55 protein-coding genes, 4 tRNA genes and 1 pseudogene (2 of these 60 running past the window's edge) are annotated in these 55,217 nt (G+C 59.0%); 39 read left to right on the top strand and 21 right to left on the bottom strand.

All coding sequences use genetic code 11. The annotated features are described in order from the left end of the window. Positions 1–674 carry the 5' portion of a MerR family transcriptional regulator gene (locus tag ACQZ40_RS16220; protein ID WP_448748283.1) on the bottom strand. Its footprint begins 25 nt before the window's first position, so the window shows 674 of its 699 coding nt (coding positions 1–674); the start codon lies at positions 672–674; its stop codon lies beyond the left edge, outside the window. 236 nt (positions 675–910) lie between these two features. On the opposite strand from ACQZ40_RS16220, the gene ACQZ40_RS16215 reads away from it, so the two are divergent. Continuing rightward, positions 911–1,666: a pyridoxine 5'-phosphate synthase gene (locus tag ACQZ40_RS16215; protein ID WP_174044613.1), complete on the top strand. Its 756-nt coding sequence runs from the start codon at positions 911–913 to the stop codon at positions 1,664–1,666. Between the two features lie 72 nt (positions 1,667–1,738). Then, positions 1,739–3,004, top strand: a complete 1,266-nt coding sequence (locus tag ACQZ40_RS16210) for an NAD(P)/FAD-dependent oxidoreductase (RefSeq protein WP_078051883.1) — start codon at positions 1,739–1,741, stop codon at positions 3,002–3,004. A 69-nt stretch (positions 3,005–3,073) separates the two neighbouring features. Here ACQZ40_RS16210 and ACQZ40_RS16205 read toward each other — a convergent pair whose 3' ends face one another. Next, positions 3,074–4,120, bottom strand: a complete 1,047-nt coding sequence (locus ACQZ40_RS16205) for an NAD(P)-dependent alcohol dehydrogenase (protein ID WP_065655856.1) — start codon at positions 4,118–4,120, stop codon at positions 3,074–3,076. Positions 4,121–4,309: 189 nt separating this feature from the next. Here ACQZ40_RS16205 and ACQZ40_RS16200 point away from each other — a divergent pair, with 189 nt between their 5' ends. The 3 genes from ACQZ40_RS16200 to ilvC all read left to right on the top strand — a co-directional run bounded on the left by ACQZ40_RS16200 (position 4,310) and on the right by ilvC (position 7,343). Next, positions 4,310–5,218, top strand: a complete 909-nt coding sequence (locus tag ACQZ40_RS16200) for an AraC family transcriptional regulator (RefSeq protein ID WP_174044611.1) — start codon at positions 4,310–4,312, stop codon at positions 5,216–5,218. Positions 5,219–5,620: 402 nt separating this feature from the next. Then, a complete protein-coding gene (locus tag ACQZ40_RS16195; RefSeq protein WP_003507581.1) occupies positions 5,621–6,274 on the top strand; it encodes a TetR/AcrR family transcriptional regulator in 654 nt (217 codons plus the stop codon). A 49-nt stretch (positions 6,275–6,323) separates the two neighbouring features. Then, entirely contained in the window at positions 6,324–7,343 is a 1,020-nt protein-coding gene (gene ilvC, locus ACQZ40_RS16190) for a ketol-acid reductoisomerase (protein WP_046798127.1), read from the top strand. A 68-nt stretch (positions 7,344–7,411) separates the two neighbouring features. On the opposite strand, the gene ACQZ40_RS16185 is transcribed toward ilvC, so the two are convergent. Next, positions 7,412–8,443: an endonuclease/exonuclease/phosphatase family protein gene (locus ACQZ40_RS16185; RefSeq protein ID WP_448748282.1), complete on the bottom strand. Its 1,032-nt coding sequence runs from the start codon at positions 8,441–8,443 to the stop codon at positions 7,412–7,414. Between the two features lie 108 nt (positions 8,444–8,551). Next, positions 8,552–9,004: an RbsD/FucU family protein gene (locus tag ACQZ40_RS16180; protein ID WP_003522400.1), complete on the bottom strand. Its 453-nt coding sequence runs from the start codon at positions 9,002–9,004 to the stop codon at positions 8,552–8,554. A gap of 273 nt (positions 9,005–9,277) precedes the next feature. Here ACQZ40_RS16180 and ACQZ40_RS16175 point away from each other — a divergent pair, with 273 nt between their 5' ends. The 5 genes from ACQZ40_RS16175 (at position 9,278) to ACQZ40_RS16155 (ending at position 15,883) form a co-directional block, all read left to right on the top strand. Then, complete coding sequence (locus ACQZ40_RS16175) at positions 9,278–10,522, top strand: aminotransferase-like domain-containing protein (RefSeq protein ID WP_003522401.1); 1,245 nt, start codon at positions 9,278–9,280, stop codon at positions 10,520–10,522. A gap of 332 nt (positions 10,523–10,854) precedes the next feature. After that, positions 10,855–11,838, top strand: coding sequence for an ABC transporter substrate-binding protein (locus ACQZ40_RS16170; protein ID WP_448748281.1), 984 nt, complete (start codon positions 10,855–10,857; stop codon positions 11,836–11,838). A 9-nt stretch (positions 11,839–11,847) separates the two neighbouring features. Further along, a complete protein-coding gene (locus ACQZ40_RS16165) occupies positions 11,848–13,542 on the top strand; it encodes an ABC transporter permease (protein WP_271046246.1) in 1,695 nt (564 codons plus the stop codon). Further along, the gene (locus tag ACQZ40_RS16160) at positions 13,530–14,558 is read left to right on the top strand and encodes an ABC transporter ATP-binding protein (RefSeq protein ID WP_448748280.1); all 1,029 of its coding nucleotides are present in this window, start codon (positions 13,530–13,532) and stop codon (positions 14,556–14,558) included. The genes ACQZ40_RS16165 and ACQZ40_RS16160 overlap by 13 nt, the downstream gene beginning before the upstream one ends. Before the next feature lie 215 nt (positions 14,559–14,773). Beyond that, the gene (locus ACQZ40_RS16155; protein ID WP_065655862.1) at positions 14,774–15,883 is read left to right on the top strand and encodes an endonuclease/exonuclease/phosphatase family protein; all 1,110 of its coding nucleotides are present in this window, start codon (positions 14,774–14,776) and stop codon (positions 15,881–15,883) included. Between the two features lie 30 nt (positions 15,884–15,913). On the opposite strand, the gene ACQZ40_RS16150 is transcribed toward ACQZ40_RS16155, so the two are convergent. Continuing rightward, the gene (locus ACQZ40_RS16150) at positions 15,914–17,653 is read right to left on the bottom strand and encodes a GGDEF domain-containing protein (RefSeq protein ID WP_065655863.1); all 1,740 of its coding nucleotides are present in this window, start codon (positions 17,651–17,653) and stop codon (positions 15,914–15,916) included. A 213-nt stretch (positions 17,654–17,866) separates the two neighbouring features. On the opposite strand from ACQZ40_RS16150, the gene ACQZ40_RS16145 reads away from it, so the two are divergent. Further along, positions 17,867–17,942, top strand: a tRNA-Thr gene (locus tag ACQZ40_RS16145). A 271-nt stretch (positions 17,943–18,213) separates the two neighbouring features. Next, on the top strand, positions 18,214–18,783 hold the full coding sequence (locus tag ACQZ40_RS16140; RefSeq protein WP_065655864.1) for a hypothetical protein: 570 nt from the start codon (positions 18,214–18,216) through the stop codon (positions 18,781–18,783). Positions 18,784–18,874: 91 nt separating this feature from the next. On the opposite strand, the gene ACQZ40_RS16135 is transcribed toward ACQZ40_RS16140, so the two are convergent. Next, on the bottom strand, positions 18,875–19,228 hold the full coding sequence (locus tag ACQZ40_RS16135) for a nuclear transport factor 2 family protein (protein ID WP_448748279.1): 354 nt from the start codon (positions 19,226–19,228) through the stop codon (positions 18,875–18,877). Between the two features lie 396 nt (positions 19,229–19,624). Here ACQZ40_RS16135 and ACQZ40_RS16130 point away from each other — a divergent pair, with 396 nt between their 5' ends. Further along, positions 19,625–20,227 (top strand): J domain-containing protein, encoded by a 603-nt coding sequence (locus tag ACQZ40_RS16130; protein WP_003522436.1) that lies wholly within the window; start codon positions 19,625–19,627, stop codon positions 20,225–20,227. Positions 20,228–20,235: 8 nt separating this feature from the next. On the opposite strand, the gene ACQZ40_RS16125 is transcribed toward ACQZ40_RS16130, so the two are convergent. Further along, positions 20,236–20,844, bottom strand: coding sequence for a DUF922 domain-containing Zn-dependent protease (locus ACQZ40_RS16125; RefSeq protein ID WP_174036186.1), 609 nt, complete (start codon positions 20,842–20,844; stop codon positions 20,236–20,238). Between the two features lie 159 nt (positions 20,845–21,003). After that, positions 21,004–21,459 carry a PRC-barrel domain-containing protein gene (locus tag ACQZ40_RS16120; RefSeq protein WP_448748278.1) on the bottom strand — a complete coding sequence of 152 codons (456 nt, stop codon included), beginning with the start codon at positions 21,457–21,459 and terminating at the stop codon, positions 21,004–21,006. A 142-nt stretch (positions 21,460–21,601) separates the two neighbouring features. Here ACQZ40_RS16120 and ACQZ40_RS16115 point away from each other — a divergent pair, with 142 nt between their 5' ends. Continuing rightward, positions 21,602–22,027: a DUF1801 domain-containing protein gene (locus ACQZ40_RS16115; RefSeq protein ID WP_174039390.1), complete on the top strand. Its 426-nt coding sequence runs from the start codon at positions 21,602–21,604 to the stop codon at positions 22,025–22,027. A 35-nt stretch (positions 22,028–22,062) separates the two neighbouring features. On the opposite strand, the gene ACQZ40_RS16110 is transcribed toward ACQZ40_RS16115, so the two are convergent. Beyond that, the gene (locus tag ACQZ40_RS16110; protein WP_448748277.1) at positions 22,063–23,031 is read right to left on the bottom strand and encodes an alpha/beta hydrolase; all 969 of its coding nucleotides are present in this window, start codon (positions 23,029–23,031) and stop codon (positions 22,063–22,065) included. Between ACQZ40_RS16110 and ACQZ40_RS16105 the strand changes: the two genes are divergently transcribed. Next, entirely contained in the window at positions 23,007–23,294 is a 288-nt protein-coding gene (locus tag ACQZ40_RS16105; protein ID WP_448748276.1) for a hypothetical protein, read from the top strand. The genes ACQZ40_RS16110 and ACQZ40_RS16105 overlap by 25 nt on opposite strands. Before the next feature lie 86 nt (positions 23,295–23,380). On the opposite strand, the gene uvrB is transcribed toward ACQZ40_RS16105, so the two are convergent. Next, complete coding sequence (gene uvrB, locus ACQZ40_RS16100; protein ID WP_448748275.1) at positions 23,381–26,347, bottom strand: excinuclease ABC subunit UvrB; 2,967 nt, start codon at positions 26,345–26,347, stop codon at positions 23,381–23,383. A 267-nt stretch (positions 26,348–26,614) separates the two neighbouring features. Between uvrB and ACQZ40_RS16095 the strand changes: the two genes are divergently transcribed. Together ACQZ40_RS16095 and ACQZ40_RS16090 are read left to right on the top strand one after the other, a co-directional pair. After that, positions 26,615–26,968 carry a DMT family protein gene (locus tag ACQZ40_RS16095; RefSeq protein ID WP_003507620.1) on the top strand — a complete coding sequence of 118 codons (354 nt, stop codon included), beginning with the start codon at positions 26,615–26,617 and terminating at the stop codon, positions 26,966–26,968. A gap of 107 nt (positions 26,969–27,075) precedes the next feature. Further along, positions 27,076–27,498 (top strand): N-acetyltransferase family protein, encoded by a 423-nt coding sequence (locus tag ACQZ40_RS16090; protein ID WP_448748288.1) that lies wholly within the window; start codon positions 27,076–27,078, stop codon positions 27,496–27,498. Between the two features lie 18 nt (positions 27,499–27,516). Here the strand turns inward: ACQZ40_RS16090 and ACQZ40_RS16085 are convergent, their stop codons facing one another. Beyond that, positions 27,517–27,900 (bottom strand): winged helix-turn-helix transcriptional regulator, encoded by a 384-nt coding sequence (locus ACQZ40_RS16085; RefSeq protein WP_065655871.1) that lies wholly within the window; start codon positions 27,898–27,900, stop codon positions 27,517–27,519. A 154-nt stretch (positions 27,901–28,054) separates the two neighbouring features. Here ACQZ40_RS16085 and ACQZ40_RS16080 point away from each other — a divergent pair, with 154 nt between their 5' ends. After that, complete coding sequence (locus ACQZ40_RS16080) at positions 28,055–28,666, top strand: NAD(P)-dependent oxidoreductase (RefSeq protein WP_448748274.1); 612 nt, start codon at positions 28,055–28,057, stop codon at positions 28,664–28,666. Positions 28,667–28,678: 12 nt separating this feature from the next. Beyond that, positions 28,679–29,155 (top strand): nuclear transport factor 2 family protein, encoded by a 477-nt coding sequence (locus tag ACQZ40_RS16075; RefSeq protein ID WP_448748273.1) that lies wholly within the window; start codon positions 28,679–28,681, stop codon positions 29,153–29,155. 65 nt (positions 29,156–29,220) lie between these two features. Here the strand turns inward: ACQZ40_RS16075 and ACQZ40_RS16070 are convergent, their stop codons facing one another. From ACQZ40_RS16070 to ACQZ40_RS16055, 4 genes are all read right to left on the bottom strand, one after another. Then, complete coding sequence (locus tag ACQZ40_RS16070) at positions 29,221–30,585, bottom strand: PepSY-associated TM helix domain-containing protein (RefSeq protein ID WP_448748272.1); 1,365 nt, start codon at positions 30,583–30,585, stop codon at positions 29,221–29,223. 47 nt (positions 30,586–30,632) lie between these two features. Further along, complete coding sequence (locus ACQZ40_RS16065) at positions 30,633–31,037, bottom strand: DUF2946 family protein (protein ID WP_448748271.1); 405 nt, start codon at positions 31,035–31,037, stop codon at positions 30,633–30,635. A gap of 161 nt (positions 31,038–31,198) precedes the next feature. Next, a complete protein-coding gene (locus ACQZ40_RS16060) occupies positions 31,199–31,591 on the bottom strand; it encodes an acyl-CoA thioesterase (RefSeq protein ID WP_063949081.1) in 393 nt (130 codons plus the stop codon). Positions 31,592–31,662: 71 nt separating this feature from the next. Beyond that, positions 31,663–32,550, bottom strand: a complete 888-nt coding sequence (locus ACQZ40_RS16055; protein WP_078051903.1) for a TrmH family RNA methyltransferase — start codon at positions 32,548–32,550, stop codon at positions 31,663–31,665. Positions 32,551–32,759: 209 nt separating this feature from the next. Between ACQZ40_RS16055 and ACQZ40_RS16050 the strand changes: the two genes are divergently transcribed. The 5 genes from ACQZ40_RS16050 to ACQZ40_RS16030 all read left to right on the top strand — a co-directional run bounded on the left by ACQZ40_RS16050 (position 32,760) and on the right by ACQZ40_RS16030 (position 36,877). After that, a tRNA-Tyr gene (locus ACQZ40_RS16050) sits at positions 32,760–32,844 on the top strand. Positions 32,845–32,869: 25 nt separating this feature from the next. Continuing rightward, positions 32,870–32,943: transfer RNA gene (locus tag ACQZ40_RS16045), tRNA-Gly, on the top strand. Between the two features lie 269 nt (positions 32,944–33,212). Next, the gene (locus ACQZ40_RS16040) at positions 33,213–35,423 is read left to right on the top strand and encodes an ATP-binding protein (protein WP_448748270.1); all 2,211 of its coding nucleotides are present in this window, start codon (positions 33,213–33,215) and stop codon (positions 35,421–35,423) included. Further along, the gene (locus ACQZ40_RS16035; RefSeq protein ID WP_065655878.1) at positions 35,416–35,871 is read left to right on the top strand and encodes a response regulator; all 456 of its coding nucleotides are present in this window, start codon (positions 35,416–35,418) and stop codon (positions 35,869–35,871) included. The genes ACQZ40_RS16040 and ACQZ40_RS16035 overlap by 8 nt, the downstream gene beginning before the upstream one ends. Next, positions 35,861–36,877, top strand: a complete 1,017-nt coding sequence (locus ACQZ40_RS16030) for a sensor histidine kinase (RefSeq protein WP_448748269.1) — start codon at positions 35,861–35,863, stop codon at positions 36,875–36,877. Before ACQZ40_RS16035 ends, ACQZ40_RS16030 begins: the two co-directional genes overlap by 11 nt. A gap of 54 nt (positions 36,878–36,931) precedes the next feature. Here ACQZ40_RS16030 and ACQZ40_RS16025 read toward each other — a convergent pair whose 3' ends face one another. Continuing rightward, positions 36,932–37,354 carry a response regulator gene (locus ACQZ40_RS16025; protein ID WP_236772207.1) on the bottom strand — a complete coding sequence of 141 codons (423 nt, stop codon included), beginning with the start codon at positions 37,352–37,354 and terminating at the stop codon, positions 36,932–36,934. A gap of 160 nt (positions 37,355–37,514) precedes the next feature. Between ACQZ40_RS16025 and ACQZ40_RS16020 the strand changes: the two genes are divergently transcribed. From ACQZ40_RS16020 to ACQZ40_RS16010, 3 genes are read left to right on the top strand one after another with little or no spacing between them, the layout of a single operon-like run. Beyond that, positions 37,515–38,969, top strand: a complete 1,455-nt coding sequence (locus tag ACQZ40_RS16020; RefSeq protein WP_448748268.1) for a sensor histidine kinase — start codon at positions 37,515–37,517, stop codon at positions 38,967–38,969. After that, positions 38,966–39,403: a response regulator gene (locus tag ACQZ40_RS16015; protein WP_006316407.1), complete on the top strand. Its 438-nt coding sequence runs from the start codon at positions 38,966–38,968 to the stop codon at positions 39,401–39,403. The genes ACQZ40_RS16020 and ACQZ40_RS16015 overlap by 4 nt, the downstream gene beginning before the upstream one ends. 4 nt (positions 39,404–39,407) lie before the next feature. Then, on the top strand, positions 39,408–40,454 hold the full coding sequence (locus ACQZ40_RS16010; protein WP_065655881.1) for a sensor histidine kinase: 1,047 nt from the start codon (positions 39,408–39,410) through the stop codon (positions 40,452–40,454). Positions 40,455–40,513: 59 nt separating this feature from the next. Here ACQZ40_RS16010 and ACQZ40_RS16005 read toward each other — a convergent pair. The 3 genes and pseudogenes from ACQZ40_RS16005 to ACQZ40_RS15995 all read right to left on the bottom strand — a co-directional run. Next, positions 40,514–40,869: pseudogene (locus ACQZ40_RS16005) on the bottom strand (anti-sigma factor); the annotation flags it as partial. A 126-nt stretch (positions 40,870–40,995) separates the two neighbouring features. Then, on the bottom strand, positions 40,996–41,190 hold the full coding sequence (locus ACQZ40_RS16000; RefSeq protein ID WP_035263387.1) for a hypothetical protein: 195 nt from the start codon (positions 41,188–41,190) through the stop codon (positions 40,996–40,998). A 129-nt stretch (positions 41,191–41,319) separates the two neighbouring features. After that, the gene (locus tag ACQZ40_RS15995) at positions 41,320–41,646 is read right to left on the bottom strand and encodes a BA14K family protein (RefSeq protein ID WP_078051907.1); all 327 of its coding nucleotides are present in this window, start codon (positions 41,644–41,646) and stop codon (positions 41,320–41,322) included. A 318-nt stretch (positions 41,647–41,964) separates the two neighbouring features. On the opposite strand from ACQZ40_RS15995, the gene ACQZ40_RS15990 reads away from it, so the two are divergent. Together ACQZ40_RS15990 and ACQZ40_RS15985 are read left to right on the top strand one after the other, a co-directional pair. Continuing rightward, the gene (locus ACQZ40_RS15990) at positions 41,965–42,414 is read left to right on the top strand and encodes a hypothetical protein (RefSeq protein ID WP_065655883.1); all 450 of its coding nucleotides are present in this window, start codon (positions 41,965–41,967) and stop codon (positions 42,412–42,414) included. A gap of 625 nt (positions 42,415–43,039) precedes the next feature. Further along, entirely contained in the window at positions 43,040–43,408 is a 369-nt protein-coding gene (locus ACQZ40_RS15985; protein WP_142845319.1) for an MliC family protein, read from the top strand. A 472-nt stretch (positions 43,409–43,880) separates the two neighbouring features. Here the strand turns inward: ACQZ40_RS15985 and ACQZ40_RS15980 are convergent, their stop codons facing one another. Next, positions 43,881–44,513 carry a TerC family protein gene (locus tag ACQZ40_RS15980; protein ID WP_003522456.1) on the bottom strand — a complete coding sequence of 211 codons (633 nt, stop codon included), beginning with the start codon at positions 44,511–44,513 and terminating at the stop codon, positions 43,881–43,883. 402 nt (positions 44,514–44,915) lie between these two features. Between ACQZ40_RS15980 and tuf the strand changes: the two genes are divergently transcribed. Beyond that, the gene (tuf, locus tag ACQZ40_RS15975) at positions 44,916–46,091 is read left to right on the top strand and encodes an elongation factor Tu (RefSeq protein ID WP_003525183.1); all 1,176 of its coding nucleotides are present in this window, start codon (positions 44,916–44,918) and stop codon (positions 46,089–46,091) included. A gap of 69 nt (positions 46,092–46,160) precedes the next feature. Here the strand turns inward: tuf and ACQZ40_RS15970 are convergent, their stop codons facing one another. Beyond that, complete coding sequence (locus tag ACQZ40_RS15970; protein WP_174036175.1) at positions 46,161–46,748, bottom strand: histidine phosphatase family protein; 588 nt, start codon at positions 46,746–46,748, stop codon at positions 46,161–46,163. A 186-nt stretch (positions 46,749–46,934) separates the two neighbouring features. Between ACQZ40_RS15970 and ACQZ40_RS15965 the strand changes: the two genes are divergently transcribed. From ACQZ40_RS15965 to rpoC, 9 genes are all read left to right on the top strand, one after another. After that, a tRNA-Trp gene (locus ACQZ40_RS15965) sits at positions 46,935–47,010 on the top strand. A 186-nt stretch (positions 47,011–47,196) separates the two neighbouring features. Next, complete coding sequence (gene secE, locus ACQZ40_RS15960; protein ID WP_003523719.1) at positions 47,197–47,397, top strand: preprotein translocase subunit SecE; 201 nt, start codon at positions 47,197–47,199, stop codon at positions 47,395–47,397. 45 nt (positions 47,398–47,442) lie between these two features. Beyond that, entirely contained in the window at positions 47,443–47,973 is a 531-nt protein-coding gene (gene nusG, locus ACQZ40_RS15955) for a transcription termination/antitermination protein NusG (RefSeq protein WP_003523721.1), read from the top strand. A gap of 144 nt (positions 47,974–48,117) precedes the next feature. Then, entirely contained in the window at positions 48,118–48,549 is a 432-nt protein-coding gene (gene rplK, locus ACQZ40_RS15950) for a 50S ribosomal protein L11 (RefSeq protein ID WP_003523723.1), read from the top strand. 2 nt (positions 48,550–48,551) lie between these two features. After that, on the top strand, positions 48,552–49,247 hold the full coding sequence (gene rplA, locus ACQZ40_RS15945; RefSeq protein WP_003523724.1) for a 50S ribosomal protein L1: 696 nt from the start codon (positions 48,552–48,554) through the stop codon (positions 49,245–49,247). A 355-nt stretch (positions 49,248–49,602) separates the two neighbouring features. Next, a complete protein-coding gene (rplJ, locus tag ACQZ40_RS15940) occupies positions 49,603–50,121 on the top strand; it encodes a 50S ribosomal protein L10 (protein WP_003523725.1) in 519 nt (172 codons plus the stop codon). A 59-nt stretch (positions 50,122–50,180) separates the two neighbouring features. Next, on the top strand, positions 50,181–50,558 hold the full coding sequence (rplL, locus tag ACQZ40_RS15935) for a 50S ribosomal protein L7/L12 (RefSeq protein ID WP_004442635.1): 378 nt from the start codon (positions 50,181–50,183) through the stop codon (positions 50,556–50,558). 262 nt (positions 50,559–50,820) lie between these two features. Next, positions 50,821–54,957, top strand: a complete 4,137-nt coding sequence (gene rpoB, locus ACQZ40_RS15930) for a DNA-directed RNA polymerase subunit beta (protein ID WP_003523727.1) — start codon at positions 50,821–50,823, stop codon at positions 54,955–54,957. A 180-nt stretch (positions 54,958–55,137) separates the two neighbouring features. Next, positions 55,138–55,217, top strand: partial view of a DNA-directed RNA polymerase subunit beta' gene (gene rpoC / locus ACQZ40_RS15925; RefSeq protein ID WP_065655887.1) — the 5' end (the start) only. The gene runs 4,129 nt beyond the window's last position; the window shows 80 of its 4,209 coding nt (coding positions 1–80); its start codon is at positions 55,138–55,140; its stop codon lies off the right edge, out of view.

Below are 55,217 nucleotides of genomic sequence, written 5' to 3'. Positions count from 1 at the left end.
ACCGCCTTGGCGACCGCCTGAAAGCGGTTGCTGGCACTGAACTTGCCGATGATCTTCGCCTCGAGGACATTGAGATCGCTGCCTGAAAGACCAAGGGCGCGGGCGAGCCTCACCGGCGCGTAACCCTCCGCCATCAGTTCCAGACATTTTCGTTCTGTGTCGGTGAGGGCGATGTCCTTTGCGGGGGGCCGTTCCGCGCCATCCGTGCCGTCCGCATTCGTGTCGGCGACCAGCAGTTCCTCGATCTGCTGGGCCTGGCGCTGAAGGGTGGAAAGCTCGGCTGTCAATTCCCGCTTCCGCTGCCGCAGCGCGGCGTGGAATATATCGTCCGCCTCGCTCTGCGAGAGCGAACGGACGAATTTTTCCATGATCTCGGTAATGGCGGCGACGGAAATGCCCACTTCGCGGCAGACGTTGATGACGGCCATGCGCTGGACGTTGCGGTGGGTATAGACCCGCATCTGGCCGATGCGCTTCGAGGTCAGCAGCGCCTTTTCTTCGTAAAAATGCAGCGTCCGGTGGGTCACCCCGAAGATATTGGCCATGTCGGCGATGGGCACGGGTTCCGCGGGCAGGGAGGAGGGCAGGCTTATATCGGGTAGAAAGCTGCTGATCCTTAGATTGGGTTTGTCCTCGTCGCCGTGACTTTCGAACGGCATACGGCCATCCTGCATTGTCTCCCCCTTCGCGCTCTTTGACAGTGTGCCTGCCTTTTTAAAGGTGTCCGTTGCTTGTTCCCCCAAGACGGACATATTTTCCGATCAAGACCTCATACCAAACGCTACATCAGAACCGTAACGTGTATTGCCTGTTTTCGTTCCCGCAATAATAAAAAATTCGCCGGCCTTCTTGCGATTGGCCTCAACCTGCGTGAAACAGGATGTCAATTCCGAACCGGAGCCCCGATGCCATGCCCGCAAAACTTTCTGTCAATCTGAACGCAATTGCCATGTTACGCAACCGCCGCGATCTTCCATGGCCGGATGTCGCGCATTTCGGGCATATTGCACTGGCGGCGGGGGCAAGCGGGCTGACTGTACACCCGCGGCCGGATCAGCGCCATATCCGCTTTTCGGACCTGCCCGTCCTGCGCGCGCTGATCGACGACAGTTTTCCCGGCGCGGAATTCAACATCGAAGGTTATCCGACCGAGGATTTCCTCGTTCTTTGCGAAAAGACCCAACCGGAGCAGGTGACGCTGGTACCTGACGATCCGTCGCAGGCGACGTCCGACCATGGCTGGGATTTCCGCAAACACGGCGTTTTCCTGAAAGACGTGGTGGGACGCCTGACGGCTGGCGGCATGCGAGTCTCGCTTTTTGCCGATGGCGATGGGGAGCGCGAGCCGGTGGAACTGGCGGCGGAAACGGGGGCGGCGCGTATCGAACTTTACACCGGCCCCTATGGCGGCTGTTTTGACGATCCGCAAAAGGGCGACGCGCTTCTCGAAAAGCTCGGGCGGACGGCGGATCATGCCAGAGCGCTTGGACTTGCCGTCAATGCCGGCCATGACCTCACCGTCGCAAACCTGCCCAAGCTGATGAAACGTATCCCTTATCTGGCCGAGGTTTCCATCGGCCACGGGCTGACGGCGGATGCGCTGGAATATGGCATGGCTGAAACAGTCAGGCGTTTTTGTCACGCCTGCGGTCAGGCTATTTCATAACCAAAGTCAATTTTTTCGCCTATGCTTTGGCTGCGCATGCTCCGTGCGCGAGCTTTTGAAGGCAGAAGACATATGCAAGAACATCATGTTGTCGTCGTGGGTGGAGGCTTCGGTGGTTTGCAACTGGTACATGGGCTGGAGGGGGCCCCTGTCCGCATCACACTGATCGATCGTCGCAATCACCACCTGTTCCAGCCATTGCTTTATCAGGTTGCGACGACGGCTCTGGCGACATCCGAAATCGCCTGGCCGATCCGACATCTCTACCGCGACCGCAAGGAGGTCACGACCCTGCTTGCGGAGGTGAATGGCATAGACCGGGCGGCGCGGACGGTGCATTTAAGTTCGGGTCAGGTGATCGGTTTCGATACGCTGGTGCTGGCAACCGGCGCCCGCCACGCCTATTTCGGCCGCGACGAGTGGGAACGTTCCGCCCCCGGTCTCAAGACGCTTGAAGATGCAACGACAATCCGTCGCCGCCTGCTTCTGGCTTTCGAGCGCGCCGAACTCGCCACCAGTGAAGAAGAACGGCGGGCGCTGCTGACCTTCGTCATCATCGGCGCAGGCCCGACGGGCGTGGAAATGGCAGGCATGATCGCCGAGCTGGCCCATAAGGCGCTGCCGGCGGAATTCCGCAATGTGGATACCAGAAAAACCCGGGTGCTGCTCGTCGAGGCCGGCCCTCGCGTTCTGCCGGTCTTCACGGAGGATCTTTCGGCCTATGCGAAGGAAGCGCTCGAAAAACTTGGCGTCGAAGTTCTGCTCGGCACGCCGGTGACGGCGTGCAGCGATGAGGGCGTGACGGTGGGCGAGACCTATTACCCCTGCCGCACCGTGGTCTGGGCTGCCGGCGTGCAGGCGTCGCCCGCCGCGAAATGGCTCAACGCCGCCGCCGACCGGGCAGGACGGGCCATCGTCGGACCTCATCTCAATCTGGAAGACGATCCGAATATCTTCGTCATCGGCGATACGGCCGCCGTCAATCAGGAAAACGGCAAGCCGGTGCCGGGCATCGCACCCGCGGCAAAGCAGCAGGGCGCCTATGTCGCGAAGGTCATCAAGGCGCGGCTGGCCGGCCAGCCGTCACCATCGCCGTTCCGCTACAGCCATCAAGGCAATCTGGCGACCATCGGCAAACGCGCGGCGGTGATCGATTTCGGCAGGTTCAAGCTCAAGGGCGTGCTGGCGTGGTGGATATGGGGGCTTGCCCATATCTACTTCCTGATCGGAACGCGTTCGCGGCTGGCCGTGGCGTGGAGCTGGCTTTGGATTTACCTGAGCGGCCAGCACAGCGCGCGGCTGATTACCCAGAAAGAGACGCTGAAGGACGAGGCGTGAGGCAAGCGACAAAGAAACGGCGGAAAGCATGGCTTCCCGCCGTTCCCTGTTTCGCCGTTTCCGGACGCATCAAGCGTCGAGCGACGCCATGTCGATGACGAAGCGGTAACGTACGTCGCTCTTCAGCACGCGCTCATAAGCCTCGTTGACGTCCTTGATGTCGATCTTTTCGATTTCGGACACGATGTCGTGCTTGCCGCAGAAATCCAGCATCTCCTGGGTTTCCTTGATAGAGCCGATCATAGAGCCAGCCAGAGAACGGCGGCCGGGGATGACCGAGAAGGCGTGCACGGGGATCGCATGTTCAGGCACACCGAGAAGCACCATGGTGCCGTTGACCTTCAGCAGGCCGAGATAGGCATTCCAGTCGATTTCCGCCGAAACGGTGCAGAGGATCAGGTCGAAGGTGCCGGCGAGCTTTTCGAAGGTCGAGGCATCGCTGGTGGCATAATATTCCTTCGCGCCAAGCTTAAGGCCGTCTTCCTTCTTGGAGAGTGTCTGCGAAAGCACGGTGATATCCGCGCCCATGGCTGAACCGATCTTCACGCCCATATGGCCAAGACCGCCCATGCCGACGATAGCCACCTTCTTGCCCGGGCCGGCATTCCAGTGCTGAAGCGGCGAATAAAGCGTGATACCAGCGCAGAGCAGGGGAGCGGAGGCGTCGAGCGGCAGGTTTTCCGGAATGGAGAGGACGTAATCTTCCCGCACGACGATATGGTCGGAATATCCGCCCTGCGTGGCGGTCTTGCCGTCGCGTTCGACGGAGTTATAGGTCTGCACGAGACCCGGCATGTACTGTTCATTGTCGAGATCGCGGGTGGCGCAGCCGACGCAGGAATCGACGAAGCAGCCGACGCCGACATGGTCTCCGACCTTGAACTTCGTGACCTTGGAGCCGACGGCTTTCACGACGCCGGCGATTTCATGGCCGGGAACGATCGGGTAGACGGCGTTCTTCCATTCGTTGCGGACGGTATGAATGTCGGAATGGCAGATGCCGGCATATTTGATATCGATGACGACGTCGTCATCGTTCGGCTCGCGGCGTTCGAAGGTGAACGGGGTAAGCGGCTTCGACGCATCTGTCGCAGCGTAACCTCTAGCAATAGCCATCTGAATATCCTTTCGGGAGTTGGGGACGACGGAATATGCGATGGAAGCGCGGGACGGCGTTAGAGCGATCCTCCGAGCTTTTTGCACGATCCTGCAAAAATATGGTGGCGCACTCTTTGCGCGGGCCGCGCGGCCTTCTAGATAAAAGGCATCCGACGCATCTCTTCCTTCAGTTAAGGGATTTCCCCTATGTCCTTGCCGTTCAATGTCTATCAGGAGATCGCCTCTATTGCCGCGCGGCATGCTACCCAGGACGGCGAGGTGCAGACGGCAATCGGCTCCCTCGGCATCAGCCGGCGCACGACGCCGAGCGCCCCATGCCACGGCAGCTATCGCCCCTGTCTCGCGATGGTTATCCAGGGCGCGAAATGCGTGCAACTGGGGACGGACACCATCAATTATGGGGCGGGGGATTATCTCCTGACGTCACTTGATCTGCCGGTTGCATGGCGGGTGGTGGAGGCGAGCAGGGAGGTGCCGCATTTCTGCATTTCGCTTGCTATCGACAGCGAAAAGCTGCTCGATCTCATGCGGCGTGTACCTATCGATCCGCCTGCGGAGCCGGCGAATGCGCAGCGCGGCATCGTCGTCAATACCGCCACGCCGGAACTTCTTGATGCGGCTATCCGCCTGTTGCGCCTGCTCGACCGTCCGGCAGACATTGCCGCCATGGCGCCCCTGATCGAGCAGGAAATCCTCTATCGCATTCTGACAGGACCGGCGGGCGGGCAGCTTATGAACATCATCGCGGCCGGCAGCCATGGCAACCGCATCGCCCGCGCCATCGCCTGGCTGCGCGAGAATTTCGCACGCCAGCTGCGTATCGAGGATCTGGCCGATCATATCGGCATGAGCGTCTCGTCCTTCCACCATCATTTCAAGACGATCACGGCCATGACGCCGGTTCAGTACCAGAAACAACTGCGGCTGCATGAGGCGCGGCGGCTGATGCTGCTGGAGCGGCTGGATGCGGGCACCGCCGGCCATCGCGTCGGTTATCAGAGCCCGTCGCAGTTCAGCCGTGAATATAGCCGTTTCTACGGGTTATCGCCGTCGCGGGATATCGATGCATCGCGGGAGATCAGTGCGGCTGGGTAGATTGGTTCTTTGGGAAGGTTTTCCATTGCCTACGGAGCGCGGCGTTACCCCCCTCTGCCCTGCCGGGCATCTCCCCCTCAAGGGGGGAGATCGATCTGCGGCAAGGTCTCGCCCATCTCGAAGCTTAAGAATGAAGCGACAAAAGGGACACTTGCCGATCTCCCCCCTTGAGGGGGAGATGTCCGGCAGGACAGAGGGGGGTAAGGCTCCACGCACCTTCGGTCCGCTACCAACGCAAAACCTCCTAGAGGTTCACCTCAAGCTTGCCGTGATACTCCGCCGCACCGCGTCAATTCTCATCCTCCCCTGAAGAATCCGCTTGACCCCAACGCAGCCTCCGCTTAAATGGCGCTCGAACCGTACCGTACGGTACATTAATCGAGCCCCTGGAGTGGAAAAGACTTGGCTTCCGACCCGATCACAGCGCAGGAGTTTTCGCCGCGCCAGAACGCCGTTCTGGACCAGGCATTGCGTCTATTGGTCGAGGGCGGCGAGAAAGCGCTGACCACATCGGGGCTGGCGCGTGCCGCCAACTGTTCCAAGGAAAGCCTGTACAAGTGGTTCGGCGACCGGGACGGCCTGCTGGCGGCGATGATCACCTTTCAGCAGAGCAAGGTCCGCACCTTCGAAAAGGCAGGTGACCGCGTCTCCGCACCGCAGCTTGCCGATCACCTCGAGGTTTTCGCGCATGATCTGCTGGATGTGCTGGCGGGCGATGTGTCGCTGGCGCTCAACCGTCTGGCGATAGGGCAGGCGAGCCGCGACGGCTCGAAGCTCGGCGATCTGCTGCTGGAACGCGGCCGTCGCCAGATCGACCGCCGCGCCCGTGGGCTGATCGAGGCGGGTCGCCGTTCCGGCTATCTGCGTTTCGATGATGCCGAGGAGGCATATCGCAGTTTTTACGGCCTCATCGTTTCGGATCTGCATGTGCGCATGCTGCTGGGCGAGGCGCCGGACAAGGATTTTTCCGCCCGGGCGAAGAAGGCGGTCGTCGCCTTTCTGACCCTCTACGGCACGGAAAAGGTACATTCGGAACTCAGCGGCAAACCCGCCTGACATTCCGGTTCAGACAACTGAGAGACAAGCATTAGGGAAGGACCATAAAATGCGCGTTTATTATGATCGTGATGCCGATCTCAATCTCATCAAGTCCAAGAATGTCGTCATCGTCGGTTACGGCTCCCAGGGCCGCGCCCATGCGCTGAACCTCAAGGATTCCGGCGCCAAGAACGTCGTCATCGCCCTGAAGGCCGGTTCGCCGACCGTCAAGAAGGCCGAAGCCGACGGCTTCAAGGTCATGACCGTTGCCGAAGCCGCCAAGTGGGGCGACCTCCTGATGATGGCGACGCCGGACGAACTCCAGGCCGACATCTACAAGGCCGACATCGCCGGCAACATCCGTGATGGCGCAGCAATCGCTTTCGCACACGGCCTCAACGTTCACTTCGGCCTCATCGAGCCGAAGGCATCGCTCGACGTCGTCATGATCGCGCCGAAGGGCCCCGGCCACACGGTTCGCGGCGAATACCAGAAGGGCGGCGGCGTTCCCTGCCTCGTTGCCGTTCACCAGAACGCTTCGGGCAATGCGCTTGAACTCGCTCTTTCCTACGCCTGCGGCGTTGGCGGCGGCCGTTCGGGCATCATCGAAACCAACTTCAAGGAAGAGTGCGAAACCGACCTCTTCGGCGAACAGGTCGTTCTGTGCGGCGGTCTCGTTGAACTGATCCGCGCCGGTTTCGAAACGCTGGTCGAAGCCGGTTACGCACCGGAAATGGCCTATTTCGAGTGCCTGCACGAAGTGAAGCTGATCGTCGACCTGATCTATGAAGGCGGCATCGCCAACATGAACTACTCGATCTCCAACACGGCCGAGTGGGGCGAATACGTCACCGGCCCTCGCATCATCACCGCCGACACCAAGGCTGAAATGAAGCGCGTTCTGCACGACATCCAGACTGGCAAGTTCACCTCCGAGTGGATGCAGGAATGGAAGGCCGGCGGCGCACGCTTCAAGGGCATTCGTCGCAACAACGACGCCCACCAGATCGAAGAAGTCGGCGCCAAGCTGCGCGGCATGATGCCCTGGATCGGCAAGAACAAGCTGGTCGACAAGGCCGTCAACTAAGCTTTATTGTTTGGTGGAAGATATGAAGGCCGGGGCGAAAGCTCCGGCCTTTTTTGCGTGGTCCGTGCTCACACGATGGTATCGTCTTCCTCGATAACCACCGAAACAGGGAAGTGATCGGAGAACCCACCGAGATTGACGTTTTTGACCGCATCGCCCTTCGACAGGCCGAAGCGGATGGGCCCCTCATTCTTGCTGTGGCTGACCATGGCGGCAATGGCTTCGATTTTTGCCGTCTCTTCGCGCGCCTTGAAGCCGCTGCTACCGGTCAGAAGCGATCTGGAAACGAGGATCTGATCGAAGATATTGGCATCGCCGTTGAAATAGAGCGTGCCATAGATGGTTCTTGCCGTGCCGACGGAATCGACCGCCGGCTGGCGCAGGTAATTCCAGGTGAGATTGTAGAACATGGCCGATTGCGAGTTTTCGACATCGTCCCGCTCGCGGGTGGAATTGGCGTGGTAGCGCAGCGAGGCATCGGAAGGATCGTCATTGAAGTCGCCGAAGGCGATGACAGCGATGTCGTTTCCTTTTTCTTCCCTGATGCGCTGATGCCAATAGCCTAGCGTCTCACCGGCGGTCATGCGAAAACCGGCGCTTTCCACCGCGCCGCCAGAGCGCGACGGCCAGTGATTGGAGAGCGCGATAAGCTGGCGGCCGCCCTTGGTGATGAAGGTGCATTGGGTAATGTCGCGCGTGCCGGTGCGGCGCATCACGAAATGGCTGAAAATCTCGTTCTCGTTGATCAGCAGCTTTTTGCTGTCATAGATGAAGGCGGTATCGATGCCGCGCTGATCCTTGCTGGAATCGGCATGCACGACCCGGTAGGAGCGCGCGGGCATGAGGTCGTTCAGATGTTCCGCCAGCGTCTCCAGAACGAAACGGTTCTCGACTTCGCAGACACCGAGCAGATCCGGTCCCGCGCCGCCGATCTGGCTTATGATCAGACCGAGCTGTTTGACCTTGGTTTTGAACAGGTTCTCGGTCCAGCCTTTCAGGTCGTTCTTCAGCCGCTCGGCAATCCACGGCTCGCGCGCCGGATAACCCTCCGGCGCAAACAGGTTTTCGACATTCCAGAACGCCAGGACATATTGGGTCATGATCCGCACACCTCCGGTTGGTTTTTCAAGCCTAGTGGAAGTTTTTGCCATAACAACTTGAAATTGTCATGAAGGTGGGCGGCCGGCGCAATTTTCCCGTTTTTGGCCTTACTTCGCCGGCGGGATGACACCCTTCGTCAGAAGGAAGCAGCCATAAAACCGGGTTTCGCCCGTGGTGATGACGCAATAGGCTTTTTTTGCCTGTTCGTAGAAGGCGAAGCGCTCGATGCCATACATGGGAGCGGATTTTCCCTCCGCCGCGTCGATTTCCTTCTGCACTTCCACCTGTACCGGCTCCAGCTGATCCGGCGCGCCCATCACCTCCATGCGGCCGACGGAAGGCTGCAGCGGCGTGTCGAGCGGCAGGACGGACAGGATCGCCTTCATGGCGCGGGCTGCGGAGACGTTGTCGATATGCAGCACCTTGCCGACGGTCGTGTGGCGGGCAACCGAATCGGAGGGGAAGTTGGTGTCGGAGATCACCAGCGTATCGCCGTGACCCATGGCGCGCAGCGCGTGCAGGACATCGGCATTCAGCGCCGGGTCGATATTTTTCAGCATGTCGTCAAACTCCCATGATGCTTTCGCCGTGTTGCGGCGCGCGCGCAATCCAGCCGGAAAACCATGCCGCGTCAATCGCAAAGGTGTGATTGTGAAGCTTTGCGCAAGGGTGTATTTGGCTTTGTCCGCAAAATCAGGCCTTAAGGCAGGTCGGTTGCGGGCAAGGTGCAGGGAGGCAGAAATAATTCGAAAAACTGATAAGTCAGTATTGCTGACGTATCGACATTTCTGTAAAGATGCACGCATAAAAACGACACAAGAGGAAACGTACCCATGCTCAATTGGGAACAAATTTTCGCCACGCGCTCTTCGCGCATGAAAGCGTCTGAAATCCGTGAGTTGCTGAAGCTGCTCGAGCAGCCCGATATCATCTCCTTTGCCGGCGGTATTCCGGACCCGGCTCTTTTCCCCGCAGAGGAGTTCCAGCAGGCTTATGCGGAAATTTTTTCGGGTTCGCAGGTAAACTCGGCGCTGCAATATTCGGTGAGCGAAGGTTACAAGCCGCTGCGCGAATGGCTGGCGGGCGAAATGGCCGAAATCGGCATCGACTGCACCGCCGATAACGTCTTTATCGTTTCCGGTTCGCAGCAGGGTCTCGATTATCTCGGCAAGTTGTTCCTGTCGCCGAAGGATACGGCGCTGGTCACCTGGCCGACCTATCTCGGCGCGCTTTCCGCCTTCAACGCCTATGAGCCGAACTACGACCAGCTGAACCCCGGCGGCAACCGCACGCCCGAGGCTTACCGCGAAACCGCCGCCAAGCTCGGCGGCGCGGTGAAGTTCGCTTATCTCTCGGCCGATTTCTCCAACCCGACTGGTGAAACCGTCGATCTGGCCGGCCGCGAAAAGGTTCTGGCGCTGGCCGATGAGCTGGATATCGCCGTCATCGAAGACGCCGCTTACCAGTCGCTGCGTTACGATGGCGAGGCTGTTCCGCCGATCATGGCGCTCGACATCGCCCGCTCGGGCGGCATCGAGAACACCCGCACCATCTATTGCGGCAGCTTTTCGAAGACGCTCGCACCGGGCCTTCGCGTCGGTTACATCGTCGCTTCCGCGCCGGTCATCCGCAAGCTGGTGCTGATGAAGCAGGCCGCCGATCTGCATTCCTCCACCATCAACCAGATCGCCATCGAACGTGTCGCCTCGCGCGGTTTCGACAAACAGGTTGCCAAGATCAAGGCAGCCTATAGCGCCCGCCGCGATGCGATGCTGGCCGCGCTCGACAAATATATGCCGAAGGGCACGCGCTGGACGAAGCCGGAAGGTGGCATGTTCATCTGGGTGACGTTGCCGGAAGGCATGGACGGTGCGGCGTTGCTGGCGAAATCCATCGCCACGGAAAAGGTCGCTTTCGTTCCCGGCCGCGCTTTCTTCGCGGATGGCTCCGGCACGAATACGCTGCGCATCAGCTTCTCCTGCGCCAATGAGGCGATGATCGAGGAAGGCATGAAGCGGCTTGGCCGGTTGATCGCGACGGCGCAGGCGGAAACGGGTGAGGCGCTGCCGGCGATTTGAGGGCGGCGGTTCTCGGCAGCGACGGAGGTTGTGGCTTCACCCCCCTCTGTCCTGCCGGACATCTCCCCCTCAAGGGGGGAGATCGACTCGCGGCTAAGGTATCGCCTATCGCAACAGTTGAAAATGAAGTGCTGTCAGCGCCTCTTGCCGATCTCCCCCCGTGAGGGGGAGATGCCCGGCAGGGCAGAGGGGGGTGAGCCGCAAGCGCCAAGGGGCACTGTTCCCCTCAATCCCGCTGACCCCAACAGATCACACCCCAAAAATCCTGCCTGTCACATACATGTTATGCAATCATGTTTTAGCGGTCCCACCAAACAACAGGGACTGGACCCATGAAAACGCTGTTCTCCGCTTTCACCGCCATCGTGTCGCTCGGCTTTATCGCCACCGCTGCCAATGCTGCCGATCTGGTGCTTTACACCAGCCAGCCCAACGAGGACGCGCAGGCGACCGTTGATGGTTTCAAGGCCGCCAATCCCGGTCTCGAGGTGGAATGGGTGCGTGACGGAACGCCGAAGATCATGGCCAAGCTGATGGCCGAGATCAATGCCGGCAATCCGGTTGCCGACGTGCTGCTGATCGCCGACACCGTGACGCTGGAGCGCATGAAGCAGGCTGGCCAGCTTCTCGCCCACAAGTCGCCGGAAGCGAAAAATATCGATGCCTCGCTCTATGATGCGGACGGCTTCTATTACTCCACCAAGCTCATCACGACAGGCATCATGTACAACACTACCGCCGCGATGAAGCCGACGAGCTGGAAGGATCTGGCCAAGGCGGAAGCCAAGGGTCTGGTGACCATGCCAAGCCCGCTGACGTCCGGTGCAGCGTTGATCCATGCGCAGACGCTTGCCGCCGCAAACGGCCTCGGCTGGGATTATTACAAGCAGCTGAAGGCCAATGAAGCCATTGCCGGCGGCGGCAACGGTGCGGTTCTGAAGTCTGTCGCGTCGGGCGAAAAGGCCTATGGCGTGGTCGTCGATTACATGCCGATCCGCGAAAAGGCCAAGGGCGCGCCGGTCGAGTTCGTTTTCCCGGAAGAGGGTGTTTCGGCCGTCACCGAGCCGGTCGCGATCATCAAGGGCACCAAGCACGAGGAAGCCGCCAAGAAGTTCGTCGATTACGTGCTGTCCGAAAAGGGCCAGCAGGGCTTCGTCAAGCTCGGTTACATCCCGGTTCGTGCTGATGCCGGCATGCCGGAAGGTTTCCCGGCTCGCGACAAGATCAAGGTTCTGCCGCTCAACGCTGCCGATGCGCTGAAGAATTCCGAGCAGGACCTGAAGACTTTCTCCGATATTTTCGGCTCCAAGGGCTGATATAGCGGAATGACCCGTTCCAATGCCTATGGAAGCAGCCAGCCGCGCTGGCTGTTTCCTTTTGTGGTCAGCGTTGTTTTTGCGCTCAGCGCCCTGCCGCTCGGGCGGCTCGCCTATACCGGCGTCATCTCGTCACTTAACGGTGACATATGGCGACTTCTCGCCGATCCGGCCCTTTGGGATGCGGCGCTGAACACGCTCTCCACCTCGTTTTTCGGCATGCTGATTTCGCTCGGCATCGGCGGTGCCTTCGCGCTTTCGCTGACGCTTTGCGATATTCGCGGCAAGTCGATCCTAAGCTTCCTGTTCATGCTGCCGATGATGATACCGCCGCAGGTGACGGCGCTGTCGTGGATCGGCATGACCGGTCCCTCGAGCACGCTGTTGAAGGCTATCGGCCTTGCGCCGCCAATGGGATCGCCGCAGCCGCTTTATTCCATTGCGGGCATCGCGCTGCTGCTCGGTGTGCAGCACGCGCCGCTCGTCTATCTGTCGCTGCGGGCCGGTCTGCTCGCCTTGCCGCAGGACGGCATCGAGGCCGCCAAGCTGTCCGGCGCGTCGCCGCGACGGGTGCTGTTCGATATCATCCTGCCGCTGTCGACACCGGGATTGATCGCCGGGGCGGCAATTTCCTTCGTCTCCAGTGTCGGCAATTTCGGCATTCCGGCGATCCTCGGCATCCCCGCCTCGATCTTTACCCTGCCGACGCTGATCTACAGCCGTTTTGCCAGTTTCGGCACCAGCACATTCGGCGATATTGCCATCCTCTCCACCATGATCGCAATCATCTCCGTCGCCGGGCTTGCGCTTCAGGAACGGGCGATGAAGGGCAGGGACTATCGCATCATCGGTCTTTCCGGCAAGGCGGCGACATTCCGGCTTGGGCTGTGGCGGGTGCCGGCGGAGCTTGCCCTGTGGCTCGTGCTGTTCTTCATGCTGGTGGCGCCGCTGACGGCACTGGTGGCAAGCTCGCTTGCGCCTGCCTATGGCGTGCCGCTCAGCCTCAAGACAGCGACGCTGCATGCCTATGAGGAATTGCTTTACCGCCAGAGCGTGACGCGTACCGCCTTCCGCAACTCGTTGTTTCTGGCGACCGCCACCTCGCTTTGCTTGCTGGCGGTGACGGTGCTGACGGCCTATTTTCTGGTGCGCGGCAAGAGCCGTTTCATGTTCCTGCTTTCGGCGCTGGTGGATATTCCCTATGCGTTGCCGGGGGTGGTGATTTCCGTCTCCTTCGTGCTGCTTTTCGCGGCCCCCATCCCGCTTGTCGGCATCACGCTTTACGGCACGATCTGGATCATTCTGCTCGCCTATTTCTCCTCCTTCTTCGCCGTCAGCCTGAAACCCATGGTCAGCGCCTTCCTGCAATTCGATCCGTCGCTGGAAGAGGCAGCAAGGCTCTCCGGCGCCGGTTTCTGGCGGCGGCTGAAGGATATCATCCTGCCGCTGGTCGGGCCTGCGGCGGGGGCATCGGTCATCCTCGTTTTCCTGATCGCCTGCAACGAGCTGACAGTCTCGGCGCTGCTGTGGTCGGCCGGCACCCAGACGCTCGGCGTGCTCATCTACAACCTCGATGACAGCGGCAGCTTCGATCTTGCCTCGGCACTTTCGGTGCTTGTCGTCATCATGGTGATTTTCCTCATGGCTCTGCTGGAAATTCTGGGGCGCTATCTGCCGAAAGGAGTGGTCCCTTGGCGAAACTGATCCTCAACCGCCTGTCGAAAAGTTTCGGTGCCGGTTCGAAACCAGCCGTGGACGATGTGTCGCTGACGGTGCGTGACGGCGGTTTTCTCGCGCTGCTCGGGCCTTCCGGCTGCGGCAAGACGACGGTGCTTCGCATGATCGCCGGTTTCGAACAGCCGACCGACGGTTCCATCCTGCTCGGCGAGCGGGTGCTGGCCGATGCCGGCAGCATGGTGCCGCCGGAGCGGCGCAACATGGCGATGGTGTTCCAGTCCTATGCCTTGTGGCCGCATATGTCGGTTGCCGACAATGCCGGTTATCCCTTGAAGGTGCGCGGTATTTCCGGCGAGAAATATCGTGAGAAGGTGCGCCAGGCGCTTGCTGCCGTCCGTCTCGAGAGCTTCGCCGATCGCCGCCCCGCCGAATTGTCCGGTGGCCAGCGGCAGCGTGTGGCGCTTGCCCGCTGCCTCGTTACCGAGCCTGACGTGGTGCTGCTCGACGAGCCGCTCGCCAATCTCGACCGGCATCTGCGGCAGGAGATGGAGGAGACATTCCGCGAGTTCCACATCCGCTCCGGCGCGACGATGATCTATGTCACCCACGATCAGGCGGAAGCCATGGCGCTGGCAACCGATGTTGCCGTGATGTCGCAGGGCAAGCTGTTGCAGGTCGCGCCACCGGCGGCGCTTTATGCGCGGCCCGAAGGCAGGCTGGTCGGCTCGCTCGTGGGGCAGGGGGCGATCGTGACCTTGCCGGCGCCCGAAGGGACTTCGCGCGATCTCGACTGGTCGGTGCTTAGGGCAGTGATGGAGAGCGGCGGGCAATCGCCGCACGCGGATATTCTTGTGCGGCCACAGGATGTGGTGCGGGATGCAGAGGGCATCGCCTGCACCGTCACCTCGGTTCTCTACGAGGGCGAGCGTTATGCCCTGCGTCTCGACCTGCCGGACGGGCAGGCGCTGAGGGCCTATTCGCGGGAAGCGGTTGCAGTCGGGGACCGTCTGCCAATGGCCATTCGCGCGGCGTGGCGGCTTTAGGGTGAGAAGTGTACTTCCCTCATCTCTGTGCTTGTCACAGGGGTCCAGCCGACGCGCGTCTGCGCGGTGAAAAGAGTCCTTTCAGCCCAATGACTTGGGCTGACTGGATTCCTGTGACAAGCACAGGAATGAGGGCGGGTGAAGGACGTGGCCCTGGCTACTGGCGAGGCGGAGCGACACCGGCTAAGCTTTCCCTGTAGCAATAGGATTGATTCATGTCGCTTCGGCTTGCCACCTTCAATATCGAAAATCTCCTCACCCGTTTCGATTTCACCGGCTTTCGCAACCAGACGCGGCGCGACAGGGCGATCCAGCTTTTCGATATTCGCGACGAGGCGACCTATCAGGCGCTGGAAAGCGCGCGGATGGTCTCTTCAACCGACGACACGCGCCAGCTTTCGGCACTCGCCATCGCCGATGCGGATGCCGATATTCTCTGCCTGCAGGAAGTGGACAACATGGCCGCGCTGCAGGCCTTCGAATATGGCTATCTCTATCGCATGGTCGGCAATGGCTACCTGCAGAAATATCTGGTCGAGGGCAATGACAGCCGAGGCATCGATGTCGCCGTCGTCATGCGCGAGGAGACGCGGGACGGCGACAGGATCGAGGTGGTCGACATCAAGAGCCATGCGGCGCTGACCTATCGCAATCTCGATCTCTTCAATCCCGCGCTTGCCGCCACAAACCAGATCGACGACAAGATTTTCAAACGGGATTGCCTGGAAATCGATCTGAGAATCGGCGGCAAGCCGCTGACGCTTTACGTCACGCATTTCAAATCCATGACCAATGCCCGCGATGCGGTTGACGCCCGCATCGCCACCATGCCGATCCGCGAGGCGGAGGCCATGGCCGTGCGCCGTATCATTGAAAACCGCTGGGGTGTGGGCAATACCCACAACAAGAATTTCGCGATCTGCGGCGATCTGAACGATTATCAGGAGCGTGTCGCGATTTCCGGCGACAGGCGCAGCGGTTACAGCTTCGCGCCCGTCGAGGAGGAGCGCAGCGCGCTCGATATCCTCTCGGCCGATGGTTTCGTGGTCAATCCGATGATGCGCCGTGACGTCATGGATCGCTGGACGCTTTACCATTCACGCGGGCCGCAGGAGCAGCATCTGTGCCAGCTCGACTATATCTGGCTGTCCCCGCGTCTGGCGGAGACGAACGCCACGCATGTTCCCGAAATCATTCGCAATGGGCAACCTTTCCGGACGATATTCCCGCCGGGGCAGGAGGTCGAACGTTATCCCCGCACCGGCTGGGATCGCCCCAAGGCTTCCGATCATTGCCCCGTGGTCATGACACTGGATTTGATCTAGTCGAAGCGAAGTCCGCCGCCGGCGATGTTGTTAGCCGTTCGCGACCTTTGGGAAATAGGTTGCCCAGACCCGGTTGCGGCCCGCACGCTTGGCTTCGTAAAGCCGGTCGTCGGCGATGGCGATCAACTCGTCCCAGCTGTTGATCGCACGCGCTTCCTGCCAGACCACGCCGAAACTTGCCGTCAGCGACAGGCCGCTTTGCTCATCGATGGTCTGGGCTTCGATCAGGCGGCGAAGGCGGTCGGCCGTGGCCGTCGCCGTGGCGTGGCTGACATCCTGCAGCACGACGACGAATTCCTCACCGCCATATCGGGCGAGAATGTCGTTCTTGCGCAATGCGCTGCGCAACAGGCCAGCGGTCTTCTGAAGCGCGATGTCACCCATGGCATGGCCGTAACGGTCGTTGATCGATTTGAAATGGTCGATATCGACAATCATCACGCCGAGCGACTGACATTGCTCCTCGCCCGTCAATATGGAGCGAACCGCCTTTTCGAGTGCGCGGCGGTTGAAGACGCCCGTCAGTGCGTCGGTTTCGGAAAGGGTGCGCAGCTGCTCGGCCAGCGCACGCTGCTGGTTTTCCATTTCGCCCTTCTGGCGAAGCTGTTCGCGCAGGAAATCCAGTTCCTCGAACATCTTCTTCACTTCCGGCGCAACCCTGTCCTCATGACGGCCCTCGGAAAGATCACCGCCGGCGATGGCGGCGATCTGCGTCTGGACGGATTGCATGGGACGGAACAGCGCGGTTTTGTAAACGGATGTCAGCCGCAACAGCACCAGCACAGCGATGCCGGCGAGAAAGAGCGAGGTTCCGCCATAGATCAGGGCCTCCTGCTTTTTCTTTTCGATCCGCGCGCGCGTTTCGGACAGAATAAGGTCGCGCAGGGTGTCGGACGACCGCATGCCGGCAATATAGTTTCTGGAGAACTCAAGTGCGCTTGGCTGGGCGGATGGCACCGCCATCACGATCGTGTTCTGCGCGTAACGTAAAGCCTGACCGAAATATTGGGTTTCAAGATCGCGCAATGCGCCGTCCAGCCGCGGCGTCGAGAGATAGGCGGCGGTATAATTGGTCAGCGATGCTTTCAGCGACAGCAGGCTCTGCATCTCGGTATCGAACTTGGCGCGATAACCGAGCTTTTCCTGCCTGTTCGCCTTGAGACTCATGATGACATAGGAACCGAGGCGACCGATACGGTCGCGCATCACGCCCGCCGTGCCCGTCATGGCGATGTCGATCGCCACGTCGGGCGTCACCTTGATGATGGCGCGTGCGGCCCTGCCGCGCAGCAGATTGACGCTATCCGCCGCCTTGAACATCGATGCAATCGCATTGGACATCGCGCCGTGGTTACGCGCGTCAGGGGGGAGCGCGGCAACCTGATCGACCAGCTCTCGCGATTGCTCGAGCTTCTGGCGGGTATCAGCAAGCGACTTCGCCAGTTCAGGCTGTGTTCTGATATCGTTGGCGAAGGATTTCTCCAGCTCCGACAGCTTGTCGTCCGTTGCCTTGCGCGCGGCGGCAAGCCCTTCGGTCAGCCTTGCATCCGGCACGGATGCACCCATCAGATTATTGGCGGGGCCTCGCTCGGCCGACACCAGCCATGCGGACTGGAGAGCGGTTTCAAAGCGGCTGAGCTGCGCGGCATTGGTGCGATAGCGCAGATAATTATAGACGCTGGGCAGCGCGGCAAGGGTTGCCAGCAGGATGGAGCTTACGGCGATGATGATCGTGCCCGTCAGCTGGATTTTCTGTATGCTCGCGCGCATATGATGCGTTGTTCTCACTGGAATGGTTATGTTTCATCGCCATTCTAGTGGTGCTGCGTAAATACTTCGCTTATTTTCCGGGCCTTCTGCTACAATTGCGATCATGAAGACAGCCCGGCCGGCGACGGTGTGGAAAAGCGGTTTGTCGATGCCACGGCGTTAGTTTTTACTTTACACCAAGTCAGAATCTGATAGTTGGCAAGGCACTGGCTTGCCCTTGTAGCTCAGTTGGTAGAGCACCTGATTTGTAATCAGGGGGTCGCGGGTTCGAACCCTGCCGGGGGCACCAGTAAAATCAATCGCTTAATCCTGAAATCTGTTTGGTTGAATGAACCGTGTGACGGGTGACGCTTTGCGTTTGCCGCTGCCGGTGGTTGAGCCCTGATGAAACTGGAGTGACTGGCTTCGGCCTGCCAGCCCGGGAGACTCTCGCATCGGGAAGCCGGTTTAGCCCACTAGAAGGCGAGATCGGGAAGGGCGGGGCATCCGCCAGAGTTGTAAAGCCCCAAGGTTTAAGCATATTGTTCGGCAGATAAGTTGAGCAACAGCGGGCGCTTTCAATGGATGCATATGGTCATTTGCGGATATTGGTAAGCCTCATCCTCGGCCTGGCCATTACCAGGGTGTTGTCCGGACTTTCCAGAAGGCTGCAGGAGCCGCAGAAAACCGACCGTATGCATGCGCAGATCGTCTGGTCGATTGCCCTGCTTCTGGGAGCTGTCCATTTCTGGTGGTGGGAATTTGCCCTGCGGCTGATCCACAACTGGAATTTCTGGATTTACATTTTCGTTCTGGTCTACACGTCGCTGTTCTTTTTGATGTCGACGCTGCTTTATCCCGATCACATTCAGGAGCTGTCCGAACGGGAAAGTTTTTTCGTGCGCAGGCGACATGCGTTCTTTGCCCTGTTTGCCGCCTCGTTCGTCTTTGATCTGGTGGACACCTACATCAAGGGCAGGGAACATTTCGAACAGCTCGGGCCATGGTATCTGGCAAGGATAGTCGGCGGTCTGCTTATCGCGATTGTGGCGATGAGAACCGATAGCAGCCGCAAAATCATGTGGCTCGGTGTTATCTGGCTCTTCTTTAACGCGCTCTGGATAACAGCGATCTACAGCGACCTGTTCTAGTTCTTTCAGCGGCAAAATAACCGGATCGCGGGACGGCCCTGCGAGTGGAACGCGCAAGCGCACAATGCAGCGTGGCGGTTTCGATGATCGCCTACGGCTTTATGTGATAGAGCTTGTGCACGATGGACCAGTTGCCGTCGCGTTCCAGCAGTGACAGATATTCGTAAAAATCCATACCGACGAAACGGGTCGTCAGCTTCACCGAAGCGCTGTCGCCTTCCTTGTCGATGCCCATGATTTCAAAAGTGGGATCGTGATCGGGGAGGCCGCGTTCGCTCTTGCGCATCTGGTCGACAAAGTCCTCCAGGGATAGCCATTCGATTTCGCCTTCGAAGGTTCCGACGATGCTGGCGCGCGGGTCGAAAACGTCACGCATCAGGCTCTCATCCGCATAGGCCATGGCATGGACATAGTCCGTGACGGTCTGGGTAATCGTTTGCGGCATCGGATCATCCTCCCTTCTAATCCAAAGGCCAAGCTTACACCCGTTGACGTCTTTTCACCATAACCCCCTGAAAACGCGCCGGTTACGCTTCTTCCTGCGGTGTTTTTCCGCCGGCTGCGGCAGGCGCGGTGCGAAGCCGTGCGGCATGTTTTGCCGCCGCTTTCCACAATTTTGTCCCGCCTGTCATTATAGTCGCCTTGGGTCCGACAAATTTCGGCATCAAGGGCTTTTCCGCCCGTTTTGATGTGGCGCGCGGCGAGGCTTTGTGTGGGCTTTGCCGGTTTAACCGCCGGGGCGGGGTGCCGCGCCGGGCGGAATTGGCCTATGATCCGCCCGCGTGCCAGACGGGAGCGGTGTTGGGCATGCGGGTAACAGTTTGCGTTTGAAGGTGTTTTTGTGATTGATCCCTATGTTTTGCTTGGCGTGGAGCGCGATGCCGACGAGGCGGCGATCAAGTCGGCCTACCGCAAGGTGGCCAAGGCCGCGCATCCCGATAGCGGCGGCGATGCCGAGCAATTCGCGCGTCTGCAGACGGCCTATGAGCTGCTGAAGGATCCGGTGCGCCGTAAGGTATTCGACGATACCGGTTACGATCCGCAGCTTGCCGACGCCAAGGACCTCAAGGGCCTGCTGATGCTGGAAACGCTGGTGAATGAATTCATTCTGGACGAACGCGAACCTGGCAGTTTCGACCCCGTGGCCGCCATGCGCCGCAAGCTGACCGACGATATTCTGAAAAGCCGTTTCCATATTCTCGAGCTGGAACGGCACCGCACGCGGGTTCGCAAACATATGGACCGTCTCGGCCGCAAGCCGGAAACCGATGTGCTGAGTTCGATGCTGCGCGCCCGTAGCCAGTCCATCGCCGAAGCCATCCGTAATGCCGAAGCCCAGATCGAGGCGATCGAACAGGCTTATACGATGCTCGAAGGTTATTCCTACGAGCTGGAAAGCGTGACTTTGGCCGAGCCCTTGCTGAAAGGCGAGGCGGCGGAATAGGCGGCTGTTCAGGGGCCGTTGACGAGGGCGAGGATGAGCTGATGCACCCGCCCGCCGGGGGAAAGCTCGTCCCGGTCGAAATCGCGGCCGCGCTGGCGCTGCTCGTTGGAAAGCTCACCCAGACGCTGTTGCAGAACGGCGCGCACCTTCTGGCATTTGGCATCGTTTTCCGCCCTCAGCCCGATGCTGAAGGCTTCGATCTTTTTCACCATGTCGAGAATATGGTCACCATGGACGCGTTCGTGGGTTTCCACGCCGGAAATGAAGGTCCGCCAGCTGGCGGCGACGGCGGGCGGCAGATTGGCGGGCGCTTTCGGCCAGGTGTAGATGATAGTGAGATTGGGCCTTGCGGTGGCCAGCACGCAGGCGCCATCCGGCTGCGGACGGTAATCCCGCCGCCATGTCAGCTTGAAGGTGGTGTGGGCAATGGCCTGCACGCCGGCGGTCGGGCCGCGCTCGCCGATCGATTGATAAAGCGCACCGCCCGTATTGCCGCTGATGGCATAGGTTTTTATCTGCTCGGCCGGTTTCCAGTCGGCCGCGTGCGCTGACAGCGGCAGGGCGCTGAGCGCGATGGCGGTGCTGATGGCAAAGGAAAAGAGGCTATTGGCGGGCACGCAGCGATCCTTGGTGATTTGCGCGCCGAAGATAGGCGAGAGGCGCGCCGTCAGGCAAGGGCCCTCCGGCGGGGAGTGCCGGGTTTTCCGATAGGTCGCCACATATGAAAACCCCCGCGACAGAGCGCGGGGGGACAAGCTTGCGGACTGCAGGGGTAATCAGTCGTCCAGCTTGTCGTAATCGAGCTTCGGGGCGTTCTGAAGCGCTTCCTTGGTGGTGTCGACATAGGCCTTCCAGGTGCCGTTGTCGTTGTGGACCGCGACGGAAGCCGGGTCGAGCACCACATAGCTCTTGTCGATGCCGAGGAAGCCGCCGACGCTGGCCACCAGGCCGATCACCGACTTGCCGTCACCGATGACGACATCTTCGATTTCGCCGATGTTTTCGTTCTGGGCGTTATAGATGTCCATGCCATCGAGCTGGGAGGCGGTGAGATCGGTCTTCTGGACATTGACGAACTTCAGCGGGCCGCTGGCCTTGGTGCCCATGGTAATGCCGGGGCCGGACAAAGTGGCGTCCGCGCCGGCAGCAGGAGCCGTGGCGGGCGTCTGGGCAAAAGCCACGGAAGAGGAGAGCGCTGCTGCCGCAGCGAGAGCGATGACATTGATTTTCATGATGTTTCTTCCCTTTGTATGCTGAACGTTGCGTTCGGGGAGGAAACGGCGGGAGGCGGATTTGGTTCCTCATGGGAGGACAGGAAAATTTCGTCTATGCTGAAAAAAAGGATCAGGCGTGCGTCGAAATCGGGAGGATGTCATGGCGAAAAACACGGTGGCGAAAGATGCAGAGGAGACCGCACCATCGGACTTCATCGACCGGAAGATCGCGGAGCTCGGCGACTGGCGCGGTGAGACGCTCGCGCATATTCGCGCGGTGATCAGGAAGGCCGATCCGGAGGTGGTGGAAGAGGTGAAATGGCGCGGCGTGCCGGTCTGGTCGCATGCGGGCATCATCTGCACCGGCGAAACCTACAAGAGCGCGGTGAAGATGACATTTGCGAAGGGCGCTTCGCTGGAGGACCCGGCGGGGCTGTTCAATTCGAGCCTTGAGGGCAATATGCGGCGGGCGATTGATTTTCACGAGGGGGATGTCGTGGATGAGGAGGCGCTGGCGGCGCTGATCAGGGCGGCGGTGGCGTTGAACGCGGTGGGGAAGAGCGGGAAAAAGCGGGCCGGAAAGTAATGGACCTATCCGGCGACGAGAAAGAGGCCCACGCCTCAATCCTTGGCTTTGTCGGCAGCCTTGTCCCATTCCCCATCGATGAACTTCAGCGCGTCGATAATCGAGACCTTCCACACCGACCAGACGTGATCGCCGTCGGTCACTCGCAGCTCGGATTTGCGTTTGTCGGCTTGCAGCGTCTCGTGCAGGGCGATGGCGCCGCGCCAGAGAAAGAAGCCGTCATCGTCGCCGACGGTCAGATAGGTGGCAGGCAAATCCTGGCTTTCGGCGACATGTTGCGCCACGAGGGTGAATACGTTCTTTTCGTTGAAGAGCCTTGCATCGAAAGGTGTGCCGAAGGCTCCGGAGAAATGGTCCCCGGTTGAGGGAAGCACGATGCCGCTGGTGACGGTGGTGCGGTCGACCCGGTGGAAAAAGGCGCTGTCCTGAATGAGCTTGAGTTCGGCCGGCGTCTTGTCGAGATCGGAGGCGGGGACATTCTGCCAGATGGCGCCCGACAGACTGGCCACTGCGTCATAGAGGTCTTCATGGCCATAGGCGAGATGCAGGGCGCCGAAACCGCCCATGGAGAGGCCGGCGATGGCGCGGCCTTGCCGATCTTTCCGCACCGGCAGCGTTTTCTCGATCTGGTGGCGCAGATCGCCGGTCAGGGCCGTTTCGTAATCGCCGGGGCCGCCGACAGCGGCGGAATCCACATACCAGCTGTTCTTGACGCCGGGCATGACGACAACCAGCGGGCGGATGGCGCCGGCAGCGATGAGCGTATCGAGCGTCTTTTCGATATTGCCGAGATCGCGCCAGCTGTTCTGGTCGCCATCGTGGCCGTGCAGGAGGTAAAGCACCGGCCAGCCGTTTCCCGGCGGCACGCCGTCCGGGCGATAGATGTTGACGGGGAGCGGCGCGTTCAGGGCGGGACTATGGAAGGCCGCATCCTCGATCTGTCCGGCAAAGGCCGGAGTGTAGGTGACGAGGAGGCAGAATGCCGCCAGATTTTTTCGATACATGCGGTCGCTCCCTGCTGCCATTTCCAGACCATATCAACGTGCGCCGTTCCCTCATCAAGGGTCAACGCATCAGGGGAAGCACGGAGATCGAGATATTGCGCGCCTGTGTCGCGGGGGTCCTCCCGACCGGTCCGATCTATTTCTCTACCTACATCAAGTCGGCGGAAAATGATGACTACATTGCCATGGCCCTGGATGCCGACTTGGTGAAAGTTTTTGGTCCGGATCAGGTCGCAGCGCGGATCAGGCGGTGCGAAAGCTGATCGCCGCTGCCGGAGCGCGCGGGTGCTCCGGTCATGTGTTTCGCAATACATATGCCTGCTGGCATCGAATATCGCGGGCGCGTGCGTCACCGCCCCGGCCGGCCCGTCTTGCCCTTGGTTCGGCTCTTGCGCTTCTGCTCGCCGGCGTCCTCATAGGAACCCGCGCCGATCTTGCCACGAACCAGCGGTCGGGGATCGTCCGTGGCGCGCTCCGGTTGGCCCTCCAGCAACGGTGAGAACCGTTTGCCGGGTTCTGTCTGGGGCTTGTCGGGCACCGCGCCGCGCACGGGTTTTTCGGTCCTGCCCACTGTCATCTCGTCCAGTGTGTTCCTGCGGAATAGCGGTTTTCCCGCATCCGAGCCGGGGCCCATTTCATCCAGCGAGGGTTTGGCGAAGAGGGATTTGCCGCTTTCGTTCGCTGCGGCACCCGTCTCCGTCCCGCCGGATGTCTCGCCCTCCGGTGGGGAGATCGACAAGTGGCTGCGTCTGTTGTTTTTTCCGCCGCCTTCGATGGCGCGGGCCTCTTCCTTGGCCATCGGGTCGTCCATGGTCGCCAGTTCGGCGGCCTTGAGGCGTTTGATTTCGTCGCGCAGGCGGGCGGCTTTTTCGAAGTCGAGATCGGCGGCGGCGTCGCGCATGGATTTTTCCAGCGCGTTGAGATGGGCCTGCAGATTGTTGCCGACCAGATGGCCGCCATCGGCGAAGCCCTTGCCGGAAACGCCAGAAATATCGGCCCTTACGTGATCGCGCTCATAAACAGAATCAAGAATGTCGGAAATCTTCGCCTTAACCGATTCCGGCGTGATGCCGTGTTCGGCATTATAGGCCATCTGCTTTTCGCGGCGGCGGGAGGTTTCCTCCATCGCCCGCTTCATCGAGCCGGTGATATTGTCGGCATAAAGGATGACCTTGCCGTCAACGTTACGGGCGGCACGGCCGATGGTCTGGATCAGCGAGGTTTCCGAGCGCAGGAAGCCTTCCTTGTCTGCATCGAGGATGGCGACGAAACCGCATTCGGGAATGTCGAGGCCTTCACGCAGCAGGTTGATGCCGACAAGCACGTCGAAAGCGCCGAGGCGCAGGTCGCGGATGATCTCGATGCGCTCCAGCGTGTCGATATCCGAGTGCATGTAACGGACGCGGACGCCCTGTTCATGCAGATATTCGGTCAGGTCCTCGGCCATGCGTTTGGTCAACACGGTGCAGAGCGTGCGATAACCCTTGGCGGCGGTTTCGCGGATTTCGCCGAGAACATCGTCGACCTGGCTGCGGGCGGAGCGCACTTCCACCGGCGGATCGATGAGGCCGGTCGGGCGGATGACCTGTTCGGCGAAGACGCCGCCGGACTGTTCCATCTCCCATGAGCCGGGGGTTGCCGAAACCGCGACGGTGAGCGGGCGCATCGCATCCCATTCCTCGAAGCGCAGCGGCCGGTTGTCCATGCAGGAGGGCAGGCGGAAGCCATATTCGGCCAGCGTCGCCTTGCGCCTGAAGTCGCCGCGATACATGCCGCCGATCTGGCTGACGGAGACGTGGCTTTCGTCGATGAACAGCAGCGCGTTATCAGGGATATATTCGAACAAAGTCGGCGGCGGCTCGCCGGGATTGCGGCCGGTGAGATAACGCGAATAGTTCTCGATGCCGGCGCAGGAGCCGGTCGCTTCCAGCATCTCGATATCGTAGCGGGTACGCTGCTCCAGCCGCTGGGCTTCCAGCAGACGCCCGGCCTTTTCCAGTTCGGCGAGGCGGCCCTTCAGCTCTTCCTTGATCGACTTGATCGCGCCGTTCAGCGTCGGGCGTGGGGTCACATAGTGCGAATTGGCGTAAATTTTGACCGATTGCAGGTCACCGGTCTTCTGGCCCGTCAAGGGGTCGAATTCGGTGATGGAATCGATCTCGTCGCCGAACATCGATATGCGCCAGGCGGCATCCTCAAGGTGGGCGGGGAAGATTTCGATGGTATCGCCGCGCACGCGGAACGAGCCGCGCTGGAAATCCATGTCGCGGCGTTTGTATTGCTGGGCTACGAGGTCGGCCAGAAGCTGGCGCTGGTCCAGCCGGTCGCCCACCTGCATCTGGAAGGTCATGGCCGTATAGGTCTCGACCGAACCGATACCGTAGATGCAGGAAACCGAGGCGACGATGATGCAGTCGTCGCGTTCCAGCAGCGAGCGGGTGGCGGAGTGGCGCATCCGGTCGATCTGCTCGTTGATCGAGGATTCCTTCTCGATGAAGGTATCGGAGCGCGGCACATAGGCTTCCGGCTGATAATAATCGTAATAAGAGACGAAATATTCCACCGCATTGTCGGGGAAGAAATTCTTGAACTCGGAATAGAGCTGTGCCGCCAGCGTCTTGTTAGGCGCCAGGATGACGGCGGGTCGCTGTGTTTCCTCGATCACCTTGGCCATGGTGAAAGTTTTGCCGGAGCCGGTAACGCCGAGCAGCACCTGGCTGCGCTCGCCCGAATTGATGCCTTCGACGAGGTCGGCAATGGCCGTCGGCTGGTCGCCGGCGGGCTTGTAGTCCGAAGCCATGCGGATGGCGACGCCGCCTTCGGATTTCGGCGGGCGGGCGGGCCGGTGCGGCGTCCAGAGTTTGCCGTCCTTGAACAGCGGATTACCGCTCTCGATCAGCTTCGAAAGCGCGTCCACCGTGGCGGTGACAGCGCCCGGGGCGAGGTTGGCGGCATCCTCCAGCGATACATCCATGCCTGCCACCGGATTGAGACCGGCAGCGGCTCGGGTTTTCGGATCGCTCGATGCGCCGATGGACACGCCGCGTGCTGTCTTGGAGGCCGTGGTGTTCTTGGCCGTCTTCGGGGGGGCTTTCTGGGCCTCCTTGCGCGCTTCGATCTCGATCTTCTTGCGGTGCTTGCCCGCCTTCGAGGCGATTTCGCGCTGGGTTTCCACGGAGGAAGCCTCCGCTTCCGCCTCGAGCTGCTTCACCCAATCGGCGACACTGCCGCTGAGCGGCGCGCCTTCGAAGGACGATTGCGGAGCTTCCTCGAAGCCCGAGGGCGAGGAGGTGGAGTTTTTCGGTGATCTGGCCATAGGCGAAATATGGAGGGAGTCACGCATAAAGGGAAGGGGATGTGGTGAAAAAATGAGTACAAAAAGGAAACGAAGCGTGCGGAACAAAATTCGGCCGGATGCGTTGCGTAGCGGCTTAAGACAGCTTTGTTCAAATCCGTCGGAAATCGATTTCGGTTTTCGGGCGGATGCGCTAGAGCAAATCCATACGGGCGGAATGAGGGTTTCCTTCTGACTGCCTTCTCCTGCCGCATTTCATGACATCCCTCCTTTTTTCCAGGACCCATCATGCCGTTCTCAATCAGCCCTGCCCATATCTGGCCTGTCCTGATGCTTATCGCCTCCAATGTTTTCATGACCTTCGCCTGGTACGGCCACCTTAAGCACAAGGGCAGTGCGCTCTTCCTGGCGATTGTCGCCAGCTGGGGCATCGCCTTCTTCGAATATGTGCTTGCCGTTCCCGCGAACCGCATCGGTTCGGAGGTCTATTCCACCGCGCAGCTCAAGACCATTCAGGAAGTCATCACGCTCGCGGTCTTCGCGCTGTTTTCGATCTTCTGGCTTAAGGAAAGCATCACCATCAATCACGTGATCGGTTTTGCGTTGATCGCTTTCGGTGCTTCCTTCATTTTCCGCTCCTGAAAAGGAATAAATACCCCGGCGCCTTGCCGGCCCGGAACCAGTCGCAACGGATATGAGGTGGTGTATCGATGAAAATACGGCCTGCGAAAGTTGACGATGCAACCGGAATGGTGGCGGTTCAGAACGAGATATTCTCGGCCGGCCTCCGAAAAGCGCCGACGGATATCACGGTGGTGCTGGAGAATTACATCCAGCATGCCGACCGTATCGAATGCTCGGTCGCCGAGGACGACGACGGGCGTATCCTGGGCTTCCAGTCGCTGCGTTATGCGCGGACGAACAATCCCTATGGCGTGGCGGAAGGCTGGGGCATCATCGGCACCCATGTCAGTCCGCAGGCGGCACGAAGAGGTGTGGGATCCGCCCTCTTCGCGGCAACGCGCAGGGCGGCGGAGGCGCGGGGTATTCAGAATATCGATGCCAGTATCGGTGCGGACAACATGCTCGGCCAAAGCTATTACGACGCTATGGGATTTACGACCTATCGCCAACCGGAAGGGCTGGTCTGCAAGGTTTACCGGCTGGGCTAGACGCGGCCTGCTTCCGGATCAGCCGCGATTGTCGTTTTCGGAATATTGCAGGCGGGCCTTGCAGATGCGAACGTGGTTCTCGTCAGCCCATTGCACCAGCAATTGCATCGGCACCAGAAACGAGCGGCCGAGATTGGTCAGCTCATATTCCACGCGCGGCGGCACCTCGGCATAAAGCGTGCGGCGGATGAAGCCATCCTCTTCAAGCCGTTTCAGCGTGCGGGACAACATCTGCTTGGAAATATCGTCGATCCTACGGTTCAGCTCGTTGAAGCGCAGCACGCCGCCCTGCAGGGCTTCCAGAACCAAAAGGCTCCATTGATCGCCGATACGGTCGAGCACATCGCGGATGGGGCAGGGCTGGTCGAAGGCAAAAACCTCTTTCGTCTGCGTATCCGCCATGTCCTTACCCCTTGCCATTTTTGCCCTTGCAGGTCATCGCCATGTGACCAGATCAGCCGCCGCTGACTTCTTGCGGCTATGGCTGCGATACCATAGCTCTTCTTCGCGGTCTATAATCTAGACCGGTAACGATAGTGACAAGAGGAAAGAAGCCATGGCTAAAATCGCGCTCATCGGCGCTTCCGGCAATGCCGGGTCCCGTATTCTGAAGGAACTTTCCGACCGGGGACATCAGGTGACGGCAATCGCCCGCAATCCCGAAAAGATCGCCAGCCTGCCGAATGTGGTGGCAAAGAAGGGCGATGTTTTCGATCAGGAAGGGCTTTCGGAACTGCTGAAGGGTCACGATGCCGTGATCAGTTCGGTGCATTTCACCGCCAGCGATCCGGCAACGCTGATCGAGGCCGTGCGCGCCTCCGGCGTTCAGCGCTATCTCGTCGTCGGTGGCGCCGGCAGCCTTGAAATCGCGCCGGGCCAGCGTGTGGTCGACCTGCCAGATTTCCCGGCCGCCTACAAGGCTGAAGCGACCAAGGGCGCGGAGTTCCTGGACCGGCTGAAACAGGAAAAGCAGCTCGACTGGACCTTCCTGTCGCCATCCGCCGAATTCGTGCCGGGCGAAAGAACGGGCAAATTCCGCATCGGCAAGGATAATCTCCTCAGCAACGATGAGGGCAGCCGCGTTTCCTTCGAAGATTATGCCATCGCGCTTGTCGATGAAATCGAGAAGCCGCAGCATTCCCGCCAGCGTTTCACCGTTGGTTATTGAGAGGTATCACCCATGAATTTCGTAACACGCCGTCTTGCCATCGCCGCTTTCGCCCTCGTGCCCGCCTTGATGGCGGCGCCCGTTCTGGCGCAAACCGCAACGCGGGATTTCGCGCAGGAAGAAGCCAACCGCAAACTGGTGATCGAGTTCTACGATACGGTCTTCAACAAGCATGAGGTTGACAAGGGCGCCGCCGTCCTCGTCGACAGCTACAAGCAGCACAACCCGATGGTGCCGGATGGTAAGAAGCCGTTCGTGGATTATTTCACCGGCCACTTCAAGGAAAACCCGCAGTCGAAAGCACGGATCGTGCGTAGCGCCACGGATGGCGATCTGGTCTATCTGCACATCCATTCGACGGAAAATGAAGGCGATCGCGGCAGGGCCATCGTCGATATTTTCCGGGTTACCGACGGCAAGATCACCGAGCACTGGGACGTGATCCAGGAGGTGCCGGAAAAGGCGGCGAACACCAATACGATGTTCTGAGAGCCGTTGCCGTCGCATTGCCGATAACAGGGAACAGCCGGGATTTTCGCCCGGCTGTTTTCATTTCAGATCGCGCGTCGTTTCTGGCGCGACTGTACGATCAGATCCAGCGCCATCATGGCCAGCAGGCTCGCGCCCACCAGCGGGAAAATGATGCCGCCGATGGCGAGTATGGCGAGCAGACCGTGCAGGACGCGTTTTTCCTGCGGGAGGGGCGGCACGCCGAGCGAACCCTTGGGGCGGCGTTTCCACCACATGATGCCGGCGGATACGGCAAGCAGCACAATGCCGATACAGGCCGCCAGAAGCACGATCTGGTTGGCAAGGCCATATTGCTGGCCCAGATGCACGTTGATGCCCCATTCCAGCGCCTTGCCGAGCGGGCCGTAATCGGCGTAGCTCATATCGATCAGCGGCTCGCCGCTATATTGATCGAGATGGACGACTCGTTGCTGCGCCAGATCGTCGGGATAGACGGAGCCGCTATAAACGCCCGTCGGTTTTCCCGGAAGGGAGACAGCGTAACCGGCGGCAAGACCGAGCGCGTCGAAACGTGCTATCGCCTCGTCGATCCCGATTGGCTGGTCTTCGGCGGAATGGGTGGATTCCGGTATTTTCGCCTGCTCCAGTGACCAGCTTGTCTTCGCCACGTGGTCGAGATGTTCGCCCGACATCGGAACATCGGTGCGAATGCCTGCTGGATATCCGAAGTTGCTGCCATTCGCCCATTCATTGACCTTCGCACCCCAGACGCCTGACCAGGGCATTCCGGTGACCGCAAGGAAAACGATGAAAAAGCCGACGAAAATGCCGGTGACAGCATGGGTATCGCGCCAGAACACCCGCTTTTTCGGCGTGCCGCGCACGGTCACGACACCGCCGGTCTGTTTTCGCGGCCACCAGAGATAGATGCCGGTGGCGACAAGAAGGATGGACCAGCCGGCGGCGATTTCGATCAGATAGCGGGCATAGGTGCCGAAATATTTCAGGCTGTGGAGATAGCGGATTGTCCACATGATGGTGCCGCGATCCGGCAGGGAGCCCGCAACCTCAGCAGTGTAGGGATTGACGTAGACGGCCCGCTTTCCATCCGCCGTATTGACGGTGATTTCCGCCGACGCGCCCGGATCGGCGGGGGTGGTATATTTGACGGCTGCGCCGGGAACGGCCGCAAGTGCTGCACTCACGATCTCGGAAGGCAGCGCTTTCGGCGCATTTTGCACCACTTCGATCCGCTTCAGGTCTGAATGGATGAGATTATCGAACTCGTCCCGGAAGAGATACAGCGCACCGGTGACGGCGAGCGATATCATGAAAGGCAGTACGAAGAGACCGGCGTAGAAATGCCAGCGCCATACGGCGCGGTAAAGATTTGCGGACGAGGAATGCGCAGGCGCACGCTCGCCCTCGAAAGAGGTCGTAACGGACATGAATGTCTCCGCAAGAGAATTGATTTTCCGGGAGGCCGGAGAGTGTTCTAGCGTCGCGGAGCGGAGGGGGGTGCGCGTGGGCGCGATTCCAGATTGGGCGGCGATGGCGGCAACGCCGCGTCGATGTTCAGGAAGGTGACTTCGACCGCAGGGAGAATATTGTCCGCGCGCTCGACGGGAATAACCGGAAGAGCGGCGGCTGTGGCCGAAGCCAGACGGCAGAGCGTGCCGCAACAGTCGTCGGCGATCTTGCCGGCAGGGTTCTGTTTGCCGGAGCCGCCTTCCGGCATATGGCTGGAACAGATGATCTCATCCGCCGCCAGCGCGGCCATCGCCATGTTGCCGCTGGTCAGGCCGTTGGCGAAGCCCTGCAAAAGGAAAAGCAGAACCGCCAGCATGGCGATGGCGCCAGCCGAACTTCTGTCCTGCATGATCCTGCGAATGAATCCCATGCAATCGGAATGTCATATTTGCGGCGAAATGTCACCGCGACACAATGACGGGAAGTGAGGGGCAATAACGATACCGGCAAGGCGTGGGATGCCGATGCTGCTTGTTGTTATATATGCCGCTTAAATGGAGAGCGGCGCTGGAGCCCAGCGCCGCAGCGCGCTTATTCCGCTGCCGGAATGGGCGTGGGTTGTCCGTTTTCGTCCATCGCCACCATGATGAAGGTTCCGGCGGTGACTTTTTCCAGCTTGTCATAACGCGACCGCTGCGCCCAGGCTTCCACCGTCAGCGTGATGGAGGTGCGGCCAACGCGGGCGATGTCGGTATAGATGGACAGCGTATCGCCGATCTTCACCGGCAGTTCGAAGGCCATTTCCTTGACCGCCGCGGTGACGACGCGACAGCGCGAACGCTCCGCTGCACGGATACCGCTCGCCAAGTCCATCTGCGACATGACCCAGCCGCCGAAAATATCGCCGGCCGGATTGGCGTCGGCCGGCATGGCAAGCGTTCTGAGCGTCAGCTCGCCGGTCGGTTTGATGGTCTGCTCGGTCATGTTGAAATTTGCTCCTTGCGAAAAAGCGCAGCATGCGTTGCGCTTTGCGATTTCGCAAGGAAGGCGAAGCGTCAGGACGACGCTTTGCCCAGAAATTGCTGCGTTGCATAAAGGGCGATGGCTGCCGCATTCGAAACGTTGAGCGATTTGATCTCGCCGGGCATATCAAGACGGGCGAGCGCCGAGACGGTTTCGCGCGTTTTCTGGCGCAGGCCCTTGCCTTCGGCGCCCAGCACCAGAGCGATTTTTTCACCGCTGAAGGTCTGCTCGATGGGGGCGGGGCCTTCCGAATCCAGACCGACGGAGAAGAAGCCGAGCTTGTGCAACTCGCCGAGCGCATCGGCCAGATTGGTGATCTGGATATAGGGAATGAGCTCCAGCGCACCGGAAGCCGATTTCGCCAGCACGCCCGACTCGGTCGGGCTGTGGCGCATGGTGGTAATGACGGCGCCGGCGTTGAAGGCGACCGCCGAGCGCATGATGGCGCCGACATTGTGCGGATCGGTGACCTGATCGAGCACGAGAATGAGCGGGCTGTCCTTCAGCGCGCCGAGACGCTTGACCGGCAACGGCCGGGTTTCCAGCATCACGCCCTGATGGATGGCCTCGGGGCCGAGCACACGGTCGATATCCTGAGGCGAAACCATCTCGACGGGGAAGGGCTGGGCATCGGCCTCGCCGATATCGAGACGCGCAAAGGCGTTCTGGGTGACGAAGAGCTTGACGATCTGCCGTTCGGGATTGGCGAGTGCCGCACGCACGGTATGCAGGCCGTAAAGATGCACCTGATCGGGCGCAAGCTGCGGCGGCTTCCAGTCGTCCGCGCCGCGGTTCTTGCGCCTTGGCTGCTGCGGGGTCGGAATTTCGCCGCGCTCGCGCTTGGCGTCGCGCACGGCGCGGCGCAGGTTGGCATAGTGCGTGTCGCGGGTGGATTTGTTCTTGGGATCGTCTTTGCTCATGGCGCCTTATATCTCCGCCGGGAGGCGCGCACCAGCCCCCGCGATAATCCACAGGGCCGTAAAGAGGTTTGAATTTTTTCCCGAAAATTCGTGAAAGGGCGTGTTGACAGAAACGAATGAGGCCGTCATATACGCGCCACAGACGACGCAACGGCGCTTCGCCGCAGCGAAATCTGAAGAGCTTGGTCGCTCGATCCTAGCAGAAAGCTGGAGGGATGCCCGAGTGGTTAAAGGGGACGGACTGTAAATCCGTTGGCTACGCCTACGTTGGTTCAAATCCAACTCCCTCCACCATTCTGCACGGATCGAAATCACCACCGCGGGTATAGCTCAATGGTAGAGCAGCAGCCTTCCAAGCTGAATACGCGGGTTCGATTCCCGCTACCCGCTCCAGCTAGCCCTGAAAAAATCGATAAATTCCCTCAATTGCTGGCTTCCCTTCGCTTTGCCGTGCGCGTGTAGCGCCTATTTCTGTGGGATGGTCCGGCACGCGAGCTTTTCACCGTCACGGTTCTGCCAGCCATGAATCGCATTGACGTCATATGGGCGCCATTTCAACCTCTTGCCAAAACGAGCGTTTACATCTTCGCAATAATCAATAGGTTGGCGGCATCTTTTGAGCAGGTCGAACGTTCTTGCAAAGAGAGCGGCTGGAGAAAGTTATGAGTTCAAATACGCCGAAACTGGATAGTTGCGGCGCCGAGCCCATCCACATTCCCGGTGCTATTCAGGAACATGGGGCCCTTCTGGCTCTGTCCGCGCGGGAATTTTCCCTGGTGCAGGCGAGCGATAATCTTGCCGACTATATTGGTGTGGCCTTGCCAATCGGGGTCGTCGTCACCGAAAAAATCTTGCCTTTCATCTCCGCACTCTCCGCCTGGTATTCCTCCGAAGAGAGCAACTTCCGATATGCGTGGGCCGAAAAGAAACTCGATGTTTCGGCGCATCGATCAGGGACTTTGGTTATTCTCGAGGTGGAAAAGGCAAGAGAGGGCGAGTCGGCTGAAAAGCTGATGGGCGAACTTACCAATCTGGCGCAATATCTGAACAGCGCGCCGTCGCTGGAGGACGCTCTTTCGCGGACCGCGCAATTGGTGTCCTCGATCAGCGGTTATGATCGTACCTTGATTTATGATTTCGGACTGGACTGGAGCGGCCATGTCGTGGCGGAAGCCGGAAGCGGGACTTTGCCGTCTTATCTCGGACTTCGCTTTCCGGCGGGCGATATCCCGCCGCAGGCGCGGCAGCTCTACACCATCAATCGCCTGCGAATGATTCCCGATGTCGATTATAAGCCTGTCCCGATCAGACCGCCGGTCAATGCGGAAACGGGAGCTGTGCTCGATATGAGCTTTTCGCAGCTTCGCAGCGTGTCGCCGGTTCATCTCGAATATATGCGCAATATGGGCACGGCCGCTTCGATGTCCGTGTCTATCATCGTTAATGGCACTCTGTGGGGCTTGATCGCCTGCCACCATGCGACACCCCATTCGGCATCCTTTGCCGTCCGTGAAGCCTGTGATTTTGCGGCACAGCTCCTGTCTATGCGGATCGCGGCCGAGCAGAGTTCCCAGGATGCATTCCGCCGGGTGGAGCTCGGCCAAATTCAGGCGCGTCTCTTGAAAGGCATGGCCGCCGCCGAAAAATGGGTTGATGGACTGCTTGCGGGTGACGACGAAAAAAACGACCTGCTGAAACAGGTGGGAGCGGACGGCGCTGCACTCGTCCTTGGCGACGACTATGAACTTGTCGGCAGAACGCCGTCACGGCAGCAAGTTGAAGAGCTTGTCTTATGGTTCGCAGAGAAGGACGTTGTGGATGTTTTTGCAACCGACAATCTGGCCGGCGATTACGCTGCCGCTGAGGCCTATGCTGCCGCCGCAAGCGGAATTATTGCGATGCGGGTTTCGGAATTGCACGGCAGTTGGCTTATCTGGTTTCGGCCGGAAGTCATAAAAACGGTGCGCTGGGGCGGTGATCCGCACAAGACGGTGCAGGAGAGCGGGCGCATTCATCCGCGCAAGTCCTTTGAAATCTGGAAGGAGCAATTGCGCAATACGTCATCTCCCTGGTCGGAGGCCGAGCTTGCGGCGGCGAGGGAGCTTCGCAGCGCGATCATCGGCATTGTCCTGCGCAAGGCCGAGGAGATGGCGGATCTGACACGGGAATTGCAGCGGACCAACAAAGAGTTGGAGGCATTTTCCTATTCCGTTTCGCACGACCTGCGTGCCCCGTTCCGTCATATTGTCGGGTTTGCGCAGTTACTGCGGGAGCGCAGCAATGTTCTGGACGAGAAATCCCTGCATTATCTGCAGATGATATCAGAGGCGGCGCTGGGTGCCGGCAGGCTGGTGGATGATCTCCTGAATTTTTCACAGCTTGGCCGCACGCAACTCACCCTGAAACCCGTGGATATGCAGAAGGTGGTGAGCGAAGTTCGTCGCTCTCTGGCGCCCGCCGTTGCGGATCGCCAGATCGAGTGGCGCATCGGAGAGTTACCGGTGATATTCGGGGATGCGACCCTGCTGCGGCAGGTCTGGTACAATCTCATCGAAAATGCCATCAAATATTCGTCTCGGGAGCCGGTCTCGATCATCACCATTTCTGCGGTTGAAACCGAGGATGACGTCACTTATTCGGTCGAAGACAATGGTGTTGGCTTCGATATGGCCTATTACAGCAAGCTTTTTGGTGTGTTCCAAAGGTTGCAGCGGGTAGAGGATTTCGAGGGAACGGGCATTGGACTGGCGCTGGTGCGACGAATTGTCGAACGCCATCACGGTTCGGTCGGTGCCGAGGGAACTGTCGGTGAGGGAGCCACGTTCTTCTTCACATTGCCGGTTATGAAAGTTGAAGAGGAAAAAATTGCCTGAACTCAGACCCATTCTGCTGGTGGAAGACAATCCACGCGATCTGGAACTAACGCTGACCGCTCTTGAAAAATGCCAATTGGCGAATGAGGTGGTGGTGGCACGCGATGGCACCGAGGCACTCGACTATCTGAATGTAACCGGTAGCTATCATAACCGCTCGGCTGGTGATCCGGCGGTAGTTCTTCTCGACCTCAAACTGCCGAAAGTGGATGGGCTTGAGGTGTTGCAGACGGTCAAGGGCAGCGATCACTTGCGGCACATTCCGGTCGTCATGCTGACGTCTTCGCGAGAAGAACAGGATCTCGTTAGGAGCTACGAACTCGGCGTGAACGCTTTTGTCGTCAAGCCTGTGGAATTCAACCAGTTCTTCAAGGCGATACAGGATCTTGGCGTCTTCTGGGCTCTTCTGAACGAACCGCCACCGGGTGCACATCGCAATGGCGGATGAGGCGGTGTCGCGAATGGAGGCAAGCAGACTTCTTCTCCTGGAAGACAGTTCTGTGGATGCCGAACTGATCGAAGAACAGCTTTCACGCCTTTCGCCGCCACCTGCGGTAACGAGAGCCGTCGGCAAGGCATCGTTCATTGAGGCGTTGGAAAAACAGCAGTTCGATATCATTCTCGCGGATTTCTCCTTGCCGGACTTCGATGGCATGTCGGCGCTCGATGTCGTTATGGCGAGAAGACCCGATACGCCGTTCATTTTCGTGTCCGGTGTCTTAGGCGAGGACGCGGCGATCGATGCATTCCGCCGCGGGGCGACGGATTATGTTCTCAAGCAGCGGCTTGTGAGACTGCCATCCGCTGTCGAGCGCGCGCTGGCGGAAGCCCGGGAGAAACAGGAGCGAAAGCGGGCGGAGCTGCACAAGGAGCTGCTCGTCCGTGAGCTCAGCCATCGCGTCAAGAACACGATGGCGATGGTCGTTTCAATCATTCGCAGAACGGCCAAAGGCAGCACCTCCATCAAGGATTACCAAGAACGGCTGGTGGCCCGCGTGAGTGCCCTCGCGGAGAGCCATGCGCTGCTTTTTCAGAGTAATTGGGGTGAGACGAATCTGAGGGATGTCGTGACGCGGGCGATCGAGCCGCATAATACCTTTGCGAGCAGGATCGAGCTCGACGGTCCGGATGACGTACAGGTGTCGCCGAAATCGGCGCTGGCGCTGGGGATGATCCTGCACGAGCTAGCCACAAATGCCCAGAAATACGGTTCTCTTTCCGGCGCAAACGGAAAGGTCGAGGTTGTCTGGAGAAAGATTCTGAACGGAGACGGCCATGACTGCATCGACCTGCGGTGGCAGGAAAGTGGCGGCCCGCCTGTTTCCGTGCCGCAGGAGACCGGATTTGGAACAACCCTGATAACAAGGGGTGTGCAATACGAATTGCAGGCGGAAAGCGAAATTCGCTATGATCGCGACGGCTTGCGATATCAGGTCATTTTTCCCCTGAACTAAGTCGCCAGACGAAAAGAAGCCGAGTGGGGCATCAGACCGAGATTGGCCCCGCACTTAGTTGGTCAGTGAAAACTCGTTCGCCAGAACACGCGACAGATTGTCGAAATCGCAGGGTTTGGAGACGACCGTCAGCCCGTCGAGCTGCGCGCGGACCCCGGGTATCTCCGCATATCCGCTGCAGATGACGAAGGGGATGTTTGCCGCCTTGAGCTCTTCAATGACGGGTAAGGACAATTCGCCTCGCAAATTGAGATCGATGACGGCGCCATCCAGATCGGTGTCGTTTATTTTCTCCAGGGCGGCACCGATGTGCGAAACCGGCCCGACGACATTGACTCCCAGATCGGAAAGGAAATCCTCCATATCCATCGCCAGAAGCGCGTCGTCCTCCAACACGAGGATTTGTTTTCCCTGGAAACTATAGCTCATTGTTACCGCATTTTCGTCATTTGGACTCAGTCTGGCACCGCCAATCAACATTGCAAAACCCCTAAGTCCCCAACTGGTTCCTTCCATAAATAAAAAGAAAACAGTCGCCTGTGATGTCGTCGTACTCTAGTTTGCAAACTCAATTCGTGCCTACCGGGAATGTGTTTCTGTGACTGGTTTTTCACCGTTTGCCCAACGAAGCCTTTTGATGCTTGCCGTGGGTGTTGCGATTTTGATTGGCATGGTCTCCATGTCGTTGTGGCTTGTGCAGGTGAATAACCGCTATTCCCAGGAAACAGCGGAACTCCGACGTTTCCGTGCCGCTGTTTTGGATGTGCTGACGACGATGCAGGACATCGAAACCGGCCAGAGGGGATATCTGCTGACCAATAATCGCGATTATCTTCTGCCTTATGAAGAAGCCCTGCGTGGCTTGCCTCAACGCCAGTCAAGACTTTTCGATCTTCTGACGGAAGACGAGCAATACAAGCAGTCTCTTTCGGGCCTGAGGCAGGCAATCGACGCGAAGTTGGCCGAGACCCGCGAGACCATAGATCTGCAGCGTGCGGGCCGAATAACGGAGGCGGTTGAGGTCGTTCGCAATAATGACGGCAAACGCTTCATGAACGAGATCAGGAGTATTCTGTCTGACCTGCAATCGGACACAGATGATCGCTTGCGCATCATCGTTGCGGATCAGCTGGGGGCTGCCAATACGCTGCGGTGGGTGACGGTCGGCGGTGCGCTCGCCATCCTCATTGTGGTCGGTGGTTCGATCTTCCTTGTCTTCACCTATATCCGCGCCCTGACTAGGTCGCGGGAGGATGTCGATGAACTCAATCGTCATCTTGAAGAACGTGTAGAGGAGAGAACGCGCGATCTCCGGCGAGCCAATCAGGAAATTCAGCGCTTCGCCTATATCGTAACGCATGACCTGCGCGCGCCGCTCGTCAATATCATGGGCTTCCTCTCCGAATTCGATACATCGCTGAAGCCGGTGAGCCGTTATGTTCTCGCAGATGGCGAGTCGCTGCCGGAAGATGTTATCCGTGAGGCGCGGCTGGCTGTTGAAGAGGATATTCCAGAGGCTATCGGCTTCATTCGCTCGTCTACCCGCAAAATGGATCAGCTGATCAACGCCATCCTTAAAATATCCCGCGACGGCCAGCGAAAGCTACAGCCGGAAAAGGTTGATGTCGAAATGTTGCTTTCGTCGCTGTCTGAGACGGTGCGTCACCAGATCAACGCCAATGGCGGTGAGATTGAGGTCGATACGCCGAAGCTGACGATCGTGACCGATCGAATATCCCTTGATCAGATTCTTGGAAATCTTTTCGACAATGCGGTGAAATACCAGATGCCTGGCCGTCCGCTGAGGCTGACGGCACGAGCCTATCCAGCCGGGCGGGGGGCGATTTGTATCGAGGTCGCCGACAACGGGCGCGGTATCGGCGAACAGGATCTTGAACGGGTTTTCGAGCTCTTTCGCCGGGCGGGCAGTCAGGACCAGCCGGGAGAGGGCATTGGTCTCGCGCATGTTCGTTCGCTAATCAGAAATTTAGGAGGTGACATTAAAGTCGAGTCTAAACTCGGTGAGGGCAGTACATTCATCCTGCTGATGCCGAGCGATCTCAGACGAGTCACCAAGGAAGGCGAAAAATGAAAGCGACCGGTCAGGAAGTAACGATCGTGATGATCGAAGATGACGAAGGCCATGCCCGGCTGATCGAGAAGAATGTGCGGCGTGCCGGTGTGAACAACGAGATTGTGCCTTTTACGCTTGGCGCCAAGGCGCTGGATTTCATATTAGGCGAAAGTCGGGATGGGCTTGTCAGCAAGGACCGCTATCTTCTCGTCCTGCTCGATCTCAATCTTCCGGATATGTCGGGCCTTAACATTCTCGAGCAGATCAAGAGCAATGAATATACACGCCGCTTGCCTGTGGTGGTTTTGACAACGACCGACGATGAGACTGAAATTCAGAAATGCTATGATCTTGGCGCGAATGTTTATATAACCAAGCCGGTCGACTATGAGGGCTTTGCCAACGCCATCAAAAATCTCGGCCTGTTCTTTTCCGTAATTCAGATACCTTGAAGGCATGATGGCTTTGCGCGTTTTGTACGTCGATGACGACCCGGCTTTGGCTCGGCTTTCGAGCCGCGTTCTTGGTCGTCACGGTATGGAGGTGGTTCACGCCACCTCGGTCGCTTCCGGTCTCGAGCTTTTTCAAAACGGGCAGTTCGATGTCGTCGTTCTCGACCACTATTTCCAGACGGCAACTGGCATGGAATTTCTTGCCGCGATCCAGACGATACCGGCAAGGGCTCCTGTTCTCTATGTGACGGGGTCCAACGAGGCCCAGATCGCCATAGACGCGCTCAAGGCGGGTGCTGCCGACTACGTCATCAAGAATGTCGGGGACGACTTCTTTCCGCTTCTGCTCACGGCAATCGAGCAGGCATTGGAAAACCATCGCCTGCGCCAGACCAAGGAAGAGGCCGATCGTTTGCTGGTAAAGGCCAAAGAACACGCGGAAATGATGGTGAAGGAGATGAACCATCGTGTCGCGAACAGCCTATCGCTGGTGTCGGCCATGATCCGCTTGCAAATAAACACCCTGAAATCGCAGGAAGCGGAAACCGCGTTGCTGGAAACGCAAAGCAGGATTTCGGCCATCGCCGGCGTGCACCGCAGCCTCTATAATACCGCCAATGTCGGGCTGGTCTCCCTGAGTTCCTATCTAACCTCCATCATCGGCGACCTGTTCCAGGCGGTGCCCGGCTCTTCTTCCGTCACGGTCGAGACTTCGCTTTGCGAAATCGATCTCAAGGCGGATCATGCCGTGGCGCTTGGTGTCATCATAACCGAGCTTCTGACCAATGCGCTGAAATATGCTTATCCTGACCAGACCGGTACGGTTCGCGTCAAACTCTCCGAAGATAATGGACAGTTTGTTCTGCTGGTGGAGGATGACGGCGTCGGCGTGCCGTCAAATTCGACTCCGCGTGGCACAGGCCTCGGTACGAAGCTGATCATGGCGATGGCGCAGAATATCGGTGCACGTGTCGAGCAGACCCATACGCATCCCGAACTGAGGCAGGGAACGCGTTTTACGATGACATGGCATGAGAAGCGGCAGGATTGATTTTCAGCTTTTACCACCGCCAATAATGAGAGCGGCGCAGAAGCTTCTCTCAGGCGGTGCTAAACCGGTTTGAAAACTCGCAGATGCCGCGCCGTGCCGATAGCGATGAACGGGCCGGTTGCCTGACCGGTCGGAGAGCCTCCAAAGGGCTCCACGCTGATTGCGAAGGTCGTTCCATCCGTTATGGTGCCGCGCATGTCGGCGGGAATGACGAGGTCGCCGTTCGTGCCCGGCTGGAAAACGCCAAGCAAGCGTGTCTTGCCCCATCCATGACGAGCCACAATTCTAACGATTTTTCGTCCGTCTTGCCGGTTGCGACCGGTACGATACGCATCCGGCCCGATTCCGCATCGTAGGACGCAAGGAGATTGACCTGACTGTCGGTTGTCGCAAGCTCAGCCACAAGCGGGTTGGTGCGTTTAGCCTCGGCGGAAACATGCGACCGTCTTCTGGCATTTTCCAGCTGTAGGAAGCGTTCTTCCTGAGCGCCCTGTTATGAGGTCTGACTGCGTTTGGGGGCTCCGGCCATGCAGAGGCGTCTTCAGGATGGCTCCAGCGCCGACTGGATCCGCAGTTTTTCCGCGTCCAGTTCACTCAGCCTTCCCATATGCGCCGTGATTTCCTCAAAGATCGAGGTGCGATCCGTTTTCGACAGGCGCTCCACGCGACGCAGGGCCGTGATGACCTCGATCAGATCAAGTCGCTCCTGCTCAAGCTTTTCCAGATTCCAGAACATCGCGTTTTCCCCGTTGGCACGCGTTCAAACGGTTCGCCGGGCAAAAGGTTCAGATCAGTCGAATTTAAGGTAAATTTTATCTTGTCGGCAACGGCCCGGGCTGGAGATGTTCCCCCGGGCCTCACCGAATCAATAGGGTGAGCGGCACTGCGTCCGCGTGCCGGCAGGCGCCATATAGCTGTTGTCGGTGGGGTGGTAGGATGTGTAACGCGCCGCACACCATTTTATATGGTTGATCTCGGCTTGAGACAGGGCGTAGCCGTTAGGCACGGCTTCTTCGCCTTTGCCTGCCGCAAAGGCAGACGCCGGGTAGCCTCGCTGATTTGAATTCTGCGCCTGCGCCTGTGTTTCGTAGGCCGGCTGTATGAGGCTCAACGCATGGGCGGGCACGACAGCAGCGGCAGATATCGCGACGCCAAGAGCGAGCGCGGAGATGGTCTTCGGCATCCTCAACATCGATAAATCCTCGTTATTCGTTCGGTATGCTAACGAAAACTTAGGAAATTCGTTCCGGCGAAGGATTGACGCCACACGAACACGTGATTCTCCAGGCTGGGCGCGGGAGGCGGTTGAAGCGGCAATATTGGGATGCTTTCGGTCCTGCGGCGGCTTTCATGATGACGGTGCGATGCTGCCTTCAACGGGAAAATGATGTGTCCGGTGAGCAAGTTCCATTCCCGCCTGCTTCGCTTCTCCGTCCTTTCGCACTGCTCGTTGACAAGCGGAAAATCCGGTCAGATAGTCGGCCGGCAATCATGCAAACGGGAGTCTTCAATGTTTAACAGGGTTGTCATTCTCTCATCCTTTGCGCTGCTGGCATCGGCGGCGTTTGTCTCCCCCGCAGCCGCACTCACCATGAAGGAGTGCAGCGTGAAATATCAGGCGGCGAAAGCCGATGGGTCGGCCAAGGACGTCAAGTGGAACGACTATCGCGCCAAGTTCTGCGGCAGCGAGGCGGCAGCCGAGGATGCGGCCGACGACAAGCAGGTCGCGGCCACCACCGAAAAAGAACCCGAAAAAGCGACGACAAAGGCCCCGAAGGGCGTCGCTTTCCCGAGTGCTGTCGATAAGAAATACTCAAGCGAGACGCCCGCAAAGGCGCGCCTGAAAACCTGTGTCGACTCCTATCACAAGAACAAGAATGACGGCACGCTCGGCGATCTGAAATGGATCCAGAAGGGCGGCGGCTACTGGAGCCTGTGCAACACGGCCCTGAAAAGCTGAGACAGGCGGGGGCCGATTACCTCTGGCGTTAGCGCGTTATCCGGCACGGTTTCGGATAACGCGCGAGTCGATTCGGTCGCGACCGTTTCTCCTCGCCCCTTTTCTCCTTGCCGTCATTCGCCGGCAGATGCGGATATCCCTTCCTGTCCGCGATCAGGACCTGATCGCGGATGAGTCCATTCCTTGGAGGGGAAACGTGTCGCATGGGGCAACCCCGTTTTCGGGCGGGTAAAATCTGCGAATGGCTTGCGATTCAGTCTCTTGATAGAAAGACTTGACCCTGCGGCTTGATCCGCATCCAGCAATTCAACGGCTGCGGCTGTCCGATGACGGCTCGCCGGCAATGTGGGCGGATGACCAGACGATTTCGAAACTATCTCACCGTGCTGGCCATATCGCTGCTGATGTGGACGGTGATCCTTGGCGTCGTTTATTGGCTGTTTCGATAGGTTTTATCACAGCTTGCCGGCCTGAATGAAAGTGCCGCAGGGCCTGTGCGGCGATAAAGCCGCCACATGCCTGCGAGGCCGATATTCCCGAAAATTTGATATGGTGAGAGGCGGCCGCCCCATTTCGGCTTTGCTGGCGTGACCTTATGGTTCGGTGAGATCAGGAAAGGGTCATCATGAAAAAATCCGTTGCCGCGACATGCCTTGCAGCTTTCTCCATGTCGGTCGCTACCGGCGCCATGGCTGAAGAGCTGGTGATTCCGCTCCCGAATGACACGACGGTTGAAAAGGTGGAGACCGTCTACCAATGCGCCGCCGACAAGGTGGAGGCCGTCTATTTCAATGCCGGTGAGATCAGCCTCGTGCGGCTTGGGCTGAAGGATGGCGTCACCGTTGCCGCAAATGTCATTGCCGGGTCAGGTGCCAAATATCAGGGCGGTATTTATGTCTGGTGGTCGAAGGGCGAGGAGGCGGATCTTTACGATCTGATGGCGGATCCGGAGATGAAGAAGCCGGTTCATTGCGTCGAGGCCAGGAAATCCTGAGCATCTGCTCCTTCCCGCAAAGGAGCGGCGGCAGGGCGGTTTTTTGAAAACCTTGCCATGCCGCCGGTCAGCGTGGGAGTGCGCGCGCGGCGCGTTCAGCCAAGAACGAGCGACGCAAGAAGCGCCAGCAGGATAAGAGAGCTGGCGACAACACCGAGCCTCACCCTGCGAAGGCGGCGGGTACGACCGCCGCTCCAGTCATAAGCCATTGGCAGCTTTACCTTTCTTTTTATTATTATGACTTATTGACTAGCTCCCTAGGCTTGCCCGTGGCTGACCTCAATTGCCAGAATCCATCGGCGAAAATTCACGATTTCCCTGTCTTCTCCCGATGTTGCAGCAAACGCGGCGATTGATTCTTCCTGTCCTGCGACGGCAAGGAGGGTGAGGGGGCCTGATGGGCGCAGGCCATGAAAAAAGCCCGGAAACTGGCGTTTCCGGGCCTCGTGGAGAAGCGTGTCTGCTGGTCGTTTCAGCTCAGATAGGGCTGGAGATAGGGCAGAACCTCGAGCGTGCCGTGATACAGCATGTTGAGGGCGACGTAGATGATGACCATCAGGCCGAGATAGGAAATCCAGCGATAGCGGTGCAGCAGCTTGGCGACGAAGTTGGCGGCAAGACCCATGAGTGCAATCGAAACGACGAGGCCGATGATGAGCACCGTCACATGTTCCTGCGCGGCGCCGGCGACGGCAAGGACGTTATCCAGCGACATGGAAACATCGGCGATGACGATCTGGGTTGCGGCCTGGAAGAAGGTCTTGTGACCCTTCGTCAGGTCGGCCTCTTCGTCCGTCACCTCGTCTTCGATGGAGCCTGCGGCCTCACGCAGTTCCGTCCACATCTTCCAGCACACCCAGGCGAGCAGCAGGCCGCCGAACAATTGCAGGCCGACAATGGCGAGAAGCTGCACGGTGACGGCGGCAAAGCCGATGCGCAGAACCGTGGCGGCGATGATGCCGACCAGGATCGCCTTGCGGCGGAGGTGGGCGGGCAGACCGGCGGCGGCAAGGCCGATGACGATGGCGTTGTCGCCCGCCAGCACGAGGTCGATTGCGATGACCTGTAAGAATGCCGTGAAACCGGCGGCTGTGAAGATTTCCATGGGATGGTCCTGAAACGGATAGAGAGGTCGCGAAGGAAGCGACGGATCGAGATATGGCTTGGGATGGCGCGCCTGCGCCGGATTCCAGTCGCCCGTCTCCCCCCGGCGATGAAATGTCCTTAAGCCATCATGCCGGTGCAGGTAAAGAAGTTGTGATAGAAATATCTTATTTAGTGATCGGCTATTCGGGAGGAAGGGCTCGTCGGGCCGATGTCCGCTTCGCCCTTGCGAAGGTTTGAATGTCGCAAATCAGATACCATATACGGGCCTCAAGGCACGCTTAGGGCGCGCGCGAAGGCGCTTTCACAATTAAGTCTTGCGCATTCGCTTACAAAGCCTTAAACGGCGACACCAAACCGGTACGCCGGGGAAACTACTTCACGTTCACAGGAAGCAATTCACATGGCAAAGAGCAAGTTTGAGCGCAATAAGCCGCACGTCAACATTGGCACGATCGGTCACGTTGACCATGGCAAGACGTCGCTGACGGCAGCGATCACGAAGTTCTTCGGCGAATTCAAGGCGTATGACCAGATCGACGCCGCGCCTGAAGAAAAGGCCCGTGGTATCACGATTTCGACGGCGCACGTTGAATACGAAACGCCTGCCCGTCACTACGCGCACGTCGACTGCCCCGGCCACGCCGACTACGTGAAGAACATGATCACCGGTGCTGCCCAGATGGACGGCGCGATCCTGGTTTGCTCGGCTGCTGACGGCCCGATGCCGCAGACCCGCGAGCACATCCTGCTTGCCCGTCAGGTTGGCGTTCCGGCGATCGTCGTGTTCCTCAACAAGGTCGACCAGGTTGACGACGCCGAGCTTCTCGAGCTCGTTGAGCTTGAAGTTCGCGAACTTCTGTCGTCCTACGACTTCCCGGGCGACGATATCCCGATCATCAAGGGTTCGGCCCTTGCTGCTCTTGAAGACTCGGACAAGAAGATCGGCGAAGACGCGATCCGCGAGCTGATGGCTGCGGTTGACGCCTACATCCCGACGCCTGAGCGTCCGATCGACCAGCCGTTCCTGATGCCGATCGAAGACGTGTTCTCGATCTCCGGCCGTGGTACGGTTGTGACGGGTCGCGTTGAGCGCGGTATCGTCAAGGTTGGCGAAGAAGTCGAAATCGTCGGCATTCGTCCGACCTCGAAGACGACGGTTACCGGCGTTGAAATGTTCCGCAAGCTGCTCGACCAGGGCCAGGCCGGCGACAACATCGGTGCACTGGTTCGCGGTGTTAACCGTGACGGCGTCGAGCGTGGTCAGATCCTGTGCAAGCCGGGTTCTGTCAAGCCGCACAAGAAGTTCAAGGCTGAAGCCTACATCCTGACGAAGGAAGAAGGCGGCCGTCATACGCCGTTCTTCACGAACTACCGTCCGCAGTTCTACTTCCGCACGACGGACGTAACGGGCATCGTTACGCTTCCGGAAGGCACGGAAATGGTTATGCCTGGCGACAACGTGACCGTTGACGTCGAGCTGATCGTTCCGATCGCGATGGAAGAAAAGCTGCGCTTCGCTATCCGCGAAGGCGGCCGTACCGTCGGCGCAGGCATCGTCGCTTCGATCGTCGAGTAATTTCAAACCCGCAAGGGATTGAAGAAAACCCCGCTGGAAACGGCGGGGTTTTTTATTGCCTGAAAGGGCTCAGCAGTCGATGCGGACGATGTCGCCATCCTTGAGGTGGAAGAATGCGTCCTGTGGCACATCGAGGCGCAATGCTTCCTCCTTTGGAAGGTTCGCATAGACGCCGCGCAACAGGCGGCTGGTGATGCCGTGGCAGATGACGATCGCATCGCGCGCCTGTCTCTGCTGAATGGTCTCCAGGCTGCGGGCCACCCGGCTTGTCATTCTTTCGAATGTCTCACCGCCGGGCGCGTGGAAGAACCACTCGTATCGATCCAGCCCATCGCGCATGCCGGGATATTCATAATCGATCTCGTAATCCGTCATGCCGTCCCATACCCCCAAGCCGATCTCCATCAGGCCAGGATCGAGGGTGATGCCGTCGATCATGCCGATTTCGCCTGCGACGATTTCGCAGGTCTGCCTCGCCCTGCCGAGCGGGCTGGAGAAAATATGGACTTCATCGGTTTCGATCAGCGCGGCGAGCCTGCGGCCCATGCGCATCGCCTGTTGCCGCCCCAGTTCCGTCAAAGGCGAATCGACCTGACCCTGCCAGCGGCGAACGGCGTTGAATTCGGTCTGGCCGTGACGGACGAGATAGATGCTCATGGGCGTTCCTGTGAAATGCGGGGAAGATCAGCGAATTGAACGATGTACCCCGTGGGAGGGGCATGCCGGGGTATTTTGCCAGACAATGTGAAAAAACAAAAAACACACTTGCCATTCTTTTCCCTGCACCTTAAAGGAGCGCATACCGAATTGGCCAAGCGATTTCGCGGCTGGTTCAGGTGATCAAGGGGTATAGCTCAGTTGGTAGAGCGGCGGTCTCCAAAACCGCAGGTCGGGGGTTCGAGCCCCTCTGCCCCTGCCACTTTCCATTCGCAAGCGCGGGTCCTCGCTGCATGGCAGATGGGTGCCGGATTTCCGGCGAATTTCGCGGAATGTCGATTTCCTCTTGTTAAAAAGGGAATCGGTGTTTATGTAGGGTCAAAACAGACACGCGGTGCGTGGGGCTGATCAGTATCGGCTTTACGCGCCGTAATTGCGTGGGCAGTCAATGGCATCCAAAACCAATCCGTTTACGTTTCTGCAGCAGGTTCGCGCCGAAGCGTCAAAAATCACTTGGCCGTCGCGCCGCGAGACCATGATTTCGACGGCTATGGTGCTGGTGATGGTCATTTTTGCGGCTCTGTTCTTCTTTGCTGCGGATCAGCTCATCGGCTGGCTGCTCAGCCTGGTGCTGAACGTAGGCCGGTAACGGCGCGGTCAAAGGCCCGGTGGAAGGATCGAACGGAGAATAAAAATGGCAGCGCGCTGGTATATCGTTCACGCATATTCGAATTTTGAAAAGAAGGTCGCCGAGTCGATCGAGGAAAAGGCCCGTCAGAAGGGTCTGGATCATCTTTTCGAGAAAATCCTCGTGCCGACCGAAAAGGTGGTTGAGGTGCGTCGTGGCCGCAAGGTCGACAGCGAGCGCAAGTTTTTTCCAGGTTACGTGCTGGTGCGCGCCAACCTGACGGATGAGGCCTATCACCTCATCAAGAACACGCCGAAGGTTACCGGTTTCCTCGGTTCGGACAGCAAGCCTGTTCCGATTCCCGATTATGAAGCCGAGCGTATCCTCGGTCAGGTTCAGGAAGGTGTCGAGCGTCCGAAGTCTTCGGTTTCGTTCGAGATCGGCGAGCAGGTTCGCGTTTCCGACGGTCCGTTCGCGTCGTTTAACGGCGTGGTTCAGGATGTCGACGAAGAGCGTTCGCGCCTGAAGGTGGAAGTGTCGATTTTCGGCCGCGCTACGCCGGTCGAGCTGGAATACAATCAGGTCGAGAAGGTCTGATTGGCGGGGCGAAGCCCCAAGCGCGTGGAAGGCTAACTGGCTCTTTAAGCCGGGGCAGGGCGCCGCACCACGCAACCGCAGCCGCCGGAGCAATCCGGCTTAAGAGAAGCCGGGTAACCGGTTTGAATTGAAAGGCAGAGAGATATGGCTAAGAAAGTTGCAGGCCAGCTCAAGTTGCAGGTAAAGGCCGGGGCGGCCAATCCGTCCCCGCCGATCGGTCCGGCACTTGGTCAGCGTGGCATTAACATCATGGAATTCTGCAAGGCGTTCAATGCCGCCACGCAGGAAATGGAAAAGGGTATGCCGATCCCGGTCGTCATCACCTATTACCAGGACAAGTCCTTCACTTTCGTCATGAAGCAGCCGCCGATGACCTACTGGCTGAAGAAGGAAGCGAAGATTACCTCCGGTTCCAAGACGCCTGGCAAGGGCGCCAAGGTCGGCTCCATCACCAAGGCTCAGGTCAAGACGATCGCTGAAGCCAAGATGAAGGATCTGAACGCAGCCGACATCGAAGGCGCAATGGCAATGGTTGAGGGCTCCGCCCGCGCCATGGGCCTGGAAGTGGTAGGTTGATCATGGCCAAGGTAGCAAAGCGCATTCAGAAGATCCGCGAAGGCGTGGATCCGAACAAGCTCTACGTCCTCACCGACGCCATTTCGATGGTCAAGGAACGTGCAGTTGCCAAGTTCGACGAAACCGTTGAAGTTTCGATGAACCTCGGCGTTGACCCGCGCCATGCGGACCAGATGGTTCGTGGCGTTGTCAACCTGCCGAACGGCACCGGCCGTGACGTTCGCGTCGCCGTCTTCGCCCGTGGCGCCAAGGCTGATGAAGCCACGGCTGCCGGTGCTGACGTTGTTGGTGCAGAAGAACTGGTTGAAATCGTTCAGGGCGGCAAGATCGACTTCGATCGTTGCATCGCGACCCCGGACATGATGCCGCTCGTCGGCCGTCTCGGCAAGGTACTCGGCCCGCGTGGCATGATGCCGAACCCGAAGGTCGGTACGGTGACGATGGATGTTGCCGGCGCCGTCAAGGCGTCCAAGGGCGGCGCTGTCGAGTTCCGCGTCGAAAAGGCCGGTATCGTACACGCTGGCGTTGGCAAGGCTTCGTTCGACGCCAAGGCTCTTGAAGAAAACATCAAGGCTTTCGCCGATGCCGTCATCAAGGCAAAGCCGACCGGTGCCAAGGGCAACTACGTCAAGCGCGTCGCGATTTCCTCGACCATGGGTCCGGGCGTCAAGATCGACCCTTCGTCGGTTACGGCTTAATCAATTCTCGCGCTTCCCGAGGGAAGTGTGAATAAAAGAATTTCCGGCTCCCAGGAGCCGGAGATTTCCGGGGAAACCCGGAACTCCTGTCCGAGATTGCGGGTGGCCATGTCTTTCGGGACCTGGCCTTAATCATTCAACCTGCATGAGACGGGTGAGGCTGGATTTGAGGCATCGAAACGATGCCTGACTGTCCGGTTCGAACCTGGTGTGCCTGTGCCTGAAGCCGTTTGCGGCGACAGAGCGGGGGACAGGATCCTCGAGCGTCGCTCGGGATCTTTGTAAAAAGGTCCCTTGGGGCAAAGGCAAACCCGACGGGTTCACATGTTGTGTTCCCGTCTACTGGAGACAGACAGTGGAAAGAGCGGAAAAACGCGAATTCGTCACGGAGCTGAACGAAGTCTTCAAGGCTTCCGGTTCGGTTGTCGTGGCCCACTATGCTGGTGTCACCGTTGCGCAGATGAACGACTTCCGTTCGAAGATGCGCGCTGCCGGAGGCACCGTCAAGGTCGCGAAGAACCGCCTGGCCAAGATCGCTCTTCAGGGCACGGAGTCGGAAGGGATGACAGATCTCTTCAAGGGCCAGACGCTGATTGCATACAGCGTCGACCCGATGATCGCTCCGAAAGTCGTCATGGATTTCGCCAAGACCAACGACAAGGTCGTTGTTCTCGGTGGCGCCATGGGTGCAACCACGCTCAACGCCGAAGCAGTCAAGTCGCTTGCGACCCTGCCTTCGCTGGACGAGCTGCGCGCAAAGCTGCTGGGCCTTCTCAATGCCCCGGCAACTCGCGTCGCTACGGTTGTCGCCGCACCTGCAAGCCAGCTGGCACGGGTGTTCTCGGCTTACGCCAAGAAGGACGAAGCCGCTTAAGGCGGTTTTTCGCTGTAAATATTCAAACTGGTTCGAACTGAACAAAAGGAACTATCAAAATGGCTGATCTCGCAAAGATCGTAGAAGACCTCTCCTCGCTGACCGTTCTGGAAGCTGCAGAACTGTCCAAGCTTCTCGAAGAAAAGTGGGGCGTTTCCGCTGCTGCTCCGGTAGCCGTTGCTGCTGCTGGCGGCGCTGCTGCTGCTGCTGCTCCGGAAGAAGAAAAGACCGAGTTCGACGTTATCCTGGTTGACGCTGGCGCCAACAAGATCAACGTCATCAAGGAAGTTCGCGGCATCACCGGCCTCGGCCTCAAGGAAGCCAAGGACCTCGTTGAAGGCGCTCCGAAGCCGGTCAAGGAAGCCGTTTCCAAGGCTGAAGCTGCTGATCTCAAGAAGAAGCTTGAGGACGCAGGCGCCAAGGTTGACGTTAAGTAATCTTGCGATTGCTGGCGGGAAGGGGCTTCATGCCCCTTTCCGTCGTCATCGTTTTTAAAACTCATTACCCAAAAGCCGCGTGAAAATGGCTTTTGGGTAATGGGTTCTTCAAGAGAATGGTTCCGAACCGGCTCATCTAGGCAATCCGGCCTGATCGATCCGGGATGTGGAACGAGATTGATGATACCCATTGCTTGACGGGATCGACTGGCCATCGGTTCCCGTCCGTTGCAGGCCCGGATGCAATTTTAAAGGAGCGACGATGGCTCAGACCCTTTCGTTTAACGGTCGCAGGCGCGTACGCAAGTTTTTCGGTAAAATTCCAGAAGTAGCGGAAATGCCGAACCTCATCGAGGTTCAGAAGGCTTCGTACGACCAGTTTCTCATGGTTGACGAGCCCAAGGGTGGCCGTCCCGACGAGGGATTGAATGCGGTATTCAAGTCCGTATTCCCGATCACCGATTTTTCCGGCGCCTCCATGCTTGAATTCGTGTCCTACGAATTCGAAGCGCCGAAGTTCGACGTCGAGGAATGCCGTCAGCGCGATCTGACCTATGCTGCGCCGCTGAAAGTGACGCTGCGCCTCATCGTGTTCGATATCGATGAAGATACCGGCGCGAAGTCCATCAAGGACATCAAGGAACAGTCCGTCTACATGGGCGACATGCCGCTCATGACCAATAACGGTACGTTCATCGTCAACGGCACCGAGCGCGTCATCGTTTCGCAGATGCACCGTTCGCCGGGCGTGTTCTTCGATCACGACAAGGGCAAGAGCCATTCTTCCGGCAAGCTGCTCTTCGCTGCCCGCGTCATCCCGTATCGCGGTTCCTGGCTCGACATCGAGTTTGACGCCAAGGACATCGTCTATGCGCGTATCGACCGTCGCCGCAAGATCCCCGTGACCTCGCTGCTGATGGCGCTTGGCATGGATGGCGAAGACATTCTGTCGACCTTCTACACCAAGGCTTCCTATGAGCGCGACGGCGACGGCTGGCGCATTCCGTTCCAGCCCGAGACGCTGAAGAACGCCAAGGTCATCACCGACATGATCGACGCCGATACCGGCGAAGTCGTGGTTGAAGGTGGCAAGAAGCTGACCCCGCGCCTGATCCGTCAGCTGACGGAGAAGGGCCTGAAGGCGCTGAAGGCGACCGACGAAGACCTCTACGGCAACTATCTGGCCGAAGACATCGTCAACTACGAGACGGGTGAAATCTATCTCGAAGCCGGCGACGAAATCGACGAGAAGACCCTCGGCCTCATCCTGCAGTCCGGCTTCGACGAGATTCCGGTCCTCAACATCGACCACGTCAATGTTGGCGCCTATATCCGCAACACGCTGTCTGCCGACAAGAACGAGAACCGTCAGGAAGCCCTGTTCGACATCTACCGCGTCATGCGTCCGGGTGAGCCGCCGACCATGGAATCGGCGGAAGCGATGTTCAACTCGCTGTTCTTCGACGCAGAGCGTTACGATCTGTCGGCCGTTGGCCGCGTCAAGATGAACATGCGCCTCGACCTCGATGCGGAAGACACCGTGCGCACGCTGCGCAAGGAAGACATCCTCGCCGTCGTCAAGATGCTGGTCGAACTGCGCGACGGCAAGGGCGAAATCGACGACATCGACAACCTCGGCAACCGCCGTGTCCGTTCTGTCGGCGAGCTGATGGAAAACCAGTATCGTCTGGGCCTTCTGCGCATGGAACGTGCGATCAAGGAACGTATGTCCTCGATCGAAATCGACACCGTGATGCCGCAGGACCTGATCAACGCGAAGCCGGCAGCCGCCGCCGTTCGCGAATTCTTCGGTTCCTCGCAGCTGTCGCAGTTCATGGACCAGGTGAACCCGCTTTCGGAAATCACCCACAAGCGCCGTCTTTCGGCTCTTGGGCCGGGTGGTCTGACCCGCGAGCGCGCCGGCTTCGAAGTCCGCGACGTTCACCCGACCCATTACGGCCGTATTTGCCCGATCGAGACGCCGGAAGGCCCGAACATCGGTCTGATCAACTCGCTTGCAACCTTCGCCCGCGTCAACAAGTACGGCTTCATCGAAAGCCCGTACCGCAAGATCGTCGACGGCAAGGTGACCAACGACGTGATCTACCTCTCCGCCATGGAAGAGGCCAAGTATTACGTCGCGCAGGCCAACGCGCCGCTCAATGAAGACGGTTCGTTCTCGGAAGAGTTCGTCGTCTGCCGTCACTCGGGCGAAGTTATGCTCGCACCGCGCGACAACATCAACCTGATGGACGTTTCGCCGAAGCAGCTCGTTTCGGTCGCAGCGGCTCTCATTCCGTTCCTGGAAAACGACGACGCCAACCGCGCTCTCATGGGCTCGAACATGCAGCGTCAGGCCGTTCCGCTTCTGCGCGCCGAGGCACCGTTCGTCGGTACCGGCATGGAGCCGATCGTTGCCCGTGACTCCGGCGCTGCCATTGCAGCCCGTCGTGGCGGTGTGGTCGATCAGGTGGATGCGACCCGTATCGTTATCCGCGCCACGGAAGACCTCGATGCCGGCAAGTCCGGTGTTGATATCTACCGTCTGCAGAAGTTCCAGCGTTCGAACCAGAACACCTGCGTCAATCAGCGCCCGCTGGTTTCCGTCGGCGACAACATCTCCAAGGGCGATATCATCGCGGACGGTCCGTCGACCGACCTCGGCGATCTGGCTCTCGGCCGCAACGCGCTCGTCGCGTTCATGCCCTGGAACGGCTACAACTACGAAGACTCGATCCTGATGTCGGAGCGTATCGTTTCCGACGACGTGTTCACCTCCATCCACATCGAAGAATTCGAAGTGATGGCGCGCGACACGAAGCTTGGTCCGGAAGAAATCACGCGCGACATTCCGAACGTTTCGGAAGAAGCGCTGAAGAACCTCGACGAAGCCGGTATCGTTTACATCGGTGCGGAAGTTCAGCCGGGCGACATCCTCGTCGGCAAGATCACGCCGAAGGGCGAAAGCCCGATGACGCCGGAAGAAAAGCTTCTGCGCGCCATCTTCGGTGAAAAGGCTTCCGACGTTCGCGACACCTCCATGCGCATGCCTCCGGGCACGTTCGGTACGGTCGTGGAAGTTCGCGTCTTCAACCGTCACGGTGTGGAGAAGGACGAGCGCGCGATGGCTATCGAGCGCGAAGAGATCGAGCGTCTGGCGAAGGACCGCGACGACGAGCAGGCGATCCTCGACCGTAACGTCTACGGCCGTCTGATCGACATGCTGCGTGGCCACGTTTCCATTGCCGGTCCGAAGGGCTTCAAGAAGGGCGTCGAGCTTTCCAACGCCGTCGTTTCCGAATATCCCCGCTCGCAGTGGTGGATGTTCGCGGTCGAAGACGAAAAGGCTCAGTCCGAGCTGGAAGCGCTTCGTGGCCAGTACGACGAATCCAAGTCGCGCCTTGAACAGCGCTTCATGGACAAGGTTGAAAAGGTCCAGCGCGGCGACGAAATGCCTCCGGGCGTCATGAAGATGGTCAAGGTCTTCGTTGCCGTTAAGCGCAAGATCCAGCCGGGCGACAAGATGGCCGGCCGTCACGGTAACAAGGGCGTCGTCTCGCGTATCGTCCCGGTCGAGGACATGCCGTTCCTCGAAGACGGCACGCATGTCGACATCTGCTTGAACCCGCTCGGCGTGCCTTCGCGCATGAACGTCGGCCAGATCCTCGAAACCCACCTCGCATGGGCATGCGCAGGCATGGGCAAGAAGATCGGCGAGATGCTCGAAGAGTATCGCAAGACGATGGACATCAGCGAGCTTCGCAGCGAGTTGACGGAAATCTACGCGTCTGAAGCCAATGACGAGGTTCAGCGTTTCGATGACGACTCGCTGGTCAAGCTTGCCGAAGAAGCCAAGCGCGGTGTTTCCATCGCGACCCCGGTTTTCGACGGTGCGCATGAGCCTGACGTTGCCGCGATGCTGAAGAAGGCAGGTCTGCATGAATCCGGTCAGTCCGTCCTTTACGACGGTCGTACCGGTGAGCCGTTCGACCGCAAGGTCACCGTCGGCTACATGTACATGATCAAGCTGAACCACCTTGTCGACGACAAGATCCATGCTCGCTCGATCGGTCCTTACTCGCTCGTTACCCAGCAGCCGCTGGGCGGCAAGGCGCAGTTCGGCGGACAGCGCTTCGGGGAAATGGAAGTCTGGGCTCTGGAAGCATACGGTGCGGCTTACACGCTGCAGGAAATGCTCACCGTCAAGTCGGACGACGTGGCGGGCCGCACCAAGGTTTACGAAGCGATCGTCCGTGGCGATGACACCTTCGAAGCCGGTATTCCGGAGAGCTTCAACGTTCTCGTCAAGGAAATGCGGTCGCTCGGTCTTTCGGTCGAACTGGAAAACTCGAAGATCGAGAACCAGCCCGAAGACCAACTGCCCGACGCGGCGGAATAAGACGATAGAGGCGGGCGCCTTCAAGGGCGCCTGCCGGTTTCCCGAACGGTATTGGCCGGTTCGGGACACTTTCGCCGCATTATGCGGTTAATCCGTATTTAAAGCTCTGGACGGTGACCCGGGAAGAAGCCGGTCCAGATGCAAACAGGGGCAGCAGCTAGCCTCTCAAGGAGACAAGGCATGAACCAAGAGGTCATGAATCTTTTCAATCCTCAGGTGCCTGCGCAGCATTTCGATTCCATCCGGATTTCGATCGCTTC

The organism is Agrobacterium sp. 16-172Ci (assembly GCF_053522725.1).
This window is presented reverse-complemented; position numbering and strand designations above follow the sequence as displayed.

What these genes read in the sequence shown, in the direction of transcription:
- ACQZ40_RS15970 (WP_174036175.1), bottom strand. Translation starts at nt 46,748, where the DNA reads ATGAGCATCTATCTCGTCCGTCACGGCCAGACCGAATTCAACGCCGTT.
- secE (WP_003523719.1), top strand. Translation starts at nt 47,197, where the DNA reads ATGGCATCCAAAACCAATCCGTTTACGTTTCTGCAGCAGGTTCGCGCC.
- ACQZ40_RS16060 (WP_063949081.1), bottom strand. Translation starts at nt 31,591, where the DNA reads ATGACCGAGCAGACCATCAAACCGACCGGCGAGCTGACGCTCAGAACG.
- ACQZ40_RS16165 (WP_271046246.1), top strand. Translation starts at nt 11,848, where the DNA reads ATGACCCGTTCCAATGCCTATGGAAGCAGCCAGCCGCGCTGGCTGTTT.
- ACQZ40_RS16115 (WP_174039390.1), top strand. Translation starts at nt 21,602, where the DNA reads ATGGCGAAAAACACGGTGGCGAAAGATGCAGAGGAGACCGCACCATCG.
- rplL (WP_004442635.1), top strand. Translation starts at nt 50,181, where the DNA reads ATGGCTGATCTCGCAAAGATCGTAGAAGACCTCTCCTCGCTGACCGTT.
- ACQZ40_RS16205 (WP_065655856.1), bottom strand. Translation starts at nt 4,120, where the DNA reads ATGGCTATTGCTAGAGGTTACGCTGCGACAGATGCGTCGAAGCCGCTT.
- rplK (WP_003523723.1), top strand. Translation starts at nt 48,118, where the DNA reads ATGGCTAAGAAAGTTGCAGGCCAGCTCAAGTTGCAGGTAAAGGCCGGG.
- ACQZ40_RS16070 (WP_448748272.1), bottom strand. Translation starts at nt 30,585, where the DNA reads ATGTCCGTTACGACCTCTTTCGAGGGCGAGCGTGCGCCTGCGCATTCC.
- tuf (WP_003525183.1), top strand. Translation starts at nt 44,916, where the DNA reads ATGGCAAAGAGCAAGTTTGAGCGCAATAAGCCGCACGTCAACATTGGC.
- ACQZ40_RS16180 (WP_003522400.1), bottom strand. Translation starts at nt 9,004, where the DNA reads ATGCTGAAAAATATCGACCCGGCGCTGAATGCCGATGTCCTGCACGCG.
- ACQZ40_RS16185 (WP_448748282.1), bottom strand. Translation starts at nt 8,443, where the DNA reads ATGACCCAATATGTCCTGGCGTTCTGGAATGTCGAAAACCTGTTTGCG.
- ACQZ40_RS16080 (WP_448748274.1), top strand. Translation starts at nt 28,055, where the DNA reads ATGGCTAAAATCGCGCTCATCGGCGCTTCCGGCAATGCCGGGTCCCGT.
- ACQZ40_RS16215 (WP_174044613.1), top strand. Translation starts at nt 911, where the DNA reads ATGCCCGCAAAACTTTCTGTCAATCTGAACGCAATTGCCATGTTACGC.
- ACQZ40_RS16140 (WP_065655864.1), top strand. Translation starts at nt 18,214, where the DNA reads ATGGATGCATATGGTCATTTGCGGATATTGGTAAGCCTCATCCTCGGC.
- ACQZ40_RS16090 (WP_448748288.1), top strand. Translation starts at nt 27,076, where the DNA reads ATGGTGGCGGTTCAGAACGAGATATTCTCGGCCGGCCTCCGAAAAGCG.
- nusG (WP_003523721.1), top strand. Translation starts at nt 47,443, where the DNA reads ATGGCAGCGCGCTGGTATATCGTTCACGCATATTCGAATTTTGAAAAG.
- ACQZ40_RS16175 (WP_003522401.1), top strand. Translation starts at nt 9,278, where the DNA reads ATGCTCAATTGGGAACAAATTTTCGCCACGCGCTCTTCGCGCATGAAA.
- ACQZ40_RS16095 (WP_003507620.1), top strand. Translation starts at nt 26,615, where the DNA reads ATGCCGTTCTCAATCAGCCCTGCCCATATCTGGCCTGTCCTGATGCTT.
- ACQZ40_RS16170 (WP_448748281.1), top strand. Translation starts at nt 10,855, where the DNA reads ATGAAAACGCTGTTCTCCGCTTTCACCGCCATCGTGTCGCTCGGCTTT.
- ACQZ40_RS16085 (WP_065655871.1), bottom strand. Translation starts at nt 27,900, where the DNA reads ATGGCGGATACGCAGACGAAAGAGGTTTTTGCCTTCGACCAGCCCTGC.
- ACQZ40_RS16015 (WP_006316407.1), top strand. Translation starts at nt 38,966, where the DNA reads ATGAAAGCGACCGGTCAGGAAGTAACGATCGTGATGATCGAAGATGAC.
- ACQZ40_RS15995 (WP_078051907.1), bottom strand. Translation starts at nt 41,646, where the DNA reads ATGTTGAGGATGCCGAAGACCATCTCCGCGCTCGCTCTTGGCGTCGCG.
- ilvC (WP_046798127.1), top strand. Translation starts at nt 6,324, where the DNA reads ATGCGCGTTTATTATGATCGTGATGCCGATCTCAATCTCATCAAGTCC.
- ACQZ40_RS15985 (WP_142845319.1), top strand. Translation starts at nt 43,040, where the DNA reads ATGAAAAAATCCGTTGCCGCGACATGCCTTGCAGCTTTCTCCATGTCG.
- ACQZ40_RS16150 (WP_065655863.1), bottom strand. Translation starts at nt 17,653, where the DNA reads ATGCGCGCGAGCATACAGAAAATCCAGCTGACGGGCACGATCATCATC.
- ACQZ40_RS16135 (WP_448748279.1), bottom strand. Translation starts at nt 19,228, where the DNA reads ATGCCGCAAACGATTACCCAGACCGTCACGGACTATGTCCATGCCATG.
- ACQZ40_RS16120 (WP_448748278.1), bottom strand. Translation starts at nt 21,459, where the DNA reads ATGAAAATCAATGTCATCGCTCTCGCTGCGGCAGCAGCGCTCTCCTCT.
- ACQZ40_RS16020 (WP_448748268.1), top strand. Translation starts at nt 37,515, where the DNA reads ATGCTTGCCGTGGGTGTTGCGATTTTGATTGGCATGGTCTCCATGTCG.
- ACQZ40_RS16030 (WP_448748269.1), top strand. Translation starts at nt 35,861, where the DNA reads ATGGCGGATGAGGCGGTGTCGCGAATGGAGGCAAGCAGACTTCTTCTC.
- ACQZ40_RS16010 (WP_065655881.1), top strand. Translation starts at nt 39,408, where the DNA reads ATGATGGCTTTGCGCGTTTTGTACGTCGATGACGACCCGGCTTTGGCT.
- ACQZ40_RS16040 (WP_448748270.1), top strand. Translation starts at nt 33,213, where the DNA reads ATGAGTTCAAATACGCCGAAACTGGATAGTTGCGGCGCCGAGCCCATC.
- ACQZ40_RS16065 (WP_448748271.1), bottom strand. Translation starts at nt 31,037, where the DNA reads ATGGGATTCATTCGCAGGATCATGCAGGACAGAAGTTCGGCTGGCGCC.
- rpoB (WP_003523727.1), top strand. Translation starts at nt 50,821, where the DNA reads ATGGCTCAGACCCTTTCGTTTAACGGTCGCAGGCGCGTACGCAAGTTT.
- ACQZ40_RS16075 (WP_448748273.1), top strand. Translation starts at nt 28,679, where the DNA reads ATGAATTTCGTAACACGCCGTCTTGCCATCGCCGCTTTCGCCCTCGTG.
- ACQZ40_RS16055 (WP_078051903.1), bottom strand. Translation starts at nt 32,550, where the DNA reads ATGAGCAAAGACGATCCCAAGAACAAATCCACCCGCGACACGCACTAT.
- ACQZ40_RS15990 (WP_065655883.1), top strand. Translation starts at nt 41,965, where the DNA reads ATGTTTAACAGGGTTGTCATTCTCTCATCCTTTGCGCTGCTGGCATCG.
- ACQZ40_RS16210 (WP_078051883.1), top strand. Translation starts at nt 1,739, where the DNA reads ATGCAAGAACATCATGTTGTCGTCGTGGGTGGAGGCTTCGGTGGTTTG.
- ACQZ40_RS16000 (WP_035263387.1), bottom strand. Translation starts at nt 41,190, where the DNA reads ATGTTCTGGAATCTGGAAAAGCTTGAGCAGGAGCGACTTGATCTGATC.
- uvrB (WP_448748275.1), bottom strand. Translation starts at nt 26,347, where the DNA reads ATGGCCAGATCACCGAAAAACTCCACCTCCTCGCCCTCGGGCTTCGAG.
- ACQZ40_RS16200 (WP_174044611.1), top strand. Translation starts at nt 4,310, where the DNA reads ATGTCCTTGCCGTTCAATGTCTATCAGGAGATCGCCTCTATTGCCGCG.
- ACQZ40_RS15980 (WP_003522456.1), bottom strand. Translation starts at nt 44,513, where the DNA reads ATGGAAATCTTCACAGCCGCCGGTTTCACGGCATTCTTACAGGTCATC.
- ACQZ40_RS16110 (WP_448748277.1), bottom strand. Translation starts at nt 23,031, where the DNA reads ATGTATCGAAAAAATCTGGCGGCATTCTGCCTCCTCGTCACCTACACT.
- ACQZ40_RS16155 (WP_065655862.1), top strand. Translation starts at nt 14,774, where the DNA reads ATGTCGCTTCGGCTTGCCACCTTCAATATCGAAAATCTCCTCACCCGT.
- rplA (WP_003523724.1), top strand. Translation starts at nt 48,552, where the DNA reads ATGGCCAAGGTAGCAAAGCGCATTCAGAAGATCCGCGAAGGCGTGGAT.
- ACQZ40_RS16105 (WP_448748276.1), top strand. Translation starts at nt 23,007, where the DNA reads ATGCCGCCAGATTTTTTCGATACATGCGGTCGCTCCCTGCTGCCATTT.